Raw genomic sequence first — 55,207 nt, forward strand, 5'->3', positions numbered from 1 at the left:
CAGACCCTCGGCTGGGCAACCCCCGCCGAGAAACTCGCCGAGCTACTCTCGACCACCTGACCAACCCGGTGTTGCGATGACCGGTTGAGACCGCCGTACTACCTCGGCCCGCCCGGTACTACCCGGCGTCAGTCGGCGGCGAGCTCGGCCGCGACGGGCGCGAGCAGGCTCCCGTCGTGGTCGAACATCGCCTGGTTCTCCCACGCGTTGCCGGACGTCGGGTCCTCCGGGTCCCAGCCGTTGCCGTCGACGGACGTCCAGGCCGGCTCCCAGTAGACGGCGCCGAGCCCGCGGCCGCCGGGGGCGGCGGCGACCGTGTCCTGCACGGCGCGGAACGCCGCCGCCTGGCCCTCGGGCGTGGCGGGGTAGCCGTCGACCAGCTGGTCCTCGGACGCGATGACGTTCTCCCACGCCGGGTCGTCGTCCTCGAGCGTGAACGGGTACGCCGTCTCGACCACCATGACGTCGCGGTCGTAGCGCGCGGACAGGGTGCCGACGGCCTCCTGCAGGTCGGCGAGCGACCCGTGCCAGTAGCCGTAGTAGCTCAGCCCGACGACGTCGAACGGCACGTCGCGCGCGGTGATCTCGTCGAACCACCAGGTGAGCGAGTCGACGCCGTTGTTGATGTTGGTGAGGTGCAGGATCGTCCGCGTCGACGGCGAGACGGCCTTCACCGCGTCGTGCCCGGCGGTGAGGAACCCGGCGAGCGCGTCCCACTGCGCGCCGGCGACGCCGTCGTCGGGGTCGACGTCCCACGTCTGCCCGTACGGCCACAGCATCCCGGGGTTGATCTCGTTGCCCACCTGCGCGTACGCGACGTCGACGCCCGCGTCGACGAGGGCGGTCATCACCTCGCGGGTGTGCGCGGCGAGCCGGTCGGTCATCTCGGTGACGCTCGACCCGGCCCATGCGGCCGGCACGCCCTGCGCGCCCGGGTCGGTCCACCGGTCGGAGTAGTGGAAGTCGACCATGACGTCCATGCCCGCGGCCTGGATGCGCTTCGCGGTGGCCACGACGTGCGTCACCTCGTTGTAGCCGTCGGCGGGGTCCACCCACACCTTGAGCCGGCCGAGGTTCATGCCGTGGTCGGCGAGGATCTCCACCGCGTCGCCGGGCGTGCCGTCGACGTCGGCGTACGTGGCGCCGTGGTCCTCGTTCTTCGCCAGGCCGGACAGGTCGCCGCCGCGCACGTCGCGCGTCACCCGTCCGCGCTCGACGGCGACGTCGTCGACGCTCGCCCACGCGCCGCCCGCGTCGTCCGACGTCGTGACCGCGAGCGTGCAGTCGCCGCCGCGGCTCTTCGCGGAGACGGCGACGCGCACCCACGCGTCGTCCTGCAGCGTCTGCGGCAGCGTGACGGTGCCGGACGTGCCGTCCGTGCAGGTCAGGGACAGCGTCGAGGTGTCCAGCCCGCCCGACTTCACCCAGGCGCTCGCCGTCCACCAGCCCGTGCTCAGGCGGCCGAGGCGCTGCGACGTCGTGACCTCGTACGGGGCGTCCGACCAGTGCGTCAGCCGGTCGCCGGTGCGGCCGCCGGCCTCCGTCGTCGCGGCGGAGGTTTCGCCGGCGACGGTCCAGCCGTCCAGGCCGGAGAAGCCGGCGTTCGCGGGCTCGACGGCGGACCGGCCGCCGGGCGCGGCCCCCGCGGGCGAGGCGAGGGCGGCCGCCAGGGCGGCGGCGAGCAGGCTCGTGGTGATCGTGCGGGTGCGGTGCGACATCATCGTCCTTTCGCGTCGGGTCAGTGCGGGGTGCGCAGCACGCGCGCCCCGCCGGCGGGGACGACGACGAAGCCTGCGGCATCCTCCCCGGTGAGCAGGTCGGTGGAGCCCGGCACGACGTCGGGCAGCTTGGCGTCGGCGTCGGCGTGGTTCAGCGCCACCGTGTAGACGGCGTCGTCCCCGTGGCGGCGGACGACCTCGAGCTCCGCGGGCAGACCCGCGGGCGCGAGGCCGGCGTCGTCGTACACCCGGGCCATGAGGGGTGCCAGCGCGTCGACGTCGAGCCGCGTCGAGACGTACCAGCCGGTGCCCGTGCCGAGGGAGTTCCGGGTGACCGCCGCGGCGCCGGGTCGCGGGCCGCCGTCGTACGTGGCGACGACCTCCGCGCCGTCGAGCGCCAGGTCGTCGGCCCACACGTCGCCGGTCAGCGCGTCGTCCGACAGCCCGACGACGCCGAGCGTCTCGCCCTCCCGCAGCGGCAGGAACTCCTCGACCGTGAGGCCGAGCGCCCGCCGCAGCGGGGCGCCGTACCCGCCCTCGTGCACGCGGTCGTGCTCGTCCACGACGGCGCTGAAGTAGCTGACCAGCAGCGTGCCGCCGCCCTCGACGTACCGCGTGAGGTTGTCGGCCGCGGACGCCGTGAGCAGGTACGACGCCGGCGCGACGACGAGGCGGTAGCCGGACAGGTCCTGCTCGGGGTGGGCCATGTCGACGGTGAGCCCGTCGCGCCACAGCCGGTCGTAGAACGCCTCGGTGCGCTCGCGGTGCGACGCGTCGACGCTGGGCCGCCACTCGAGGTCCTGCGCCCAGTGCGACTCGTAGTCCCACAACAGCGCGACGTCGGCGCGCACGCGAGACCCGCGCACCTCGGCGAGGCGGCCGAGCTCGGCGCCGAGCGCGCACACCTCGCGGAAGACCCGGCTGCCCGTCCCGGCGTGGGGGAGCATCGCGGAGTGGAACTTCTCGGCGCCGCTGCGCGAGGCCCGCCACTGGAAGAAGAGGATCCCGTCCGCGCCGCGGCCCAGGTGGGACAGGGCATTGCGGCGCTCCTCGCCCGGCCGCTTGGCCACGTTGCGCGGCTGCCAGTTCACGGCCGAGCTGGAGTGCTCCAGGAGCAGCCAGGGCTTGCCGCCCGCGACCGAGCGCGTGAGGTCGGCGGCCATCGCCAGCCCGACGTGGCCCCGCGGGTCGGCGGCGGTGAGGTAGTGGTCGTCGGAGACGACGTCGACCTCGCGACCCCAGGCCCACAGGTCGGTCGACGGGCACGCCGTCGCCATGAAGTTCGTGGTGATCGGCACGGCGGAGTGCGCGCGGATCGCGTCGCGCTCGGCCACGAAGCATTCGCGCAGCATCGCGTCGGTGAACCGCGCGTAGTCGAGGCGCATGGCCGGGTTGGCCACGGTGGGGGTGGCCGACGGCGCGACGACGTGCTCCCACTCGCCGTACACCTGGCCCCAGAAGCGGGTGCCCCACGCGGCGTTGAGGGCGTCGAGCGTGCCGTACCGGGCGCGCAGCCACAGGCGCCAGGCGCGCTGCGCGTGGTCGGAGTAGTCGTCGGAGACGGGGGCGCCGTACTCGTTGTGCACGTGCCACAGCACGACGGCGGGGTGCGAGCCGTAGCGCTCCGCCAGCGCGCCGGCGATGCGGGTGGCGGCGCGACGGTAGGCGGGCGACGACGGCGCGGCGGCGCCGCGGGAGCCGAACTCCAGCACGGTGCCCTCGCGCGTCACGACCCGCGAGTCCGGGTAGGTGCGGAAGAACCACGCCGGCGGCGACGCGGTGGGCGTGCCGAGGTCGACGCGGATGCCGCCCGCGTGCAGCAGGTCGAGCAGCCGGTCGAGCCAGGCGAAGTCGTACTCGCCCTCGCGCGGCTCGAGCAGCGCCCAGCTCCAGATCCCGACGCTCACGAGGTTGACGCCGGCCTCCTGCATGAGCGCGACGTCCTGCGCCCACACCTCCTCCGGCCACTGCTCGGGGTTGTAGTCGCCCCCGTAGGAGATCTCGTCGATGCCGGGCAGCCAGCCGTCGAAGTCCGGGCCGGGCCGGGAGGACGCGGTCCCGGCGGGGACGCCGTCGGGGAGGTCGAGGGGCGTGGCGTCGGGCATGGAAGAGGCTCCTCGCGTCGGTGCTGTGCTCGGCGTGCTGTGCTCGGTCACAGTCGTCGTGACCGGCAACGACTAGGTAACACCACGAAACGGGAAGTTGACAATCCCGGGATGCGTGTCGCTACTGTGACCGTGCACAGCCACACTGTCGTGAGTCGCCCAGCGCTCCCTGCCTGACGCGGCGGTGCGATGGTCCTTGACGAGGAGGAGTCATGCGCCTGACCACAGGCACCCGGATCGCGGCCCTCGCCGCCGCCACCGCGCTGCTCGCGTCCGCCTGCTCCGGCGGTGGCGACGACGCCGGCTCGGACGACGGCGGGTCTGCCGCGGGCCCCGTCGAGCTCACCTTCTGGACGTGGACGCCCAACATGGAGAAGGTCGTCGACCTCTGGAACTCCGAGCACCCCGACATCACGGTCACGGTGAACAAGCAGGACGGCGGCGACCCCGCCGTCACCAAGCTGCTCACCGCGATCAAGGCGGGCTCGGGCGCGCCGGACATCATGCAGGCCGAGTACCAGAAGATCCCCCAGCTCGTGTCCTCGGACGCGCTCGCGGACCTCTCGGGCTCGCTGGGCGACGACGTCCCCGGGCACTTCGCCGACGGCGTGTGGGACGCCGTCACCCTCGGGTCGGACGCCGTCTACGCGGTGCCGCAGGACTCCGGGCCGATGCAGTTCTACTACCGGGCCGACATCTTCGAGAAGCTCGGCATCGACGTCCCCACCACCTGGGACGAGTACGCGGACGCGGCGCGGAAGGTGCACGAGGCCGACCCGAAGGCGTACCTCGGCACGTTCTCGGCCAACGACGCGGGCTGGTTCGCCGGCATCACGCAGCAGGCCGGCGCGTCCTGGTACGGGATCGACGGCGACGCGTGGTCGGTGGACATCGACTCCGACGCCACGACGAAGGTCGCCGAGTACTGGGGCGGCCTCGTGGAGGAGGGCGTCATCGACAACAGGCCGATGTACACGCCCGAGTGGAACGCCGGCCTGAACGACGGCACCCAGGTGGGCTGGCTGTCGGCGATCTGGGCGCCCGGCGTCCTGTCGGGCAACGCCGCCGACACGGCCGGGAAGTGGGAGATGGCGCCGATGCCGCAGTGGGACGCCGACGCGCCCGCCACCGGCGCGTGGGGCGGCTCGGCCACCGCGGTGACCTCGCAGTCGGAGCACCCGGAGCAGGCCGCCGAGTTCGTCACCTGGCTGAACACGGACCCGGAGGCCGTGCAGGCGCTCGTGGACGAGGCCGGCATCTACCCGGCCGACGTCCCCGCGAGCACGGAGGCGCTGAGCGACCCGCCGGAGTTCTTCTCCAACCAGCCCGACTTCTACGAGGTCGCGGCGCAGACGGCGCAGACGGTGCAGCCGTTCACCTACGGCCCGAACATCAACGTCGCCTACTCGGCGTACAACGACGAGTTCGCCAAGGCCACCAAGGCCAAGACGGCGAGCGCGTTCGTCGACGCCGTCGGTGCCATGCAGCAGATCACGCTCGACGACCTGAAGAACCAGGGCTTCAACGTCAGCGAGTGACGACGCGGGCCGCCCGGGGCCGGGAGATCCCCCCGGGCGGCCCGACCCACGTCGACCGCGATCGCCGTCGAGCACGGTCCGCGCAGATCCGAGAGGGAAGCCTGAGATGACCACGACCACCGCCGCGCCGCCGGTCCGCGCGACCGGGCCCAGCACGTCCGGCCGGCGCCGGCTCGCCCCGTGGGGGTTCCTCGCGCCGGCGATCGTGCTGTTCGTCCTCTTCCTGGCGCTCCCGATCGCGTACGCGGTCTACCTGTCGTTCCGCACGGAGAAGGTGAGCGGGCTGGGTCTCGGCTCCGGCTCGCGCACGGAGGTGTGGGCCGGGCTGTCCAACTACGCGGCCGCCCTCGGGGACCCGGAGTTCCTCGCGTCCGTGGGGCGCGTGGCGCTGTACGGGCTGATCGTCGTGCCGACGATGCTCGGCCTGGCGCTGCTGTTCGCGCTGCTGCTCGACTCGCGGCGGGCGCGGACGCGCACGTTCTCGCGCACGGCGATCTTCCTGCCCTACGCGGTGCCGGCCGTGATCTCGTCGCTGCTGTGGGGCTTCCTCTACCTGCCCGGCGTCAGCCCGTTCTACGACCTGTTCGAGCGGTTCGGCTGGGACGTGCCGTCGCTGTTCGAGGGCGACCTCGTGATGTTCGCCGTCGCGAACATCGCCGTCTGGGGCGGCACGGGGTTCAACATGATCGTCATCTACACGGCGCTCAAGGCGGTGCCGTCGGAGCTGTACGAGGCGGCGGAGCTCGACGGCGCCTCGCAGGTGGCGGTGGCCCTGCGGATCAAGATCCCGATCGTCACGCCGTCGATCATCATGACCGCCGTCTTCTCGATGATCGCGACGCTCCAGGTGTTCGCCGAGCCCACCACGCTGCGTCCGCTGAGCAACGCGATCTCGACCACCTGGACCCCGCTGATGAAGGTGTACCGCGACGCGTTCACGCGCGGCGACCTGTACTCGGCCGCCGCGACCTCGGTGATCATCGCCGCGGCGACGTTCGTGCTCTCGTTCGGCTTCCTGCGCCTCGTGCAGGGCCGCGCCTTCGGCCAGGAGAAGTGACCATGACGACGCTGACCAGCCCACCGCCCGCCGACGCCCCGGCCCGCTCCGACGTCCGCCGTCCGGCCGCCAACGGCCGCCGGCACTGGCGCGGCGCCGGCGACCGGCCGTCCGCCGTGGCGACCACGATCCTCCTGCTGGGGGCCCTGTACTGCCTGCTGCCCGTGGTGTGGGTGGTGGTGGCCTCGACGAAGTCCGGGTCCGAGCTGTTCTCCAGCTTCACGTTCGCGCCGTCCACCCACCTGGCCGACAACGTGGCCGAGCTCTCCGCGTACCGCGACGGGCTGTTCTGGCGCTGGATGCTCAACACCGCCCTGTACGCCGGCGTCGGCGCGATCCTGTCGACGCTCGTGTCCGCGATGGCCGGGTACGGCCTGGCGAAGTACACGTTCGCCGGCAAGAACGCGGTGTTCAACGTGCTGCTCGCGGGCGTGCTCGTGCCCGCCATCGTCCTCGCGATCCCGCAGTACCTGCTGCTGGCCGAGCTCGACCTCACCAACACGTACTGGTCGGTGCTGCTGCCCAGCATCATCAGCCCGTACGGCATCTACCTGGCCCGCATCTACGCGGCCGCGGCCGTGCCCGACGAGGTGGTCGAGGCGGCCCGGACCGACGGCGCGAGCGAGACCCGCACGTTCTTCCAGGTCGCCGTGCCCATGCTCGTGCCCGGCCTCGTGACCGTGTTCCTGTTCCAGTTCGTCGCGATCTGGAACAACTTCATGCTGCCGTACATCATGCTCGGCGACGACAGGCTGTTCCCGATCACCGTGGGGCTGTCGGGCCTGCTCAACCAGGGCGCCAGTCAGCCCGCCATGTACACGCTCGTGATCACCGGCGCGCTGCTGTCGATCGTGCCGCTCGTGGCGCTGTTCTTCGCGCTGCAGCGGTTCTGGCAGGTGGACCTCGCCGCCGGCGCGGTGAAGTCGTGAACCGTCCTCGTGCCGGGCAGGTCGGGGCCGCCGGTGTCCCTAGACTCGCGGGCGTGGAGGGAACGGGTGGGCACGGGGCCGACGACGGCCGGGCGAAGCGCCCCACGATCCGCGACGTCGCGGCGGTCGCGGGGGTGTCGCGGGGCACCGTGTCGCGGGTCATCAACGGCGGGCACTGGGTGTCGCCGGACGCGCGGACCGCGGTGGAGGCGGCCATCCGCACCACGGGGTACCGCGCGAACCCGCACGCCCGTTCCCTGGTGACGGGGCGCGCCAACTCGGTCGCGTTCCTCCTCACGGAGGAGCAGCACCTGCTGTTCGAGGACCCCAACTTCTCCCTGCTGCTGCGCGGTGCCACGCATGCCGCCGCCGAGCGGGAGATGCCGATGGTGCTGCTCGTCGCGGGCACGGACCAGGAGCGGCGCCGGGTGGCGCAATACCTGGAGGCCGGGCACGTGGACGGGGTGCTGCTGATCAGCTCCCACCGCGGCAACCCGATGATGGGGGAGCTGCTGCGCCACGAGATCCCCACCGTCGCGTGCGGCGTCCCGCTCGGGTACGAGGGCAAGGTCGGGTATGTCGCGGCCGACGACCGGTCCGGCGGTCGCGCGATGACGCAGCACCTGTGGGACACCGGCCGGCGGCGCATCGCCACCATCACCGGCCCGATGGACACCCCGGGCGGGGTGCTGCGCCTGGAGGGGTACCGCGAGGTGCTGGGCGACGCCTACGACCCGGGGCTGGTCGTGCACGGCGACTACTCCCGCGAGAGCGGGCGCCTCGCCATGACCGAGCTGCTCGAGCGGCGGCCGGACGTCGACGCCGTGTTCGTGCACTCCGACCTCATGGCCGCCGGCGCCCTGGTCGCGCTGCAGGCCGCGGGTCGCAGCGTGCCCGGCGACGTCGCCGTCGGCGGGTTCGACGACTCCGGCGTCGCCGCGCAGCTGCACCCGCCGCTGACCACGATGCGGCAGCCGTACGAGCGCATCAGCGCCGAGATGGTGCGGCTGCTGCTGGAGGTCGTCGACGGTCAGGAGCCCGCCGCCATCACGCTGCCCACCTCCCTCGTCGTGCGCGACTCGGCCTGAGCGACCGAGGTCGCCCTGCCCGAGGTCGTCCCGTCCGAGGTCGTCCCGTCCGTGGCGGGGAACGACGGCGGGTCCGCGCGCACCTCGTCCGCCAGCCGCTCCAGCAGCGCCGCCGGCTCCAGGTCGGCGGGGAGACGGACGCCCTCGGGGACGAGGACGCCGACCGCGACGAAGGCGCCCTCGGCGACCGTGGCGAGCGACGTGGTGCGGAACTCCTTGCCGTCCGTGCCGCGCTGGTGGGTGGTGAGGCCGAACGGCCCGAGGTCGTCGAGCTCGAGGCTGTACCGCTCGTCGCGGGTGAGCCGCCGGCCGACGTACTCGACGGACCGCACCGTTCCGTCCGCGGTCCAGACCGGCGAGTGGTCGTCGAGCCCGTGGTCGGCGGCGACCTCCGCCTCGTACTGCAGCCGCCACACCTTGGCGCCCTGGTCCGTGGACGTGTAGGGGCCGTACGGAGAGACGGTGACGAACGTGATCACCTGGACACCGTCCACGTCGACGCCGGAGGTGGCGTCCCGCGGGTAGGGCCCGTCCGCGCGGTACCTCCAGGGGAGCACCCCGTCGCTCGTGGTCGTGAACTGGATGCCCGCGAAGTCGCCGGCGAACAACGGCCCGAGCGGGTCGTACATGACCGCCGAGACGCTCCACCCCGGCTGCCGCATCGTCGTCATCCGCGAGGTGTCCACGGGCAGTGCGGCGGCGTCGTGGCCGGGGAACTCGTCCGCGGTGAGCCCCCACGGTTCCGGGCTCCAGTGGGCGGCCTCGGCGATCGCACGGTCCCGCTGCCAGTCCCGCCAGGCGTCCCTGCCGAGGTGGTGCCAGAGGAACAGGCCCGTCACGACGAGGGTGAGGACCAGGAGCGGGGTCACGCTCGGGTTGGCGAAGACGCGCCGCATCGCGGTGCTCATGAACATGGCTCCTCGGGATCGGACTGGTTGTCGAACGTCTGGTCGAACGTCGCCGCCGGGTCGGAACCGTTCTCGGACGGGTCGAGCTCACCGACGAGCCGCTCGAGCTCGCCTGCGGAGCGACCCGGATCGCGCTCGTTCTCGACCAGGGCCTCGTACATGACGGGCGCGTACCGGTCGACCAACGCGTCCTCGTCCGCCCGGACCGTCTCGCGCGCCTCGTGGAGAGGGGCTTCGGGGTCGAGGAACGACAGCGCCGGCCCGCTCGCGAGCGACACGGCCTCGGTCACGGCCTTGCTCCCGAACTTGAGATAGCCGACGCCGGCCCCCGCCAGCTCGACGTAGGTCTCGCGGGTCACCACCTCGGCCTTGGCCGCCTCGATGGTCTCGGCCTGCATCCCGCCGGCGACCGCGCCGATGTCGCTCAGAGCGGCCCTGACGAGCGGTGCGCCCGTGCTCACGTCCGCGTCCACGACGTCCGACGTGGCGTGCTCGAGCGTGGTCGCCGCGTAGCGGTCCGTCACGCCCAGCCAGGCGGCCGCGGCCTCGGGGGTGCGGGACGTCGCCCCGATGACGTCGCGCAGGGCGAACGCGTCGAGCTGGGGCTGGACCACGAGGGGGAACAGCTCGTCGAAGCCCGGTGCCGCCTCGGCGTCGAGGTCGAGGCCCGGGTCAGGGGGTGGTTCGGCGCCCGTGCAGCTGGTCGTCACGCCCTGGACCCGGGAGGCGTCGCCCATGGCCGGGACATAGGGCTCGTAGGCGAGGGCGACGGACCGTGCTGCCTCGTCGGCCAGCCCTGGGGCCAGGAGCAGGCCGTCCGGCAACGCCTCCGTCGCGTGCGAGACGAGGAGCGCCGCACGTGCCTGGTCGCCGCGGTCGGCGGACGTCGACCCGACGTCGACGGCGGCACCGAAGGCGCGTGCGACGGCGCGGCCCCCGTCGGGCCACCCGGCGTGGGGCGCGCTGCCGAGCCAGCGCGAGGCCGCCGCCGCGGTGCGGTGCTGGTCGGCGGGCGCGAGCCGGTCGAACGCCAGCCTCGGGTGTGCGGCGAGCCCGCCGGCGACGGCGACGACCACCGGCGTCAGGAAGGTGAACGACGTGTCGGCCACGGAGCGTTCCGTCCACCAGTCGGCCAACGCCTCGTCGGCCCCGGCGTGCACGGCCGCCGGCAGCGTCGCCGGGAGCAGCGCGGCGGCGATCTTCGCCTCGCCAGGCGGGGTGAACGGCGAGGCCGCGCCGGCCGCGACGTCTCCCACGATCCGCCGTCCCAGGTCGTGCTGCTCCTGGGGTGACGCCGTCTGCGCCCACAGGTGGACTCCTTCGCCGAGCACCCGCGCCAGCCCGTCGTCGATGCCCGGATCCAGCACGTCGCCGAGCCACCCGGTGACCGGGCTGACCTGTCCCGGTGGCCGGACGGCGAGCGCGTCGTAGAGCCGGGCAGGGCTGGCCGAGTCCCAGAAGACCGCCCAGAAGGCGGGATCGTCGGCGTGCGCGGTCAGGACGTGCCGGAGATCCTCCCGCACCGCGTGCCGTGCGGAGGGCGCCCCCGTCGCGGCGCGCGGCAGCAGCGCGACCGCAGCGCGCGCGGCCGCACCGGAGGCCTGGAGACGCGCCGGGTCGGCGCCGGCCGTGATGATCGCCCGGACCGCACGGACGTCGGCGAGCGCGGACAGTGCGGTGGCAGCCTGGCGCGATGCCTCGTCCTTCGTGTCCCGGGCGGCGCGCCAGCGGGACTCCGCCGCCGCGGCGTCCGCGCGCGCCGCCGCGAGCTCCCGCAGCGCGATGCCGAGCCGCAGGTGGGCGTGCGCCGGGCCGCCGTCCGACCACTTGCCGTCCGACCACTTGCCGTCCGACCACTCGCCGTCCGACCAGCCCGTGCCCGGTGCCGTGGACCCGGACCACCCGGCGTCGGGGTCGAGGGCCCCCGGGGCGCCGGCGGCGACGATGTTCCACGTGGAACGACGCGCCTCGTCCGCCTCGGCCTGCCACCGCGCCTCCCTGCCGAGAGCCTCCGCGCGCTCGGCGATCGCCCGCTGCGCCGACGCATGGGCGTCGTGCAGCACGACGGCATGGCGGCGCAGCGTGGAGGCCGCCGCCTCGAGCATGCCCCCGCTCGCCCGGGCGTCGTCGGCCGCCGTGGTGACCCGCTCGCTCGCCCGTTCGACGGCCGTGCTGCGCTGCACGTCGAGCGAGGCGCGCACCCGCAGCAGCCGGGTGCGTGCGTCAGCGAGCCGTTCCGCGGTGCGCGACGCGGCCTCCGCGACGTCGACCAGGGCGGATGGGCTGGCGGGCAGGGGCGCGAGCTCACCGCCGGGCGGTGCCGGCCGCCCGCCGGGCGTCATGCGTGGTCCCCATGGCGGGACCCGCCGAGCAGCGCGGCCAGGTGCTGCGCCGTCCCGCGTTCCGCCCCCTCGAAGACCTCGGCCGCGCGAGAGAGACCCGCGCCCAGCGACCCCAGCTCGCCCACGAGGGCCTCGTGGGCGGCGCGCCACGCCGTGGCCAGGCCCTGCAGGGCGGCCGACAGGCCGGCATCGCCGCTCGCGTCGGGCGCCGCCGCCGTGGTCAGCAGGCCGCTGGACACCTCGGCGAGCGATGACGTGGCACCGCTCAGGTCGGCTGCTGCCGTGGCGAGGGTCGTGGTGTCGAGGTCGAGCTGGGTCATCCCGTCCCTGTCCGTCGTCGGGTCGTCGGTTCCTGCGCCGGGGCGCGGGGACGACGCTAATGACGACGGGCACAAGGAGACCGAAGTTATCCACAGGGCCGCCCTGGCGGGCCAGGGCGCACCGGCAGGCGCTCGGCGCCGCCGTGCGAATCCCCGGCGGCCTCAGTCCCACCAGGCGCGGAACCACGGCTCCTCCGTCCGCGTGGCCCCGCCGCGGTCAGGTCGGGGTCCGCGCCACGGCACGACCTCGTCCGGGGCCGCCCGCATGTCGTCGATGCCGAGCCCGGTGAGGGCTCCCACGACCTCCGCGGACCGGTGGTCCGGCCCGCGCCCAGGCCCGAGCAGGTCCCCGTCGGGCCGGAACAGCACCCCGGTCGCGGTGATCCGCTCGTCGCAGCGCAGCGGCCCGACGACGTACCCCTGCGCGCGGATGCGGTCGGGGTGCCGCACGACGGCCCGCAGCACGGCGCCGAGCGTGGGGCCGAGGTTCTGCCGCTGGGTCGCGAGCTCGTGCTCACCGAGCCGCTCGAGCAGCCCGGCGGCGGTGCGCTCGTCGAGCGCGACGAAGGGGTAGAACCCCGGGGTGGTCGAGCCGGTGAGCACGGGCTCGAGCAGCACGTCGAGCCCGTCGTCGAGCAACCAGCCGTGGCGGTCCGGACACGACCCGCCCAGGGTGCCGTGGTGCGCGTGGTCCTCGCGGGACGCGAGCTCGCGCTCGCGCCTCCAGGCGGACTGCAGGTCGACGAGCTCGGGCGGGACGAACCTCGCAGACCGGGGTGCCGGCAGCGGGGGCGGTGGTGTGGTCGCGACGGGCATTCGGGCTCCTCGGGCTCCTCGGTGCGGGACGGGCGTCCGGGACCGAGCCTGCAGCGCGGCGCTGCCGCGGGGAGCCACCGGTCGCGCACCTGTGGACGACGCGATCCTGGGGGCAGCCTCCAGGCCCCGGCGTCTCGCGCCGCCGACCTGTCCCGCGCGATGAGCAGGGCAGACGACGCGGGTCGCTGACAGGGACCGATGAGTTCCCTGCCGCGCGCGTGTCAGAGGGGTGCGGCACGATCGCCGCATCCCTCGATGCCGACGGAGGCAGGCCCATGAGCGCCCAGCAGACCTTCACCGTGGACGTGCCCGGCGCCGTCCTCACCTACGACGTCCGGCTGCCGGCCGGCACGAGCGACGCGCCACCGCTGTTCGTCCTCGGCTCGCCGATGGCGGCGTCCGGTTTCACGCAGCTGCTCGGGCACCTCGACGACCGCGCCGTGATCACGTTCGACCCGCGCGGGGCCGAGCGCAGCACGCTCGCACCCGACGGCGAGGTCTCGGTGGAGCTCCACGCCGACGACTTCCATCGCGTGGTGGCCGCCGCCCGGCCGCTGATCGGGGACCGGCCCGTCGACGTGTTCGCCTCCAGCGGCGGCGCCGTCAACGTGCTCCCGTGGGTCGTGGCGCACCCTGACGAGCTGGGCACCGTCGTGGCGCACGAGCCTCCGCTGTGGGCCCTGCTGGAGGACCGTGACGTCCAGCGGAAGGTCACCGCCGACATCGTCGAGACGTACCAGCGCGACGGCTTCGGCCCCGCGATGGCGAAGTTCATCCAGGTCTCGATGCAGGACGCGCCGCTCACCGAGGACTACCTGGCGCTGCCCGCGCCCGATCCGGCGATGTTCGGCCTGCCCACCGAGGACGACGGGTCCCGCGGCGACCTGCTGCTCGACGGCAACATGCGTGCGCTGCCCTGGTTCGAGCCCGACCTCGACGCGTTGCGCCGCACCGGCGTGCGGCTGCTGCCCGCCGTCGGCGAGCAGGGGCCCGGCACGATGCCGCGCCGCGGGGGAGAGGCGCTGGCCGCGGCGCTCGGCGTCGAGCCCGTCGTCTTCCCCGGCGACCACGGTGGCTTCGCGTCCAACGAGTGGTCCCCGGACAACGACCCGGCGGCCTTCGCGGCCCGCCTCCGCGAGGTGCTCGCCGGCTGAGGGCGGGCGCCGTCAGACCCGCACCCCGGCGTCGCGGCCGATCCGTCCCAGCCCGGCGATGCCCGCGGGGGCGTACTCGAGGTACCGCTCGACGGCGGCGCGCACCTCGGGGCGGGCGGCCTCCTCGGGCGGCACCCGGGCGGGGTTGAGCAGCACGGCGCGGGCCCAGGCGGCGACGTCCGGGTCTGCCATGAACGTCGCGGCGGCCTGTGCGCCGCGGCCCTGCATGGCCGCCCAGTCGGTGGGCGTGCTCCAGAAGGGCGTCGGCAGGCACAGGGCGTTCTTCTCGGCGTCGGGCCGGTCGTGACGGGTGCCCTCCACGTAGCCGACCAGCGCCGCGCAGAACGCCGGGAACCCCGCCCGCACCAGCTGGAGCGTGATCCGCTCGCCCCAGATCGGCAGCGCAGGGCGCATGCGCAGTCCGTACGCCGCGCAGTGCACGACGACAGCGCCGTGCGGCACCGCGACCTCCGCGTCGTCGAGCACCAGCCGCCCGGGCTCGACCCGCCGCAGGTGGCCCGCGCGGACCACACGGGTCACCGACCGCAGCAGCTCGAGCTCCCACCGGCCGAGCGTCGGCGTGCGGGCCATGGTCGGCATCACCGCCGGGTCGATGCGCGTCATGACGCCGGCGTCCTCGAGGCGCAGGAAGAGGTCGTCCGGCGACGAGGCGTCGCAGGCCGTGGCCATGAGAGTGCCCGCCATGCCCAGGAAGATCGCCGGGTCAGGCTGGATCACCGCCCGGTCGAGCATCCACGGGTCCCGCGGACGCACCCAGTGGATCGCGTCGGGGTCGACGCCGCGCCCGAGCAGCCACACCACCGCGTCGGTCGCCGTCTTCCCCGACCCGACGACGACGTACGCGGCGGCCTCCCCGACGTCCGGCAGCCCGCCCGCGGGGACGACACGGGCGCCGTCGTCGACGTCGAACGGCGGCGGGCCCACGGCCGGGATCGACGGGGCGAGGTAGCGGGCGTCGACCACGCGCCGTCGGACCCGCGGCTCGACGACGTCCCCCGACGCCAGGTCGACGAGCAGGCCGTCGCGGTACTCGACACCGCCGAGCAGCTCGACCCGCCCGGTCGGCAGCAGCCGGTCGGTGAGCACGCCGGCGTAGTACGCGGTGATCTCGGTGCCGGTGGCGCGCTCGTGCAACCCCCGCTCCGGGCTCGACCCCTGGATGCGTCCCGAGCCGAGGCGGGTGGACGCGACCCCGTAGAGCTGCGACGCCTGGTGGAGGCGCACGAACGGGTAGGCGTCCAGCCAGTGCCCGCCCGGGGCCGTGCGCCGGTCGACGAGCGTCGCGCGCGCGGTCGGGTCGTGGTCGACGAGCGCGTCGACGAACGCCATCCCGGCCGCCCCGGCGCCGACGACCAGGTAGTCGGTGTCGACCGAGCGGGCCATGCTTCCAGTGACCCACCGGAGTCACGGGCCGGTCAACGGGCCGAGGGGGTGATGGGGAGGTGATTGAGCGTGCCCCGGGCGACGTCGGCCGACGCCGGCTGGGGCCGGCCGCGCGTCAGTCGTCGTCGCGCTCCTGGACGACCTTCCCGTCCTGGGCGCCGACGCGGTAGTCCGTCTCGACGCCGTCCACCAGCACCGTGACCGACCAGTGGTACCGGCCGTCGTCGTCCAGCTCGGCGTCGTCGAGCTCGCCGCCGGCCTTCGCGACCGTCCGCTCGATCGCCTGGGTGATCGAGAACGTCGCGGCGTCCAGCGCGCGGCGGTCGTCGGCGTCCAGGTCGTCGTCCTGCGTGCCGACCACCTCGGTGCCGTCCGCGCTGACCTCGACCTCGACGCTGATCGTGCCCGTCGCGACGTCGACCTCCCAGGTGTTGTCACGGTCCGGGTCGTCGATGGCGAAGGCGGTGCCGCCCGCCTTCTTCTCGGCGGTGGCGATGGCCAGCAGCCCGGCGGCCGTGCGGTGCTCCGGCGGCGCGGACGCGCTCGGCGACGAGGCGCCCTCGGTAGCGTCGTCTGCTGCGTCGTCCGTCCCTGTGCCCGTCGCGGTGTCGTCGCCGGCGGGCGTCGCGGTCTCCCCGGCGGGCGCCCCGCCGTCGTCGGAGCCGTCGGCGCAGGCGGTGAGGGTGAGACCGAGCGTCACGGCGAGGGCGGCGGGGACGGCGAGGCGGCGTGCGGTGCGGTTGCTCATGTCGACGATCCTCCGGGCGGTCGGTGGCCCCCGCATGAGATGCAGAGGAGAAGGTCCTCATCCGCCGCCCTTGCGGTTGACGTGGCGTCAACCTTTACCGTCGGTGACATGACCCGTTCCATCCAGGACGTCGCCCGGCTCGCCGGGGTCAGCAGCCGCACCCTGCGGCACTACGACCAGATCGGTCTGCTGCCGCCGTCGGGCACCGGTCCCGGCGGGCTGCGGCACTACGACGACGCGGCGGTCCGGCGCCTGCAGCGCATCCTGCTGCTGCGTGACCTGGGGCTGCCGCTGACCGACGTCGGCCGGGTGCTCGACGAGCAGGCGGACGAGGCCGGCGCGCTGCGCCGGCACCTCGACCAGCTGCGGGACGAGCAGGACCGGCTCGCGAGGCAGATCGCGTCGGTGGAGCGGACCGTGACCGCGATCGAGAAGGGAGAACAGCTCATGGCCGAGGACATGCTCGACGGCTTCGACCACACACAGCACGAGGAGGAGGTGACCGAGCGCTGGGGCGCCGACGCGTACGCGAAGAGCGACGCGTGGTGGCGCGGGCTCGGGGCCGAGAAGCAGAAGGAGTGGCAGGCGCGCACGAAGGAGCTCGCCGAGGCGTGGGGCGAGGCCGCGCGCCGCGGCGTCGACCCGACGTCCGACGAGGCGCAGGCCCTCGCCGCCCGGCACGCCGCGTGGCTCGGCGGCATCCCCGGCACGCCGGGGTCCGACCGGGGGCGGCCGACGAAGGAGTACGTCGTGGGCCTGGCGGAGATGTACGTGGCCGACCCGCGGTTCGCGAAGAACTACGGCGGCACGGAGGGCGCGACGTTCGTGCGCGACGCCCTCGTCGCCTACGCGGAGCGCGAGCTCTGACCCGCCCCTGCCCCGAGCTGTCAGAGCCACGTCGGTGCATATACCTACGTGGCTCTGACAAGTCGGGGGCTGCGCAAGCTGTCAGAGCCAGGTGGGCCCATATCCCCCCGTGGCTCTGACAACTTGGCGGGTGGGAGGATGCCCCGGTGAGCGACGACTGGGCGGCGCAGCGCACGGAGGCGGCACGCGTGCAGGCAGAACGGCTGCGCGCGCGGCAGGACGCCGAGCACACGGAGGCGGAGGCGCTGCTGCGCGACTTCGTCCGGGCCGCGGCGGACGCCGGGCTGGAGCCCGAGCCGCTGCAGGTCAAGGGGTACGGCGGTCGCGGCACCGCGCGCACGTCGCTGCGCGGCTGGTACCTGCGGCACGACCGCACGGCCGCCGTCACGGCCGACGGCACGTTCTACGTCCTCACCGCCCCGCTGACCCTGGTCGACCGGGTGCGCGGGGCACGTGTCGAGCCGCAGCGCCCGCCGATGATCCTGGGGGCCGGCGGCAAGGACGGCAGCTCGATCGAGCTCGTCGACGCGCTGGAGCGGGTGCTCCCGGGCTGGCGGGGCGCCGCGACGTAGCGGTTCCTCCTCGTCCCCCGCGGGGACGGCGAGCGAGCGCTACGTCAGCGCCTCGCCGACCGGCCCGGCGACCTCCGGCAGCGCCAGATAGCCCGCCCAGGCACCGTCGTCGAGCGGGTACGCCGCCGCATGGAAGCCCGGGGCACGGTTGGTCACGCGCCGCGCCTCGATCCCCGGCGACCCGGCCGGCAGCGGGAAGACGTCGGGCGTGAGGTCGTGCAGCGCGAGCAGGTCACGCGGGTCGCGGGGGCTCACCCAGCGGCCGACGCCGGCCGGGAACACCAGCGGCGCGCGGGCCGCCAGCACCTCCCGGACCGCCCGGATGCCCAGCGGCGAGCCGGGCGTGAGCAGCAGCGGCACCTCTGGCCCCGAGGCGCGCCCCGCGAGCACCGAGTACGCCACCACGCTGCCGAGTGAGTGCGCCACGACGACGGCGGGCTCGCCGGACGTCGCGCCGGTCAGGGCGTCGGCGAGGCCCGCGTCGATCACCCGCCGGACGGCGTCGTCGTGCAGGTAGGCGTACACGTCCCGCGTGAGCGTGAGCAGCACGGCGGCGCTGACGCCGGGCACGTACCGGTCCACGAGCGCCAGCGCGCCGACGAGGGCCTCGACCAGCGCGTCGCCGACCACCCCTTCGGCGACGACGCTCTCCGCGGCGGCGGGCGGCGCGACCCCGGGCCGGTGCCCGGCCGTCGCGAGGACCTCGCGCACGACGTCGAGCACGAACCGCAGCTCGCCGTCCGGCAGCGCGCCGACGAGCCGGGGGAGCGCGGCCGGGTCGGAGGCCAACGCGTGCACCGTCACGGGGGGCGCCGCGCCGCCGTCGACGAGGCGCTCGAGCGTGTCGCCGTAGTAGACGAACGACGCGTCGTCGTCCGTGGGCCGCAGCGCGGACCCCGCCGCGGCGAGGCCCGCCCCGAGCGCGCCGAGCCACTGCGACTCGAGCGCCTCCCGGTCGCGTCCGTCGAGGTCACGGCCGTGGACGAGCACCAGTCGGGTCACGCGGGCACGGTACCGACCCGGCCGCGGTCCGCCCGGCGGACGCGCCGCGGACCGGTCGGCACGCGCGCGGCGGCGGGCGTGGGACGCTGGGCCCATGGGGAACACGGAGGACGTCGCAGCCCTGGTCGCCGAGGTCGAGCAGCAGGAGCGCGAGCTCGTGCTCTCCCGGTTCACGCACGACGACGCGTGGCAGCTCGGCTGCCTGCTCGTCGAGCTGGCCGTCGACCGCGGCCTGGCCGTGACGGTCGACGTGCGCAAGGGGCCGCAGCAGGTGTTCCACGCGGCGCGCGAGGGCACCACCCCGGACAACGACACGTGGGTGCAGCGCAAGGTGCGCGTCGTGGAGCGGTTCGGCGCGTCGTCGTTCCTGGTGGGGCTGCGGGCCCGGGCGCGGGGCGAGGACTTCAACGCCAAGCACCAGCTGCCGCTGCAGGAGTTCGCGGCGCACGGCGGCGCGGTCCCGGTGCGGGTCGAGGGCGTCGGGATCGTCGGCGTCGTCACCGTGTCCGGTCTGGCGCAGGCCGACGACCACGCGCTGGTCGTCGAGGCCCTGCGCGTGCACGCCGCCGGCGGCGCCTGACCGGCGCGCGTCGCGACGCCCGCCGTCTACGGTGGCCCCGTGCCTGCGCTGCTCCTGACGAACGCCCGCCTCGCGGGCCGCCCCGACCGCGTCGACGTCCTCCTCGACGGCGGCCGCGTCGCCGCGGTGACCCCGGCGGGCGTGCCGGCCACGGTGGCCGTCTCCGCCCTCCCCGAGCAGGTCGACGTCGACGGCCGCACGGTGGTCCCCGGGCTGTGGGACGCGCACACCCACCTCACGCAGTGGGCGATGGTGCGCCAGCGGCTCGACGTGTCCGCGGCGACGAGCGCCGCGCACGCCGCCGCCCTGGTGCGCGATCGCCTGGACCGGGCCGCGCCGCCCCCCGGCGGCACGCCGCTCGTCGGCTACGGCTTCCGGTGGGCCACCTGGCCGGACGACCCGACCGCCGCGGTGCTCGACGCGGTGGCCGGCGACGTGCCGGTCGTCCTGCTGTCCGGCGACCTGCACAGCGCGTGGGCGTCGACGGCGGGCCTGCGCTTCCTCGGCATCGCGGAGCACCCCACGGGGCTGCTGCGCGAGGAGGAGTGGATGCCCGCCAGCCCGCGCATCGTCACCGTGGACGACGCCGTGTCCGACGCCCTGGTGGCCGACGCGGCCCGCGCCGCGGCCGCGCGCGGCGTCGTCGGCGTCGTCGACCTCGAGGTCGCCGACAACCTCGACGCCTGGCGCCGGCGCGTGGCCGGCGGCTGGGACGGGCTGCGCGTGCGGGCCGGGGTATGGGAGCAGCACCTGGACGCCGTGCTCGCCGCCGGGCTGCGGCACGGCGACCCGCTCGGGGCCCCGGACGGGTCAGACCTGGTGACGCAGGGCCCGCTCAAGGTCATCAGCGACGGGTCGCTCAACACGCTCACGGCGTTCTGCTTCGAGGAGTACGCCGGCGTGGCCGGGCCCGACGCGCACGGCATCCTCAACATCGCGACGGACCACCTCGTCCCGCTCATGGCCCGCGCGCACGCCGCCGGCCTGCGGTGCGCCATCCACGCCATCGGCGACCGCGCCAACGCGCTCGCGCTCGACGCGTTCGAGGCCTCCGGCGCCCGCGGCTCGGTCGAGCACGCGCAGCTGCTGCGGCCCGACGACGTCGCGCGGTTCGCCGCGCTGGGCGTCACCGCGAGCGTGCAGCCCGAGCACGCGATGGACGACCGCGACGTCACCGAGCAGCTGTGGCCGGGCCGGGACGGCCGGGCGTTCCCGCTGGCGGAGCTGCGGGCGGCGGGCGTGACGCTGGCCCTCGGGTCGGACGCGCCCGTCGCCCCGCTCGACCCGTGGGTCGCGATCGCCTCCGCCGTCACCCGGTCGCGGGACGGGCGCGAGCCCTGGCACCCCGAGCAGCGGATCGACGTCCGCTCCGCCCTCGAGGCGTCCGTCGACGGCCGGCCGCTCGACCTCGCCGTCGGCGGCCCCGCCGACCTGGCCGTGCTCGACGTCGACCCGCTCGCGCTGCCGGCGTCGAGCACGGCGTCGCACGACGACCCCGCGCTGCACGACGACCCCGCGCTGCACGACGACCCGGTGGCGCTCGCCGACGCGCTGCGCGGCACCGCCGTCGCCGGCACGCTCGTCGCGGGCCGCTGGACGCACCACGCGCTCTGACGACCGCGTCGTAGCACCCTTCGAGTACGGGATCCGTACCGCCAAGGCCAGGTGTGGCGGTACGGACCGCTTGCTCGAAGGGTGGGTGGTCAGCCGCGGAGCTCGGCGATCTCCGCGAGCAGGGCGTCGCGCTGCTCGGCGTCGTCGACGTGCTTGGTCACGACGCGCTCCAGCCGGTCCCAGTCCTCGTGGGCGAGGGCGGAGAACAGCTGCTGCGCCTGCCCGGTGGACAGGTCGAGCGCGGCGAGGCGGGCGAGCAGGCCGGGGCCGGGCTCGGGCTCCGGGTCGGCCTGCTCCTGCGCGGCCTTCCAGCCGACGAAGGCGCCGGGCCGGTTGGTGATCATGCCCTCGACGCCGAGGTCGGTGAACCGGGTCCAGTCGGCGGCGGAGTCGACCGTCCACACGAAGACGCCGACGCCGGCGGCGTTGAGGTCCTCGACGACGGACGGCCGCGTGGCCAGCGCCGCGCCGGACGGGTTGTAGTACGTGGCGTGCAGGCGCTCCGCCGTGGCGACCGGGTCGGCGTCGAGGGTGCCGCGCAGCAGGCCGAGCGGGATCTGCGGGGCGCGGTCGTACGCGTACTCCAGCGCCTTCTCGTCGAACGACTGCAGCACCACGCGGTCCTCCAGGCCGGCCTCGAGGATCAGGTCGACCGTCCGGTCCACCTCGTCGCGGGTCTCCGGCCCCTTGATCTCGAGCAGCAGGTCGGAGCCGCCGGTGTCCATGAGGTCGAGCACCTGCGCGAACGTGGGCACCTTCTCGCCGGCGAACGCGGGGCTGAACCACGAGCCCGCGTCGAGGGATCCGATGGAGGGCGACTGCAGGAACGCGACGTCGCCCGTGCCGTCCGTGGTGCGGTCGACCGTCTGGTCGTGCAGGACGACGGGCACGCCGTCGGCCGTGGTGTGCACGTCGATCTCGACGTACTCGGCGCCCGCCTTCATCGCCGCGGCGTACGCGGCGAGCGTGTTCTCCGGGTTCACCGCCGAGTAGCCGCGGTGGGCGGCCGTCACGGGCAGGTCGCCGGGCTCGTTCACCACGGGCTTCGGTGCGATCTCGGTGACGACGACGTCGTCGATGCTGACGCGCGCGCCGTCGGCGGCGAAGCCGAGCACGCCGTCGTCGGTGCGGCCGATGCGGCCCTCGAGCACCTCCTGGCCGTCGTAGATCCAGGTGGCGTGGTTGCCCTGCACCTCGATGGCGATCTTCACGTCCTCGCCGACGCCGGCGTCCGACGGGGCCGATGCCGTGGCGGGCACGTTCCACGCGTTCCCCGAGGTGCGCTCGGCGAGCTCGATGCCGTTGCTCGCCGTCGTGGTGGAGCGCATGGCGGCCTGCCACCACGGCACGCCGCCGGCGGGGTCGATGTCGAGGATCGGCGCGAGCCAGCGCGCCGCGTTGTTCACGGCGTCGAAGCGCACGGTGGCCTCGAGCCGGTAGTTCTCCAGGTGCGGGCCGAACGTGACCCGCCCGATCGCCGCCGGCTCGCCCACGAGCCGGCCGTCCTGGACGGCCCACTCGCCCGCCCCGACCCGCCAGCCCTCGGGCAGCGAGCCGTCCGCGACGTCGTCGAAGTCCTGGGCGTAGACGACGTCGCCGGGCGCGCTCGACAGGTGTGCGGCGGGCAGCGGTGCGGCGGTCGCGACCGGCGGTGCGACGACGGTCGCGCCGAACGAGGCGACGGACACCCCGGCGGCGACGGCGAACGCGAGCGTGGCGGAGACGGTGCGCGTCCCGGGCGGGGCGAGCAGGGTGCGGCGTCGTGCGGTCATGGTGATCCCCCTGGCGTCTGATGGTGGCGTCTCACGGACGGATGGCGGGCACGCTAGGCAGCGCGGATGGCCGGACCGGGGCCGGCGGGATGCCCGTCGGTGACGGCCGGACGAATTTCGGGTGCGGGTGCGAGACTGCCGGGATGACCGATCGGGTGCGCCCGGAGGAGCGCCTGCGGGCGCGACTCGCGGAGGTGGAGGAGCGGCTGGCGGCGCAGCACCGCGCGGTCGAGGGGATCGTCGAGTCGGCCCGGGACTCCAACTCCGACGACGAGCACGACCCCGAGGGCGCCACGCTCGCCTGGGAGCGGCAGCAGGCGGCGGCGCTGGCCGCCGAGGCGGAGCGCGAGCGCGACCAGCTCCTCGCCGCGCTCGACCGCGTCGCCGCCGGGACGTACGGCGTCTGCGAGGTGTGCGGACGGCCCATCCCCGCCGCGCGGCTGGCGGCGCGGCCCGCCGCCACGCGCTGCGTCGAGCACGCGCGCTGAGCGGCGCCGGACGACGCTCGGCGCGGCACTTCCGGCTCACGGCGGCAGTTCGAACTGCCGCGCCGGACGCGAACTGCCGCGCCGAGCGTGAGTCAGCGAGCGTCGATGCTCATCCCGCGCCAGGCGACGCGGACCGCCTCGCGGCAGCGGGCGAGCACGTCGGGGTCGTCGAGCGCGGCCCCGCGCACCACCGGCTGGTAGTAGAAGACGCCGTTGATCAGGTCGATGCAGGCGTCGACGTCGAGGTCGGGGCGCAGCTCGCCGCGTGCGACGCCGGCCCGGAGCAGCGCGACCATGGCGCCCCGCCGTCGGGCGACGTGGGAGCGCCAGTACGCCTGCGCGAGCTTGCGGTCCGTCATGGCGAGGCGGACGCGCAGCCGGAACCGCTCCTCGGGGTAGTCGCGGCCCGCGGGCTGCGCGCCGGGGGAGAGCGCGTCGAGCAGGTTCTCCAGCAGGTCGCCGTCGAGCGGGATGACGTACGGCTCCCGCCCGACGTCGAGGGCGGCGGCGACGAGGTCGGTCATGCTCGGCCAGCGCCGGTAGATGGCGGCGCGGCTCACGCCGCTCGCGGCGACGACCCGGTTCACCGTCACCTCCTCGCCCCGCTCCAGGAGGGCGACGGCGGCGGCCAGGATCCGCTCGTCGTGCCCTGCCGCGCGGGGTCGCCCCGGACGGCGCGGTCCGGGACGACGCTCGGGGCCGCGGCGCTCGGCCGCGACCCCGGGGCGTCCCGTCGGGACGAGGGTCATGCGGTGCCAGCGGCGTCGTCGGGTGCGGCGTCGAGCGCCCGCTCGCGCAGCCGGGCGATCAGCCCGTCGGTGAGGCCCGCCGCGCGCAGCGGGGCCAGCGGGTCGCCGTGCCGCTCGACCAGCGTGGCGATCAGCTCGCGCATCGGTGCGGGGGAGAACTCGGTGCGGACTGAGGCGCGCGCGGCCTCGTCGAGGTCGAACCCGAACCGGGCCATGAGCGGCTGCATGACGGGCGCGAGCCGGGCCATGATCGCCGCGGAGCTGTCGCCGGTGCGGGCGTAGTCGGCGACGACGTCGTCCTCGTCGGCGCCGAGCGCGAGCAGCAGCGACGCGGCCAGCACGCCGGTGCGGTCCTGACCGGCCGCGCAGTGGAAGGCCACCGCTCCGGGGGAGTGCGCGACGATCGCCAGCGCCGTGACGATCTGCGGCGCGGCGCCCTCCACCATCCGCACGTACATGCGGCCGAACCGGCTCTGGTCGAGCATCTCGGCCGGGTCGACGTCGGCGGTGCCCGCGGTGGCCTCGCCGATGGACACCATGAACGGCACGTGGTGGTAGGTCACCGCGCGCTGCTCGCCGAGCGGGCCGCGACCGGTGAGGGCGACCTCGTCCGCGGAGCGCAGGTCGACGACGGCGCGCAGGCCGCGGTCGACGAGCCGCACCGCGTCGTCGGCGGTGATCGTGGACAGGTCGTCCGCGCGGATCGCGAAGCCCTCCCGGACCGAGCCGCCCGCGATCGGGATGCCGCCGAGGTCGCGGAGGTTGACGGGCGCGCTGAGCGCGAGGGCGGGCCGTACGGTGGCGGTGTCGGCGGGGCTGTCGGTGAGGGTCACGTGATCTTCCTTCGGATGACGGCGCTGGCCTGGTCGATGGCCGTGACCAGCACGATGATGCAGATGACGATCGCGGACAGGTGCCCGTAGTCGTACATCTTCATGGCGGTGGTGAGCTCCAGGCCGATGCCGCCGGCGCCGACCATGCCGAGGATGGTCGCGCCGCGCACGTTCCCCTCGAACAGCAGGAGCGTGTAGGAGACGAGCATCGGTCCGGCCTGCGGCAGGACGCCGTACTGGACGACCTGTCGTCTCGATGCCCCGACGGCCTGCATGGCGGTGACGGGGCCGCGGTCGACGGCCTCCATGGCCTCGGCGAAGACCTTGCCGATGGAGCCGACGGAGCCGACCGTCATGGCGAGGATGCCGGCGAACGGCCCGAGCCCGACGGCGGAGACGAACATCAGCGCGAACACGAGGTCCGGCAGGGAGCGGATGACGTTCATGACCCAGCGGGTCGGGTAGTACAGCCAGCGCGGCGCGATGTTCGACGCCGCCCCGAACGCGACGACCAGAGACAGCCCGGCGCCGAGCACGGTGCCGACGATCGCCATCTGGAGCGTCTCGATCAGCAGGTCGACGATGACGTCGAGCTCGTCCCACGTGGGCGGGAACATGCGTGAGAGGAACTCGCCCATGTTGGCGGCGCCCTCGCCGAGCTTCGCGACGTTGAACTCCGCCCCGACGGACGACCAGACCAGCAGCGCGAGCGCGATCGGCACGCCGACGAGGAACCGGGCGCGCGGGACGGAGAACGCGCGCTCCAGCCGCTCGCGCTCGTGCGGGTCGAGGCGGGGCTGGCCCGGTGCGCGCCGGCCCGGCGTGCGCCGCTGCGGCGTGGTGAGCGTCATCGTGCCCCCTCCTCGGTGCCCTCGTCATCGCCGTCGTCATCGCCGTTGTCGAGGTCGGCGTAGACGGCGTCGAGCGCGACGGCGTCGAGCCGGTCGGTGCGGTCGCTCACGAGCACCTGGCCGTGCCGGAGCCCGACGACGCGGTCGGAGTGCTCGAGCGCCAGCGGCAGCACGTGCAGGCTCACCAGCACGGGGATGCCGTCCTCGTGCGCGATCTGCTGCAGGAGCTCCAGCACGGCGTGCGACATCTTCGGGTCGAGCGACGCCACGGGCTCGTCGGCGAGGAGGAGCCGCGGCTGCTGCATCAGCGCCCGCGCGATGGCGACGCGCTGCTGCTGCCCGCCGGACAGCGACCGGGCCTGCTCGGTCGCCTTGTGCGCGATGCCGACGCGGTCCAGCAGGTCCAACGCCTGCCGGCGGTGCGCGGCGGAGAACCCGCCGGCGAGGTTGACGGGGCCGGCGGAGTGCAGGGCGCCCGTCAGCACGTTCGTCAGCACGCTGAGCCGCCCGACGAGGTTGAACTGCTGGAACACCTGGCCGACCGACGCGCGCAGCCGCCGCAGGTCGCCGCGCCGCAGGTTCGTCAGGTCGTAGCCCGCCACGCGGACCGTGCCGGCGTTGACCGGCGCGAACCCGGTGAGGCTGCGCATCAGCGTGGACTTGCCGGAGCCGGACGCGCCGAGCAGCGCGACCGTCTCGCCGGGGTGCAGGTCGAGGTCGACGCCGTCGAGCACGAGCGGCCCGTCGCCGTACGCGACCTGAAGGCCGCGCACCGTGACGAGCGGGAGCGCGGCGCCGTCGTCGGGAGGTGCCTGGCGCGCTGCGGGCGCCGGGGAGGTGGTGGTCATCGCGTTCACGACCCGCTGAGGTCGGAGATGTCGACGTCCGCGATGGCGGCGACGTCGACGAAGGGCTGGAAGATCTCGGGGTCGGGCTCGAGGATCGGGTCCGTGCCCTGCATCGCCTCCATCATGGGGCCGAGCTTCTCGGCGTTCTCCTCGGTGAAGATCTTGGGCAGTGCGTCGAGCAGCAGCTCGCGCTTGTCGTCCGCGAGCTCCTGGTCGGCGAGCACGGTCACCGCGACCGGCATGGAGGCGCTCTCCCCGATCGACCGGGTCTCGCCCTCCTCGAACGGGAACATCGGGCTCCCCTGGCCGGCCATGGTGGGGAAGATCGTCGACGTGCACGCCACGTCCGCCTGACCCTCCTTGAGGGCGGTGAAGCTCATGTCGTGGCCGCCGGAGAACAGGGCCTGGTAGTCGGCGTCCTTCTCGAGTCCCGCGTCGTGCAGCGCGGCGACGGGCATGAAGTAGCCGGACGACGACGCCGGGTCCGCGAACGCGACCACCGTGTCGGGCGTGATGTCGTCGAACGACTGCAGCGGCGAGTCGTCGAGCACGAGGCAGGTCGACACGGGGGAGTCGTCGCCGGGCCAGGCGACCAGCGAGTCGACCTCGCCCGTGTTGACGGCCAGGGCGGACGGGAACCCGCTCATGAAGCCGATGTCGGTGTGGTGGTTGCGGAGGGCCTCGACGACGGCGGTGTAGTCCGGCACGTCGACGATCTCGACCTCGCGGCCGGTCTCCTCCTCCACGAGTGCGGCGAACGCCTCGATCGGGTTCTCCGCGGCGGGGTCGTCGCCGAGCGGCGTGGTGGCGAACGTGATGGGGGCGTCCGGGTCGGACGCGGCGGTCTCGGCGGAGGCGGAGCTCGAACAGCCGGCGAGGACGACGGCGGCACCGAGCAGCCCCACGGCGGGGAGGGCCAGGGCAGGCAGAGCGCGGGCGCGCATGGGCGTTCCTTTCGGGAGCACGCGGGGGCCCGGAGGGCCCGGCGGATATCGCGACTGGCGATATCGGAACTCAACCCGGCGAAGGTGGCCGCGAAATACGAGACCGCCGGACCTGGAAAGGAAGACTCGGTGAACAGCGCGTGGCGCGGGTGCGAGCATGTCCGGGTGCGCGTGGAGCCGGTGACCGTCGAGGGCGTGGTGACGTACGTCGTCGGGCAGGTCCTCGCCCGCGACGATGCCCGGCCGGTGCGGCTGCTGGTCGACGGGCACCCGTCCACCCGCCCGGAGGACCTCGCCGACGCGCTCGTCGAGCCGCTGCGCGCAGCGGGTCGGCCGGTCGCGCGGGTGCGCGTCCGGGACTTCCTGCGCGCCCGGTCGCTGCGGCTCGAGCGCGGCCGCAGGGACGCCGACGCGCTCCTGGAGGAGTGGATCGACGTCGACGGGCTGAACCGGGAGGTGCTGCGGTCGGTCGTGACGCGAGGCCGCTGGCTGCCGAGCCTGCGCGACCCGGACACCGGCCGTTCGACCCGGGCCGGGTACGAGGACGCGCCGCCGGGGACCGTCGTCGTGCTGGACGGGTCGCTCGCGCTGGGACGCGGGCTCGATGTCGACCTCGTCGTGCACCTGGCGCTGCGACCCGCGACGGAGACGCGGAACACGCCGCTCGACGACGCGTGGACCCTCGCCGCGTATGGGCGCTACCGCCGCGAGGTGCAGCCCGAGCGGCGCGCGGACGTCGTCGTGCGGGTGGACCACCCCGACCGTCCGGCGCTGGTGCTGCCGGGCTGAGCCGCCGCGCCGACGGTCGGCCTGTGCAGACGGTCAGCCTGTGCAGACGATCAGCCGGTGCAGAGGCAGAACGGGTGCCCCGCAGGGTCGGCGAAGACGCGGAACGTGTCCTCGCCGCCGGGCAGCCGCGTCGCCCCGACGGCGAGCGCGGCCGCCTCGGCCTCGTCCAGGCTCTGGGGGCCGACCTGGAGGTCGAGGTGCAGCTGTTGCGGGTACTCCGGGTCGGGCCACCGCGGCGCGGAGTAGCCCTCCACCTGCTGGAAGAGCAGGGCGCGGTCCCCGCCGAGCATCGCCATCCCCTCGGCGTCGTAGACCACCGGGTCGCCGAGGATCCGGGACCAGAACGCGGCGGCGGCCGAGGCGTCCGGCACGTCGACGGTGAGCCCCATGATCGTCAGGCCGTCGTTGTCGGGCGCGTGGCACAGGTCGAACGGGTGCCCGGCCGGGTCCGCCAGGGTGGTCCACTCGGGGTTCTCGCGCAGCACCGTGGCGCCGAGGTCGACGGCCCGCTCGACGGCGGCCGCGACGTCGGGCACGCGCAGGTCGAGGTGCGCCTGCTGCGGGTGCTCCTGGCCGGGCCATCGCGGGGGCACGAGGTCGGGCGCGGGCTGGAAGGCGAGCGACCAGCCGTCCGGGGTGTTCAGCGTGATCCAGTCGTCGCCGTACCCCTGCTGCTCGACCTCCGCGCCCGTCAGCCGCTGCCAGAAGTCGGCCGCGACCGGTGGTGCGGGGACGTCGAAGACCACCGCGTCCAGGGCTGCGACCCGCGTCGTCGTCTCGTCGCTCATGGGGCCCAGCGTGCCGCGATCCTCCGACACCCGCAGTGCAACTCCGACACCCGCAGTGCGCCGGGGCTGTACACCGGCGGCGGGCGGGGCGATCATGCTGCTCACCGCCGTCGGACGCCCTGGGGGCCGCATGATCGTCGCACCGTTCGGACGCTTCACCGAGGGTCGGGTCCCCGACCCGGGGATCGCGCGGCTCTTCACGCGCGAGAACCGCTGGCAGGCGCGGCTCGACGTCGAGGCGGCGCTCGCGCTCGCGGAGGCGGACGCCGGGCTCATCCCGGCGGAGTCGGCCCGCGCCATCGCGCTCACGGCGCGGATCGAGAAGCTCGACGTGAAGCGGGTGCTCGCCGCGACCGCCGAGGCGAGCCACCCGCTCGTGCCGCTCATCGAGGAGTTCGCGCGCGCCGTCGGCTCCAAGCACGGCGGCTGGGTGCACTGGGGAGCGACGACGCAGAACATCACGCAGACCGCCGACGTGCTGGTGCTGCGCGACGCCCACCGCGCCGTGCTGCGCCAGCTCGGTCGCGTGCTGCGGTCGGCGGGCCGGCTCGCGGAGTCGTCCGCGGCGCTGCCGATGGCAGGCCGCACGCACAGCCAGCACGCCGTGCCCGTGACGTTCGGCTTCAAGGTGGCGGTGTGGATCGACCAGCTCGCCGCGCACGCCGACCGGCTGGAGCGGCTCGACGAGCGGCTGTTCTGCGTGCTCATGGGCGGCGCGGCGGGCACGTTCGCGTCGTTCGGGGGATCGGGCCGGGCGATCGAGTCGGGCGTGGCGCGGCGGCTGGGGCTGCACCCGATGCGCGTGCCGTCCCGGTCGGTCAACGACGGCATCGTGGAGCTCGTGCTGGTGCTGGCGCAGCTCGCGGGCACGATCGGGAAGATCGGCCGCGACGTCTACACGCTCATGCAGCCGGAGTTCGCGGAGGCGTTCGAGCCGGTGCCCGAGGGCACCGTCGGCAGCTCGACCATGCCGCACAAGCGCAACCCGCAGCTCGCCCTCGACATGCAGACGATGTCGGCGGAGCTGCGCGCCCTCGCGGGCCCGGCCCTGGAGTCGATGCTGCACGACCAGGAGGCGAACGGCGCCATGACGGCCCTGCTCGAGGACGTGTCGGCGTCGGCCGCGGTGCTGGCGGGCGACATGCTGGCGCGCCTGGAGGTGGTGATGGACGGCCTGGAGCTGGACCCGGGGCGGATGCGCGCGAACATCCGCCTGTCCGAGGGCATGATCGGCTCGGAGTCCCTCATGCTCGCCCTCGGCGAGAAGATCGGGCGGCAGAAGGCGCACGACGTCGTGTTCGCCGTCGCGCAGGCGACCGCGTCCGACGGCCGCCCGTTCCTCGAGCTGCTGCACGGCGACCCCGTGGTCAGCGAGGCCTTCGACGACGACGAGCTGCGTGCCCTCCTCGACCCGGCGGGCTACCTGGGCCTGAGCACCGAGATCGCGCGGGAGCTCGCCGCGTGCGCGGCCGGGGTCGCCGACCGGCTCGAGGCGCTGCCCGCCCGGATCCCGGTCTCCGTCGGGAGCCAGCGACCCGGCGAGGGGTGAACCCGGGCCGCCGGACGTCGTCCACGGGGCGGCGGCGGCCGGCCGGTGCCATCGTGGACGGATGGAACCTCGGCAGAAGGAGCTCGTGCACCGGGGCCGTGCCGCCCGCCGCGCGACGACGGCGGGACTCGCCGTCGCGGCGCTCGTGCTGCTGGCCGCGTGCGCGGCGGGCCCGAACCTCGGCGTCGACACGTCGACGATCAGCGGCGCGGGGCCCTACGGCTTCTGGTGGGGCCTGTGGCAGGGCATGATCCTGCCGATCACGTTCATCGTCTCCCTGTTCACGGACACGGTGTCCGTGTACGAGGTGCACAACACCGGCAACTGGTACGACGTCGGGTACGTCCTCGGCATCTCGCTCGTCTTCGGCGGTCCGCTCGGCGCCCGCCGGGCCCGCCACTGAGCGACTCTCAGACGCCACCCGAGGCGGCCGCGTGCTCGTGCGCCGCACGCGCGATGTTGCGCTGCATCCCGCCGAACACGATCCCGTGGAACGGGCTGATCGCCCACCAGTAGAGCTGCCCGGGCAGGCCGCGCGGGGAGAAGATCGCGCGCTGCCGGAACACGGGTCGGGGGCCCGGCCCGTCCTCGACCGCCAGCTCCAGCCACGCCAGCCCCGGGAGTCGCATCTCGGCGCGCAGCCGCAGCAGCCGCCCGGGCACCACCTTCTCCACCCGCCACCAGTCCAGCGCGTCGCCGGGCTCCAGCCGGTGCGGGTGCCGGCGCCCGCGCCGCAGCCCGGGGCCGCCGAACAGGCGGTCGAGCAGGCCGCGGGCCACCCAGCCGAGGCGCCAGGAGTACCAGCCGTGGGCACCGCCGATGCCCTCGATCACCGACCACAGCGACTCCGGGGTGGTGTCCACCTCGCGCGACCGGTCGTCGACCAGCAGGCTGCCGCCGGCCCAGTCCGGGTCGTCGGGCAGCGGGTCGGACGGCGCGCCCCGCGTCGACGCCGAGGTCCAGCTGGTCCGCACGTCGAGGTCGCGGATCCGGGCCAGCGCCAGGGCGACCGCGTCGTCGAAGCCGACGAGCCCCTCCGGCGGGTCGGGGACGTACCGCGCGATGTCGTGGTCGCGCGCCACGACCTCGTGCACGAGCGAGCCGACGAGCGGGCGGGCGATGGCCGGCGGCACCGGGGTGACCAGGCCGACCCACAGGCTGGCCAGCCGCGGCGTCAGCACCGGCACGGCGCGGATCACCCGGGGCCGCAGCCCGGCGACGGCGGCGTAGCGCTGCATCATCCGGCGGTACGTCAGCACGTCGGGGCCGCCGATGTCGAAGCCGCGGCTGACGTCGCCGGGGATGTCCGCAGCCCCCACGAGGTAGCGCAGCACGTCGCGGACGGCGATCGGCTGGATGCGGTTCTCGATCCATCGCGGGGCCACCATGACGGGCAGGCGCTCGGTGAGGTACCGCATCATCTCGAACGACGCGCTGCCCGACCCGAGGATCACCGCGGCCCGCAGCACGACGGTCGGCACCTCGCCGTCGAGCAGGATCTCCTCCACCTCCCGGCGGGAGCGGAGGTGCGGCGACAGGTCCGCCGTGTCGGGGGAGAGGCCGCCCAGGTAGACGACGCGCCGCAGCCCGGCCTCGGCGGCCGCCTGCGCGAACCCCCGGGCGGTGCGGCGGTCGGTGTCGGCGAACCCGGCCCCCGCGCCGAGCGCGTGGATGAGGTAGTACGCGACGTCGACGCCGGCCAGCGCGCGGCGCAGGTCGGCGCGCTCCTGCGCGTCGCCCGCCACGACGTCGACGTCGTCCGCCCAGGCCCGCCCGGCGAGGCGCTCGGGATGGCGGGCGAGCACGCGGACCCGGTACCCGGCGGCGAGCAGCTCGGGCACGAGCCGCCCGCCGATGTACCCGGTGGCGCCGGTGACCAGCACGAGCGGGTCGTCGGTCGGCATGGGTGTCCCTCCTGGGTCGTCAGCGGGGTGGTCGGTCAGGTCGCTAGCCAGGCTAGCAATATCTGGTGACGGATGGCAGGGTGGAGGGATGCCGCGGCGCCTCGCCCGTGGCGCCGTCCGACGAACGAGGAGGTCCGATGACCGACACGACACGCGCCCCACGGCTGCAGCAGGTCGCGGTGACCGTGAGCCTGCTGGTGTGCGTCGTGGGCTCGATGATCGGCGTCGGGGTGTTCGGCGGCACCCGGGTCGCGGAGGCCGCGGGCGGTGCGCTCGCGGCCGACGCGACCCTCGTGGCCCCGGCGTCCCCCGCGTTCTCGATCTGGACCGTCATCTACCTCGGCCTCGCGGGGTACACGGTCTTCCAGTGGCTCCCCGCGCACGCGCTCGACGTCCGGCAGCACCAGCTGCGGCGGCCGGTCGCGGCGACGATGCTGCTCAACGCGGCCTGGATCCTCGCCGTCCAGGCGGGCCTGCTCTGGTGGAGCGTCGTGGTCATCGTGGCGCTCCTGGCCATGCTCGTCCGGACGTTCCTGATCCTGGTGCGGACCCCGGCAAGCGGCGTCACGGAGCGGGTGCTCGTGGACGGCACGCTCGGCCTCTACCTGGGCTGGGTCTGCGTGGCCACCGTCGCGAACGTGGCGGCGGCGCTCACGGACGCGGGGTTCGACGGCGGCGGCGTGGCCGCGGACTGGTGGGCGGTGGCGATCCTCGCGGTGGTCGCCGCGATCGGCGTCGCCCTCGCCGTGCGCGGGAGCGGGCGGCTCGCCGTCGCGGCTGCGATCGCCTGGGGTCTGGTCTGGGTGGCCGTCGCGCGCTCCCAGGGGGAGCCCCTCTCGGCGCCCGCGGCGGCCAGCGCCGTGGCCGCGGCGGTGGTGGTGCTCGGCGCGGCGGTGGTGCTGCGCGTGCGGGCCGTCCGCACCCCCGCCGTCGCGGACGCGGACGCGTCGTGACCGGGGCCGACGTCGGGGCCGACGCAGAATCCGGGGCCGTCGCCGACCACGTGATCCTGCTCGACGACGACGGCACGCCGCGCGGGGTCGCGCCGCGCGCCACCGTGCACACCCGCGGCACCCCGCTGCACCTCGGGTTCTCCTGCTACCTGTTCCGCCCGGACGGGCGGCTCCTGCTCACGCGGCGCGCGCTGTCGAAGCGGACGTGGCCGGGGGTCTGGACCAACTCGTTCTGCGGCCACCCGCGCCAGGGCGAGTCGTTGGCGCAGGCCGTGCTGCGGCACGGCCTGCACGAGCTCGGGCTGGACGTGACGACCGACGGCGAGCCCGTGCTCCCCTCGTTCCGGTACCGCGCCGTGGACGCGGGCGGCGTCGTCGAGAACGAGATCTGCCCGGTGCTCCTCGCGACGGTGGACCGCGACCCGGTGCCGAACCTGGACGAGGTCATGGACTGGCGATGGGTGCGGCCGCGCGACGTCGCGGCGCTCGTCGACCTGGCTCCGTGGGCGGTGAGCCCGTGGATGGTCGAGCAGGTGCGGGAGCTGCGCACCGCGGGCTGGGCCGCGCCGAGCGCGTAGCGGGCCGAGCGCGTGGCGAGGTGTCAGGCGGGCACGTCGCCGACGACGGTCCCGGCGGCATGGTCGGGCTCCCGCTCCGCCTCGGCGGCCATGGCCAGCAGGAAGTTGCGGACGGCCGGGCGGGAGCGCGCCGGGACGGCCCGGGCGATCTCGAGCATGCGCGCGTGCACCGGCGCCAGCCGCTCGCGGACCTCGGCGTGCGCGGCGTCGGAGGCGACGACGACGACCGAGCGACGGTCAGACGGGTGCGGGCGGCGCTCGAGGTGGCCCGAGTCGACGAGTCGGTCGAGCAGCTTCGTGGTGGAGGCGGTCGAGATCGACAGGTATTCCGCGAGCTCGCGCGGCGTCGCCGGCTCGCCGCGCCCGTCGCAGGCGATGACGTGCTGGAGGGCGCGGAGGTCGGTGAGGTTCATCTTCATCTCGCGGCCGGCCCGTCGGCGCATGGCCTCGTCCGCACGACGGAACGCCCGCAGCGCCTCGAGGAGGCTGCGGGCCTCCGCGTCCGACTCCTCGAACCAGTAGGAGCCCCCCGTGGGTGCCTGGGTCACGCGCTCATCCTAGTCTTTCGGGACGCGGCTAGTATCTTGCTAGGCGAGTGATATGCCAAACTAGCGACATGTCGACCAGTGACAGGCCGAGCAAGGAGGTGGGTGCCGTGCATCGTGCGTCGCACCGCGGGGACGACCCGGTCGACCTCGTCGTCGAGGGGGCGCTCCAGCGGCTGCTCGACGACGGGGAGCGCCAGGACGGCACCCGGCTCTGGGATGCCGTGCGCGGCGCGAGCCGCGGGGGCAAGCGGCTGCGCCCGCGGATCCTGCTCGACGCGTACGACGCGCTCGCCGGGGTGGCGCCGCCCGAGCCGCACGACGTCGCGGTGCGGGTGGCCGCCGCCCTCGAGCTCCTCCACCACGCGTTCCTCGCCCACGACGACGTGATCGACGGCGCGGACACGCGCCGCGGGCGCCCAAACGCGGCCGGGATGCACGCCGCGCAGGCCCTGAAGTCCGGGGCGAGCGCGCGGCAGGCGCAGGGCTACGGCGCCGCCGCCGGCATCCTGGCCGGGGACCTCGCCCTGGCGGCGGCCGTGCGGGCGGTCGCGCTCTGCGGCGCGGCCCCGGCGGCCACCGAGCGCCTCCTCGACGTCGTCGACGAGGCCATGCACCTCACCGCGGACGGCGAGCTCGCGGACGTCCGACTCAGCCTCGGGGGGTGCGCCGACCTCGACGAGGCGCTGCGGACCGCCGAGCGCAAGACCGCGGTCTACTCCTTCCAGCTCCCCCTGCGGGCCGCGGTGATCCTGGCCGGCCGGGAGGAGCTGGACGCGGGCGTCCGGCGGCTGGGCCGCGACCTCGGCCTCGCGTTCCAGCTGCGGGACGACCTCGACGGCGTGTTCGGCGACCCGGCCGAGACCGGCAAGAGCAACGCCTCCGACCTGCGGGAGGGCAAGTGCACCCCGCTGGTCGCCCTCGCGCACGGGACGTCGGCGTGGGGCGAGCTGAGCACCCTGCTCGGCGACCCCGACGCCGGGGACGCCGAGCTGCAGAGAGCCCGCGAGCTCCTGGAGGCCTGCGGCGCACGCGCCGCCGTCGAGACGCTCGCCGCGGACCTCGAGCGGGACGCCGTCGTCATGGGCCACGACCTCGGGCTCGGCGCGCTGGCCGAGGCCGTCGCCGGGGCCCGCCTCCCTCGCGAGCCGAGCGCCGCATGAGCGCCGCCACGGTGCCCGACGGCGCGGCCGCCGCCGTCTCCGCCTCCGGGGCCGACGCGGTCGTCGTCGACCCGACGTACGACGCCGTGGCCGCGCGCAGCGCCGCGGTGGTGGTCCGCGCCTACTCGACGTCGTTCGGCTGGGCGTGCCGCCTGCTCGGCGACGACGTGCGCGACCACGTGCGCGGCGTCTACGCGCTGGTCCGGGTGGCCGACGAGATCGTCGACGACCCGCGGCCCGGGCTCTCCGTCGCCGAGCGCGGGGCGCTGCTCGACGAGCTCGAGCACGAGGTGGCGCGGGCGCGCGCACGTGGGCGAAGCAGCAACCTCGTGGTGCACGCGTTCGCGCGCACGGCGCGCCGGTTCGGCATCGGCGACGACCTGGTGGCGCCGTTCTTCGCGTCGATGCGGACCGACCTCACGGTCACCGCGCACGACGAGGCCGGCTTCGCCGCGTACGTGCACGGCTCGGCCGAGGTGGTCGGCCTGATGTGCCTGCGGGTGTTCGTCGCCGCGGACGACGCGGCGTACGACCGCCTGGCCCCGGGCGCGGCCCGCCTCGGCGCGGCGTTCCAGAAGGTCAACTTCCTGCGCGACCTGGCCGAGGACGTGGACCTGCGCGGCCGGTCGTACTTCCCGGGGCTGGACGTGGACGCGTTCGACGACGCCGACCGCGACCGGCTGCTCGCCGACGTCGACGCCGACCTGGCCGCCGCGCGCGTCGCGATCGACGACCTGCCGCGCAGCTCGCGCCTCGCGGTGCGGGTGGCGCACGACCTGTTCGCGGAGCTCTCCCGTCGGCTGGCGGCCACCCCGGCCGCCACGATCCGGCGGGAGCGGGTCCGGGTCCCGGGGCCGGTCAAGGCGCGGCTGGTGGCCGGGGCCCTGGCGAGGGAGGCGTTCCGATGAGGGTGGTCGTGGTGGGGGCCGGGATCGCGGGGCTGGCGACGGCGGGGCTGCTCGCGCGCGACGGCCACGAGGTCGAGGTGCTCGAGCGGCACGACGCCCCGGGCGGGCGCGCGGGCTCCTGGGAGCGCGCGGGCTTCCGCTTCGACACGGGCCCGTCCTGGTACCTCATGCCCGAGGTCTTCGACCACTGGTTCCGGCTGATGGGGTCGAGCGCGGACCGCGAGCTGGACCTCGTCGGGCTCGACCCCGCCTACCGGGTGTTCTTCGAGGAGGGCGGCGACGTCGACGGGCGACCCGACGCGCTCGACGTCTCGCCCGACCGGGCCGCCAACGTCGCGGCGTTCGAGGAGATCGAGCCCGGCGCGGGGGAGCGCCTGGAGCGCTACCTCGACTCCGCGCACGACACGTACGACCTCGCGCTGCGGCACTTCCTGTACACGACGTTCGCGTCGTGGCGGCCGTTCGCGCACCGGGACGTCGCGACGCGGCTGCACCGGCTCGGGCCGCTGCTCGGCCGGTCGCTCGGCTCCCGGGTCGCGGCGGCGTTCCAGGACCGGCGGCTGCGCCAGGTGCTGGGGTATCCCGCGGTCTTCCTCGGCTCGTCGCCGGACCGGGCGCCGAGCATGTACCACCTGATGAGTGCCCTCGACCTCGACGGCGGCGTGCGATACCCACAGGGGGGATTCGCACGTGTGGTCGACGCGGTCGCCGGGCTCGCGGTGAGCGCAGGAGTCACCCTGCGCACCCGCGCCCGCGCGACCGCGATCACGACCGCCCCGTTCACGCGGAGCGCCGTCGGGAACGGCCCGGGGGCGGCACGGACCCGGCTCCCCGCCCCCGGGTCCCGCCGTCCCCGGGCCGCGGTCACGGGAGTGCGCTGGGTGGACGACGCCGGGCGGGAGCACCACGCGCCCGCCGACGTCGTCGTCACCGCGGCCGACCTGCACCACGTGGAGCAGGACCTGCTGCCGCCCGACCTGCGCGACCGGTCGCCCGCGTGGTGGGACCGGCGCGACCCCGGCCCCGGCGGCGTCCTGGTGATGCTCGGCGTGCGGGGGCGGGTGCCGCAGCTCGCCCACCACTCGCTGTTCTTCACCGCGGACTGGGAGGAGAACTTCGGCGCCATCGCCGCGGGCCGCGTGCCCGACCCGGCGTCGCTGTACGTGTGCGCGCCGTCCCGCACCGACCCGACCGTGGCGCCTCCCGGGCACGAGAACCTGTTCCTGCTCGTCCCCGTCCCCGCCGACCCCGGCCTCGGGCGCGGCGGCGAGGACGGCGCCGGTGACGCCGCCGTCGAGGCGATCGCGGACGCCGCGATCGACCGGGTCGCCGAGTGGGCCGACGTCCCGGACCTGCGCGAGCGCGTCGTCGTGCGGCGCACCGTGGGCCCGGGCGACTTCGCGGCGGATCTCTCGTCGTGGTCCGGTGGCATGCTCGGACCGGCGCACACGCTGCGCCAGAGCGCGATGTTCCGGGCGGGGAACCGCTCGCGGCGCGTCGCGGGGCTGCTCCACGCCGGCGGGTCGACCATCCCCGGCGTCGGGCTGCCGATGTGCCTCATCAGCGCGGAGCTCGCCGTGAAGCGGGTGCGCGGCGACACGACCGCCCACCCGCTGGCCGAGCCGTCCGCCGAGCCGTTCCCCGAGAATCGTCCGGCCCTCGCCTCCCGGGAGTGATCGCCCTGCACTGGACCTCCTTCGTCTACCTCGCGCTGCTGCTCGGCGCGCTGGCCTCGATGGCCCTCGTGGACCGGCGCGCGCGCCTCCTGCTCTGGTCGGCGCACCCGGGCCGCGGCGCCGCCGTGCTCGCCGTCGGCACCCTGGTGTTCCTCGGCTGGGACCTCGTGGCGATCGCGGCGGGCTTCTACTCCCGCGGCGGCGCCGCCATGACCGGCGTCGAGCTCGCGCCGCACCTGCCGCTCGAGGAGCTCTTCTTCATAATGTTCCTCTGCTACTTCACGCTGGTGCTGCACGGGCTCCTGCGGCGCGCGGTGGCCCGGCGGAGTCCCGCCCGGCGCAGGCCCGCCCGTCGCGGCGTGCTGCACGCGGTGCCGGACCCCGTCCGGGAGGTGCGATGACGTACGCCGGGCTCGCGGTCGTCGTCGTCGCCGGCGCGCTCGTCGTCGCGCTGGTCGTGGCGCGGGTGCGCCGCCTCGGCGCCCGGTGGTGGGCGGCGACGGCGCTCGCCGCCGTCGTGCTCGTGGCGCTCACCGTCGTCTTCGACAGCCTGATGATCGCCGCCGACCTGTTCCGGTACGACGACGCCGCGCTCCTGGGCGTGCGGGTGTGGCTCACGCCCGTCGAGGACCTCGCCTGGCCGGTCGTCGCCGCACTGCTGCTGCCCGCGCTGTGGGCGTTGGCCGGGGCCGGCGACGGGGACGACGAGCGCGCGGAGGTCGACGCATGACGGCGCCCGTGACCGGAGGACAGGCAGTGGGGTCGGCGGCCGCGCTGCGCCAGGTGGTGGGGTCGTCGCGCCCGGTGAGCTGGATCAACACCGCGTACCCGTTCGCCGCGGCATACCTGCTGGCGGGCGGGGCCGGGCGGATGGGCGTCGCCGAGCTGGTGGTCGGCACGCTGTACTTCCTCGTCCCGTACAACCTGCTGATGTACGGGCTGAACGACGTCTGGGACTACGAGTCGGACCTGCGCAACCCGCGCAAGGGCGGCATCGAGGGCGTGGTGCTGTCGCGGCGGTGGCACCGCCTCACGGTGCGCGCCGCCGTCGTGAGCAACGTCCCGTTCCTCGCGTACCTGGTCCTCGTCGGCGACGCCGCGTCCACCGCGGTGCTCGCCGTGAGCGTCTTCGCCGTCGTCGCGTACTCCGCGCCGGGGCTGCGGTTCAAGGAACGCCCGGTGCTGGACTCGGCGACGTCCGCGACCCACTTCGTCAGCCCCGCCGCCTTCGGCCTGGCGCTGGCGGGCGGCTCCCTCACCGGCCCGGTGCTCGCCGTCCTGGCGGCGTTCTTCCTGTGGGGCATGGCGTCCCAGGCGTTCGGCGCGGTGCAGGACGTCGAGGCGGACCGCGCCGCCGGCATCGGCTCGGTGGCCACGTGGCTCGGCGCGGCGCGCACCGTGCGCGGGGCGATGGCGGCCTACCTCGCTGCCGGCGTCGTGCTGCTCCTGGCGGGCTGGCCGGCGGCGCTCGCCGCCGTCCTCGTCGTGCCGTACGTCGTGAGCGTCGCGCCGTTCCGCAACCTCCCCGACGACCGCTGCGAGGACGCGCACACCGGCTGGCGGCGCTTCCTCTGGCTCAACCTCGTCACCGGCTTCCTGGTGACGCAGCTGCTCATCGCCGTCAGCCTGGGCTGGCTCTGAGACCGCACCAGGTCAGGCCCGTTCCCAGTCCTCGCGCGGCCCGGGGAGGGTCGTGAACAGCGGGTGGGTCCGCACGACGTCGGCGTCCGCGAGCGCCCCCGCCCGCTCCGGGGTGCGCACCCGCAGCTTGGCGAGGAGGTGCGTGCGCTCGACCTCGAGCTGGCCGTCGGTCACCGCGATCCGTGGCACGGGCGGGAGGCCGTCGCGGGGAGCGTCGAGGATCCGGCCGCGGTCGTAGGAGTACCCGCGGGCGGTGGCCTCGTCGGCGACGGCGGCGAGGTACGCGCCGACCGCGGCCAGAGGGTCGGGGGTCGCGCGGAAGCGGACGAGCTGCGGGTGGTTGCGGTAGCCCTTCGTCCGCCCGGCGAGCACCGCCTGGGCGAGCAGGGCCTCGCGCCAGCAGGCGGTCAGTCCCTGCCGGTCGAGGTAGCCGGGGGCGAGGGACCAGAGGCGCACGCGGTCATCGTGACACGCGCACCCACCGCACGAGCAGCCCGACGAGGAGCACCCCGACGCCCGTGAGCACCGCCACCGGCGGCAGCGTCGCGCACAGCACCACGCACCCGACGAGCCCCACGACCTGCAGCGCCCGCGGGTAGCGGCGGTGGACACCGTCCTGCGTCCACGCCGCGAGGTTCGCCACGGCGTAGTAGACGAGCACGCCGAGGGAGGAGAAGCCGATCGCGCCGCGCAGGTCCACCGTGAGCACCAGCGCGACCACGACGACGGCGACCGCCACATCGGCCCGGTGCGGCACGCGGAACGTGGGGTGGACGGCGGCGAGGGGGCGCGGCAGGTCGTCCTCGCGCGCCATGGCCATCGCCGTCCGGCCCACGCCGGCGACGAGGGCGAGCAGCGCGCCGAGCGACGCGGCGGCCGCGCCGACGCGCACGACGACCCCCGCCCACGGCACCCCGGCGACCGCGGCGGCGAGGGGCGCGGGCGCGGCCGCCGTCCCCGCGAGCCCGAGCGCCGCGAGCAGCGTGACGGCCACGACCGCGTAGACCACGACGGCGCCGCCCAGGGCGCCGACGATCGCGCGGGGGATGGTGCGGGCGGGGTCGCGCACCTCCTCGCCGAGCGTCGCGACGCGCGCGTACCCGGCGAACGCGAAGAAGAGCAGCCCCGCGGCCTGGAGGACGCCGTAGAGCACCGTGCCGGCGCCGGCGGGGGTCGTCGCGACCAGCGTCGCCGTCGGGCCGGGGGTGTCCGCCGGGCCGCCGGCGAGCGCGACGGCGACGGTCACCGCCAGCGAGAGCAGCACCACGACCACGATCCACCGGGCCAGCCGCGCGGTGCGTGTCACGCCGCGGTAGTTGACGGCCGCCAGCGCGACGACGGCGAGCGCCGCCACGGGCCGCTCCCACCCGGGCGGGGCGGCGTAGGCGGCGAAGGTCAGCGCCATCGCCGCGCAGCTCGCCGTCTTGCCGATCACGAACCCCCACCCGGCGAGGAAGCCCCACCACGGGCCGAGCCGCTCGCGTCCGTACACGTACGTGCCGCCCGAGGCGGGGTACTGCGCGGCGAGCTGCGCCGACGACGTCGCGTTGCCGTACGCGACGACGGCGGCGACGCCGAGGGCGACGAGCAGCGCGGCGCCCGTGCCGGCGGGCAGCACGGCCGCGGCGGCGGGGGAGAAGGCGGCGAACACGCCGGCCCCGATCATCGACGACAGGCCGATGACGACGGCGTCGGTGGTGCCGAGGCGGCGGGCGAGCTGGGTCACGGGTCGATCCTGCCGCTTCCGTCGCGCCGCGGGGTCTTGCACCCCGACTGAACACGTGTTTAGTCTGTTGAACATGCATTCAGTCGACGTTGCTCCGGAGGGGCCGGACCAGGCGGGCGGGCCGCTCGTGCCGGCGTCCGACGGCGGCGCCCGAGCGCGGATCCTCGACGCCGCGGTGCTCCGCTTCGCCCGGGAGGGCTTCGGTGCTTCGGTGCGTTCGATCGCCGCCGACGCCGGGGTGAGCGCGGCGCTCGTCATCCACCACTTCGGCTCGAAGGGCCGGCTCCGCGAGGCGTGCGACGAGCACGTCCTCGCATGGATCGTGGAGGCGAAGCGGCAGAACATGACCAAGGCCGCGTCGGGCCGCCTCTTCGAGGTGCTCGCCCAGGCCGAGGGATTCGCCCCCCTCGTGGGCTACGTGCTGCGGTCCCTGCAGTCGGGCGGTGTCGTGGGGCGGGCGTTCGTCGAGCACATGATCGACGACGCCGAGACGTACACGGCGGAGGCGGTCGCTGACGGCATCGTGAATCCGAGCCGCGACGAGCGCGCCCGCGTGCGCTATCTCGTGTACTCGTCCCTCGGCGCGATGCTGCTCTCGGTCACGCTCGACCCCCCGCACGACGCCGAGGACGTCACGGCCGCCATGCGGCGCTTCATGGACGAGCTGTACCTGCCGATGCTCGAGCTCTTCACCGAGGGCTTCCTCACCACCCGTCGCATGCTCGACGACTACCTCCTGTACGTGCCGGACCCGCCACCAGGGGCGCAGGTCCCCGCCGACGGAACCCCCCACGACCACGAAGAGGAACCATGACCACCACGGCTTCAGCCACCCCGGTTGCCCGGACCGCGGCCACGCCCGCGGTCGAGATCCACGACCTGCGCAAGACCTTCGGCTCCGTGCAGGCCCTCGACGGGCTGGACCTGACCGTCGAGGCCGGCCAGGTGGCCGGCTTCCTCGGCCCGAACGGCGCCGGGAAGTCCACCACGATCCGCGTGCTGCTCGGCCTGCTGCGCTCCAGCTCGGGCAGCGCCAGGCTGCTGGGCGGCGACCCGTGGCGCGACGCCGTCGCGCTGCACCGCCGTCTGGCGTACGTGCCCGGCGACGTGTCCCTGTGGCCCAACCTCACCGGCGGCGAGGCCATCGACTACCTCGCCCGCCTGCGCGGCAAGCCGGACAAGAGGCGCAAGGCCGAGCTGCTCGAGCGGTTCGAGCTCGACCCCACCAAGAAGGCCCGCACGTACTCCAAGGGCAACCGGCAGAAGGTCGCGCTCGTCGCGGCGTTCGTCTCCCAGGTCGACCTGCTCGTGCTCGACGAGCCGACGTCCGGCCTCGACCCGCTCATGGAGGCCGTGTTCACCGAGCAGGTGCGCGAGGCCAAGGCCGCCGGCACCTCCGTGCTGCTGTCGAGCCACATCCTCAGCGAGGTCGAGAAGGTCTGCGACACCGTGACGATCATCCGGAACGGCCGGGCCGTGGAGTCCGGCACGCTCGACGACCTGCGCCACCTCACGCGCTCCGCCGTCACCGCCGTCGTCGACGGCGACCCGTCCCCGATCGCCGCGATGGCGGGCGTGCACGACCTCGCCACGACGACGAACGGCGAGGGCACGCGCGTGACGTTCGACGTCGACAACTCCGAGATGGGCCGCGTGCTGCCCGCTGTGTCCGCCCTCGGCGTGCACTCGTTCACCGCGCAGCCGCCGTCGCTGGAGGAACTGTTCATGCGCCACTACGGCGACGAGCTCGCCGCCGACGGCGTGCAGCTCGATGGACCGACCAGCAAGGCGGGTGCCCGATGAGTGCCGTCACCGCCGCCCCTCCGCTGTACCGGGCCGAACCCGTGCGCGGTGGCACCACGCTCACCGGCACGTGGAGCCTGGTTCGCTTCATCCTGCGCCGCGACCGCGTGCGGCTGCTGGTCTGGAGCCTCGGCATCCCGCTGCTGTATCTCGGCGCGCTGCCGGAGTACGTGCTCATGGCCGACGACCCGACCGGTCTCCAGGCGCGGGCGACGCTCGTCCAGTCGCCGGCGATGATCGCGATGACCGGCCCGGGCTACGGCACCGACGACTACACGGTCGGCGCGGCCGTCGCGAACGAGCTGGTGCTGTGGGTCGTGCTCGCCCTCGCGGTGATGAGCATCCTGCAGGTGGTGCGGCACACCCGGGCGGAGGAGGAGTCCAGCCGGTCCGAGCTGGTCCGCGCCGCCGCGGTCGGTCGGCACGCGGCCGTCGTCGCCGCGGCGATCGTCGTCCTGGCGGTCAACCTCGTCGTCGCGCTGCTGTCCACCGGCGTCCTCGTCTCCAACGACCTGCCCGCCATCGACTCGCTCGCCATGACGCTCGGGATCGCTGTGAGCGCGATGACGTTCGGGGCGGTCGCGCTCGTGGCCGCCCAGGTGACCGAGCACTCGCGCGGCGCCACCGGCCTGTCGATGGCGGTGCTCGGGGCCGCGTTCACGCTGCGCACCATCGGCGACATGCAGGAGGTCCACGGCAGCTGGGTCTCCTGGCTCTCCCCGATAGCGTGGGCGCAGCAGATGCGCGCGTACGTCGACCTGCGCTGGTGGCCCGCCGTCATCGGCTTGGTGGCGATCGTGCTGCTGCTGCTCGTCGCGTCGGCGCTCGCGTCGCGTCGCGACTTCGGCGGCGGCCTCGTCCCCGACCGCCGAGGACGGGCCGACGCCCGTCCGGGCCTCCGCTCGCCCGCCGCCATCGTGTGGGGGCAGCAGCGCATGTCCCTGCTGTGGACGGCGCTCGGCCTGGGCGTCATGTGGCTCGCGACCGGCACGGTGATCGCCCAGATCCCCTCGATGACCGACTCCCTGCGGGAGAACCCGGTGTACTCCGCGCTGCTCGGCGAGGGTGACCTGGAGAAGGCGTTCCTCGGCATCATCGTGCTCTACGCGGCGCTGGGCGCGGCGGCGTTCGGCCTGGTCGCGACGCTGCGGGCGAAGTCCGAGGAGGAGGCCGGGCGGGCCGAGTACGCGCTCGCGACCCCGGTCTCCCGCGGCCGTTGGCTGGGCGCGACGCTCGTCGTCGGCTCGGTCGGCACGGCCGTCGTCATGATCACGGGCATCCTCGCGCTCGCCGCGGGCGCCGCCGCGTCGGGCGTCCACGAACCGTCGTTCGGCGCGATCGCCGAGGCCGGCCTGCTCTACCTGCCCGCACTGCTGGTGCTGGTGGGGCTGGCCGCGGCGCTGTACGCGTGGGTGCCGCGGGCCACCGCGCTGGTGTGGTTCGTCTTCGGCTACACCCTCGTGGTCGAGATGTTCGCCGACCTGTTCGACCTGCCGGAGTGGGCCCGCCGCCTCTCGCCGTTCTGGTGGGTGCCGGACTCGTTCACCTCCGACGTCGACTGGGGCCACGTCGGCGGTCTGTGCGCCGTCGCGCTGGTGCTCTTCGTGCTGGCGTTCGTCGGCTTCCGTCGCCGGGACGTCGCGACGAAGTAGCGCCGTGCCCCGCGAGTTGTCAGGGCCTGCGCGCCGTATACCGGGCGCTGGTCCTGACAACTCGGCGGGGCGGGTTAGCGTGGTCGGCCGTGAGCACCCCCACGGATCCCGGCACGACGGCGCACGACGCCCAGCTCGCGCACGGCCTGCGCACCCGCCACCTGACGATGATGGGCCTCGGCTCCGCGATCGGGGCGGGCCTGTTCCTCGGCGCCGGCGTCGGCGTCGCGACCGCCGGACCGGCCGTCCTGGTCAGCTACGCCATCGCGGGCGCGCTGGTCGTCCTCGTGATGCGGATGCTCGCCGAGATGGCGTCCGCGCTGCCCGCGTCCGGCTCGTTCTCCGTCTACGCGGAGGCGGCGCTGGGCCGCTGGGCCGGCTTCCTGCTGGGCTGGCTGTACTGGTTCACGCTGATCATGGTGCTGGGCGTCGAGGTGACGGGCGTCGCCGGGATCGTCAGCGGCTGGTGGCCGGACGTGCCGCAGTGGGCCGTGGCGGCCGTCGTCGTGGTGGTGCTGGGCGGCATCAACCTCGTGGGCGTGCGCCAGTTCGGCGAGTCGGAGTTCTGGTTCGCCGCGATCAAGGTGGCCGCGATCCTGGCGTTCCTCGTGGTGGGCGTGCTCATCGTGGTCGGCGTGATCCCCGTGTCGGGCAGCGTGCTGGGCGACTGGGCCGCGCACGGCGGCTTCGCCCCGGCCGGCTGGGCGGGCATCGCGGCGGGCCTGCTCACCGTCGCCTTCGCGTTCGGCGGCATCGAGATCGTCGCGATCGCCGCCGCCGAGGCGCGCGACCCGCGCACCGCCGTCGCCCGCGCCACCCGCACCATCGTGTGGCGGATCCTCCTGTTCTACGTGGGCTCGGTCGCGATCATCGTCGCGCTCATCCCCTGGGACGACGCCGCGGCCCTGGAGTCGCCGTTCGTCTCCGTGCTGCAGCTCGCCGGGTTCGACGGCGGCGCGCGGCTCATGGAGGTCGTCGTGGTGCTGGCGCTGCTCAGCGCGTTCAACGCGAACGTCTACGGCACGTCGCGGATGCTCTTCTCCCTCGGCCAGCGCGACGACGCGCCGCCCGCCACCACCCGGGTCTCGCGCCGCGAGGTGCCGTGGGTGGCCGTGCTGGTCTCCGTGTTCTTCGGCGTCGTCGCCGTGGGCCTCAACTGGCTGCTGCCGGCGCAGATCCTCACAATCCTGCTCAACGCCGTCGGCTCCGCGCTGTTCGTCGTCTGGCTGCTCATCACGATCTCCCAGCTGCGCCTGCGGCCGCGCCTCGAGGCCGACGCCGAGCGCGCCGGCGAGCCGATGCGGCTGCGCATGTGGGGCTACCCGTACCTCACCTGGGTCACGCTCGCAGGGCTGGTCGCGCTGGCCGGGCTCATGCTCTCCGACCCGGCGGCGCGCGCCCAGCTCGCCGCCACCGGCGGGCTGGTCGTCGTGATCCTCGCGGTCTACGCCGTCACGCGCCGGGTGCGCGCCGCCCGCTAACGAGGTTCGCCGGCACCGTCCGGGTCGGTGTCCGGCTTCGACGGCCGGATCGTGGGCACGTCGCCGACGATCGGGATGGGCCGGCGGTGGAACGGGAACCCGTACCGCGTGACCAGACCGGCGAGCGTCGTGACGCGGTTGCGCGGCCCGACCAGCGACATGATGTGCACGAACAACCACACCAGCCAGGCGAACCCGGCCGTCAGCCGCAGCTTCTTGGCCGTCACGGGCAGGGTGATCTCGGCGATCGCGGCACGACGTCCGATGACGGCCATCGTGCCCTTGTCGTGGTAGGTCAGCGGCTCGGTGGCGCGGCCCTCGAGGAGCCCGAGGATGTTGCGGGCCACCTGCTGCCCGCCCTGGATGGCGGGCTGGGCGAGCTGCGGCAGCCAGTCGGGCGTCTCGGCGATGTCGCCGATCGCGAAGACTCCGGGCCGCCCCTCGACCTGCAGGTCGGGGCCGACGGCGATGCGTCCGCCCTTACGGCGCGGCAGGTCCCAGTCGTCCACCTCGGGGTGCGGGCCGACGCCCGCGGACCACACGGTGAGGTCGGCGCGGAGGCGGGTGCCGTCGGTGAGCACGACGGCGTCGGGCAGCACCTCCGCGACGCCGGCTCCCAGGTGCAGCTTCACGCCACGGTGGCCGAGCTCCTGCGCGGCGTACTCGCGCAGGCTCGGGTGGAACGCCTTGAGCAGCTCGCCGCCGCGCTGCACGACGGTGATCTCGAACGCGTCGCCGTCGATCTCTGGGTAGGCCGGCGCGAGGCCGGCGGTGCGCAGCTCCGCGAGCGCGCCCGCGACCTCGACCCCGGTGGCGCCGCCGCCCACGACGACGACGCGCAGGCCGTCGTCGGTCCCGGGCGTGAACGCGGAGTTCTCCAGGCGGATGAAGAGCTGGTCGCGGATCTTCAGCGCCTGGGACCGGGAGTACATGCCGAACGCGTTCTCCTTGGCGCCCGGGGTGCCGAAGAAGTTCACGGTGACGCCGTTGGCGAGCACGAGGTGGTCGAACGCGACGGTCTCGTCGTTGGCGAGCCGGATCGTCCGGGCGTCGTGGTCGATGCCGACCAGGTGCTCGTGCAGCACCCGCAGGTTCTTCTGCTTGAGGCGCAGCCCGCGCAGCCAGTAGGTGACGTCGCCCGCGTTCAGCCCGCCGGTCGCGACCTGGTACAGCAGCGGCTGGAACGTGTTGTACACGCGCCGCTCGACGAGCGTCACCCGCACGGGCGCCTTCGCGAGCGCCTTCACCACCGCGAGGCCGCCGAACCCTCCGCCGACGACCACGACATGGGGAAGGTTCTCGGTGCGCTCGCTCACGGTGTCCACGGTAGGTGACCAGCGGCGGGACGGCCCGCCGCCGGCGGTGTGAGGTGGGTCGTCCGGCCTGAGACGATAGGTCCGTGCCCGAGCTCCTCGCCGTCTGCCGCGTGTTCGCCCTCCTGCCCGACGCCGGGACGGTGGGCGTCACCGCCATCGACAAGCGCCCCGTGGAGGGGCGGGTCAAGGCCCGCCCGTACGGGCTCTACGCGGACGTGCAGGCGGACCGCGCCAACCACGGCGGCCTGGACCAGGCGGTGTACGCGTACTCGCAGGAGGACGCGGAGGTGTGGGGCGCCGAGCTGGGCTACGAGGTCACGCCCGGGCTGTTCGGGGAGAACCTGCGCACCCGCGGCCTGGAGGTGAGCCGCGCGGTGATCGGCGAGCAGTGGCGGGTGGGCACGGCGCTCCTCGAGGTGACGCAGCCCCGCACGCCGTGCCAGACGTTCGCGCGCCGCCTGGACTCGCCGCCGCGCTGGGTGCGCCGGTTCACGCAGGCGAACCGGACGGGCGCGTACCTGCGGGTCATCGAGAACGGCGACCTCGGCGCGGGCGACGAGGTCGAGGTGGTGCGCCGGCCCGCGCACGGCGTGACGCTGACGGACTGGTTCGGGGCGTACAACCGCCTCGACGGCGCGCCCGTGCTCACCGACGTCGCGAAGGCCCTGGTCGTGGCCCACGACGCCGGCGAGCTGCGCCTCAGCGACGAGCTGCGGGAGCGGGCCGAGCAGGCGCTGCGTCGCTGACCCCGGGGTCGTGAGGGGCGGGGTCCTCGATGCCGTACCGGTGCCCCGCGTACCCCCAGACGGCGAGGGCGAGCGCGGGCCCCCAGAACCAGGCGGGGAAGTAGAGCGCCCCGGCCCAGCCCATCATGAGGAGCATGGGGACGGCGGCGCCGCAGAGCATGACGGCGACGGTCCCGCCGGGCACGATGGCCGCGGCCGGCGGCACGGGGCGCCCGGCGCGGCGGCCGAACCAGCGCGGCAGGCGCTCGCCCCACGGCAGGATCAGGCCGAGCGTGAGGACGATCCCGAGCCACGCGCCGCTCGAGAGCGACAGCCCCTGGATGCGGACGGCGACGGTCAGCTCGTCCGCCGGGCCGGCGAAGGCCGGCCACGGGGTCAGCCAGGTGAGGCGAGCGAGCGCGTAGGGCAGCGGTCCGAGAGCCGCGACGATCGTGAACAGCCGCCGGTGCCGAGTCACCCAGGCGGTAGCGGTCCGCAGGGACCCGCGCCGCCAGCCACGCACGGCGACCAGGCCGCCCCAGCTCGCCGCGGTCGCCAGCGGCAGCAGCACGGACGGCAGCGCCCACGGCTCGCGCGCGAGCCCGGTGGAGATCCCGACCCACCAGTCGGCGAGAGCGCCGCCGCCGACGACGACGCCGACGACGGCGAGCGCCGCGAGGGCGACGAGCGGCAGGCGCCACGCGGGGCGGGTGCGGAACACCTGCACGCCCGCCCACACGGCGAGCACGGGGACGGCGAAGGACACGAGGTAGCCGGCGGCGGGGAGCGTGCCCGACCCCTGGGCGAGGAGGCCGAACATCACGACCTCGAGGACGCCGACGGGAGTGACGAGGCGGCCCGCGGCCCGGGCGGTCGGCCGGGCGAACGCGGCCGCCGCGACCACGACGCCGAGCAGCGCCGTCGCGAGCAGGACCAGGACGAGCGACGTCGCGGGCACGAGCGCCGCGCCGAGCATGCGCCCGTCGGGGAGCAGGGGGTCGAGCTCCGGCCGGGCGACGAACCAGCCGAGCATGGCCGCGGTGGCGGCCGACGCCGCGAGCGCGGCGCCCGCGAGGCGGCGGTCCGCCGGCGGTGCCCCGGTGGTGCCGGGCGTGAGGGCGAGCGTGGAGCCGGACCGGGAGCCGGCGTCAGGGCCGGCGTCGCGCCGGGGGAGCTCTCGGGGGACGGACGTGCTGGTCATCGTGCTGCCTCCGGTCGGGTGGGTGCGTGTGCTCCCACGCTCGCGCCGCCGGTGTGCCGGGGGCTTCCCCCGTGCGGGGGAACCGCGTCCCCCGCGCACGGGAACCTGCGTCGTGCCTGCCGTCGCGCCGTCGCCGTGCCGACCGTTGACCCGCCCGGGCGGGCGCCGCTATGTTCACTCTCAGCACACTCGTTCGGAGAACGGACCAATGACGGTCCACTCCGGTCCGGACCGTTCAAGGGAGAACACCGTGCTTGGGAAACCAGTCGCCCGCCGCACCGTCCCCGCCGTCGTCGCCGCGGCGGCCGCCCTGACCCTGGCCGCGTGCAGCGGCTCGTCGGGCGAGCCGGAACCCGGGGCGTCCGGCGACGGCGGGCTGACGCCGGTCACGGTGGGGGTCATCCCGATCGTCGACGTGGCGCCCATCTACCTCGGCGTCGAGCAGGGCTTCTTCGAGGACGAGGGCCTCGACGTCACCCTCGAGCTGGCGCAGGGCGGCGCCGCGATCGTGCCCGCCGTCGTGAGCGGCGAGTACGAGTTCGGCTTCAGCAACGTCACGTCGCTGCTGCTCGCGTCGCAGCAGGGGCTCCCGCTCAAGGTCGTGGCCCCGGGGAACCTCACGACCGGCGAGGTGGGCAAGGACTTCGCGGCCGTCGTCGCGATGCCGGACTCCGGGATCGAGGACGCCGCCGACCTCGCCGGCAAGACGGTCGCGGTCAACACGCTCAACAACATCGGCGACACCACGGTGAGCGCGGTGGTCGACGCCGCGGGCGGCGACGCGTCCAAGGTCGAGTTCGTCGAGATGGGCTTCCCCGACATGCCCGCCGCGGTGGAGAGCGGCCAGGTCGACGCGGCCTGGATCCTCGAGCCGCACCTCACCCGGGCGCTGCAGTCCGGCGCCGAGCCGGTGAGCTGGAACTACGCCGAGGTGGATCCGAACCTCCTCATCGCGGCGTACTTCACCACCGAGCAGCAGACCGCGAAGGACCCCGAGACGGTGGACGCGTTCACCGCCGCGCTGAAGGAGTCCCTCTCGTACGCCGAGGAGCACCCCGACGAGACCCGGGCCGTGCTCGACTCGTACACCGAGATCGACCCCGCCGTGAAGGACGCGATGGTCATGCCGCGCTTCACCCCGGACCTCGACGAGGCGCAGCTGCAGCTCCTCGCCGACCTCGGCGAGCAGTACGGAGTCTTCGAGGAGCCTGTCGACGTCTCCGCCCTGATGCCATGAGCAGGGGCCGTCCCCTGGCCCACCGGGCAGTCTGGCTGGGCATCGCGGGCGTCGTGACGCTGCTCGTGGTGTTGCAGGTGGTGCCCGCGACGGGCCTGGTGAACCCGGACTTCCTGCCCCCGACGACGGAGATCCTCGCCGCGCTGGTGGAGCGCGTGCAGACGCCGGAGTTCTGGACGGCGCTGGGCGACACGCTGGTCACGTGGATCACGGGCCTGGCGATCAGCGTCGTCGCCGGCGTGGTGCTCGGCGTCGTGATCGGGATGGTGCCGTTCCTGCGGGCGGCCACGGCGTCGACGATCGAGTTCCTGCGGCCGGTGCCGTCCGTGGCGCTCATCCCGATCGCGGTGCTGCTGTGGGGCACGGGGATGCAGGCCACGCTGCTGCTGGTCGTGTACGCGTCGTTCTGGCAGGTGCTGGTGCAGGTGCTCGCGGGCGTGCAGGACGTGGACCCGGTGGCCAGCGACACGGCCCGCTCGTACCGCTTCTCCGTGCTCGCGCGGGTGCGCACGCTCGTGTGGCCGACGGCGCTGCCCTACGTGATGACCGGCCTGCGGCTCGGAGCCGCGGTGGCGCTGATCCTCACCGTGACGGGCGAGATGCTCATCGGCACCCCGGGGATCGGCAAGCTGCTCGCCGTCGCGCGGGAGTCCGGCGCCGTGCCGTCGATGTACGCGCTGGTCGTCGTGACCGGGCTGCTCGGCGTCGCCGTCAACCTGCTGGCCCGCGCGCTGGAGCACCGCGCGCTGTTCTGGCACCCGTCCGTGCGCGGGGAGGTCCTGTGATGAGCGTCGTCCGGTCCGTGCTGTACGCCGTCGGGCTGCCGCTGCTGCTGCTCGCGGCGTGGTGGGTCGCGACCGCGGACAGCCAGTCGCCGTTCAACCCGCCGCTGTCGGAGATCCTCGCGACGTTCGGCCCTACCTGGTTCTCGGGCGACACGTTCGCGGACACCCGGTTCGTGCAGGACATCCTGCCGAGCCTGGGCCGGCTGCTCGTCGGCTACTCCGTGGCCCTCGTGGTGGGGATCGGGCTGGGCGTGCTCATCGGTGCGGTGCGCCCCCTGCGGGAGTTCGCCGAGCCGGTGCTGGAGTTCTTCCGCGCCATCCCGCCGCCGGTCATGGTGCCGGTGCTCATGCTGTTCCTCGGCGTCGGCACGTCGATGCGGGTGTTCGTCATCGCGACCGGCGCCCTGTGGCCCATCCTGCTCAACACGGTCGAGGGGGTGCGCGGACTCGACCCGGTGCTCAAGGACACGGCCCGCGCGTTCCGCCTCGGCCGGTGGGGGCGGTTCCGGCGGCTCATGCTGCCCGGCGCGAGCCCGCAGATCGTCACCGGCGCCCGGCAGGCGCTGTCGATCGCGATCATCCTCATGGTGATCAGCGAGATGTTCGCGGCCAAGGACGGCCTCGGCTTCTCCGTCGTGCAGTTCCAGCGCAGCTTCGCCATCCCCGAGATGTGGAGCGGCGTCATCATGCTCGGCCTGCTCGGGGTGCTCCTGTCCTTCGTCTTCCGGATCGCGACCGGCGCGGTCCTCGCCTGGTACCACGGGTACCTGCAGGCCCAACGTGGAGGTGCCTAGATCGTGGAGGTGACCAGATGAACGCGATGCTCGAGGTCCGCGGACTGCGCAAGGTCTACGCGGGCCGCGGTGACCCGGTCGAGGCGATCGAGGAGCTGTCGTTCGAGGTCGGCGACGGCGAGCTCGTCTGCGTCGTCGGCCCGTCCGGCGCGGGCAAGACGACGCTGCTGCGCTGCCTCGCCGGCCTGCTGCCCGCGACGTCGGGCGACGTCGTCCTCGCCGGGACGCCCGTCACCGGGCCGCCGCAGGGCATGGCGGTGGTGCTGCAGGAGTACGGGCGCTCGCTGTTCCCGTGGATGACCGTCGAGCAGAATGTGGCACTCCCCCTTTCGGAGAAGGGCGTGCCCCGTGCGGAGCGGGCGCGGCTCGTCGGCGAGGCGCTCGAGGCGGTGGGCCTGGCCGACGTCGGCCGGTCGTACCCGTGGCAGCTGTCGGGCGGCATGCAGCAGCGCGTCGCCATCGCCCGGGCCGCGGCGTACGAGCCGCAGGTGCTTCTCATGGACGAGCCGTTCGCCGCCGTCGACGCGCAGACGCGCTTCGAGCTGGAGGACCTGGTCCGCGCCCTGTGGCAGCGCCTGGGCGTCACGGTCGTCTTCGTCACCCACGACATCGACGAGGCGATCTATCTGGGCGAGCGCGTGCTGGTGCTGTCCGCCCGGCCGACCGTGCTGCTGGAGGACGTGCGCGTCGACCTCGGCGCCGAGCGGGACCAGCTCGACACCCGCGGTGCCCCCGAGTTCGCCCGCCTGCGCACCCACGTCTACGAGGTGGTGCAGCAGGCCAAGCAGGGCGTGCGCTCCCTCGCCGACGCGAGGCTGACCCATGCAGGCTGAGCCCATGGAGAGCACGGACGGCACCCGGGCAGAGCTCACGGGGGCAGGGGACACCGAGGAGACGACGGCGCGGTCGGGCGAGTTCGTCCAGTCGCTCGACCGGGGGCTGGCGGTGATCCGCGCGTTCGGCGCGGAACGGCCGTCGCTCACGCTGAGCGACGTCGCCCGTGTCACGGGCCTGAGCCGGGCGTCGGCGCGCCGGTTCCTGCACACCCTCGTGGACCTCGGGTACGTGCGCACCGACGGTCGCGAGTTCGCGCTGCGGCCCGCCGTCCTCGACCTGGGCTACGCGTACCTGTCCAGCCTCACGCTGCCGGAGGTCGCGACGCCGCACCTGGAGCGGTTGTCGCAGGAGGTGGGGGAGTCGTCGTCGGTGGCGGTGCTCGACGGCGCGGACATCGTCTACGTGGCGCGCGTCGCGACGCACCGGATCATGGCGGCGGCGATCCGCGTCGGCACCCGCTTCCCGGCGTTCGCGACGTCGATGGGCCGCGCGATCCTCGCGCACGTGCCGGACGGCGAGCGCGACGCCTTCCTCGCCGCCGTCGAGCTCCCCGCCCTCACCGCGCGCACCGTGACGACGCCCGCCGCGCTGCGCGCCGAGCTGGACCGGGCGCGCGAGCAGGGCTGGGCCCTCGTGGACCAGGAGCTCGAGGAGGGCCTGCGCTCCGTCGCGGCGCCGCTGCACGACGCGCGCGGCGACGTCGTCGCGGCCGTCAACGTCTCGGCGCCCGTGCGTCGCGGCGATGTGGCCGAGATCCGCGACGACATCGTGCCGCCGCTCCTGGCCGCGGCGAAGCGGATCGAGGACGACCTGATGAGGATCCGATGACGATGAGACTCCGATGACACGGGACGCGTACGTCTACGACGCCGTCCGCACGCCGTTCGGCCGGTACGGCGGGGCGCTCGCGGGCGTGCGGCCGGACGACCTGGCCGCGTTCGTCGTCGGCGAGCAGGTGCGGCGCGCCCCGGCGCTCGACCCGGCGGTGATCGACGACGTGATCCTCGGCAACGCCAACGGCGCGGGGGAGGAGAACCGGGACGTCGCGCGCATGGCCGTGCTGCTCGCGGGCCTCCCGCTGACCGTGCCGGGCGCCACCGTGAACCGGCTGTGCGGGTCGTCGTTGGAGGCGGCGGTGCAGGCGGCGCGGGCGGTCGAGACGGGCGACGCGGACGTCGTCGTCGCGGGCGGCGTCGAGTCCATGTCGCGGGCGCCGTGGGTCGTGCCCAAGCCGTCCCGGCCGTACCCCGCGGGCGACGCGGCGCTCGTCTCCACGACGCTCGGCTGGCGGCTGGTGAACCCGCGCATGGAGCCCGACTGGACCGTCTCGCTCGGGGAGGCCACCGAGCGGCTGCGGGAGAAGCACGGCGTCTCCCGCGAGCGGCAGGACGCCTTCGCGCTGCGCAGCCACCTGCTGGCGGTGCGCGCCTGGGAGGACGGGTGCTACGACGACCTGGTGACGCCCTACCCCGGTGTCGACCTGCGCCACGACGAGGCGATCCGGCCCGACACCACCCTCGAGAGGCTGGCCGCCCTGGCGCCGTCGTTCCGGGAGGACGGCACCGTCACCGCCGGGAATGCGTCCCCGCTGTCGGACGGCGCGTCGGCGGCGCTGATCGGCTCGGAGCGCGCCGCGGTGCTCACCGGCCTGGAGCCGCTGGCGCGCGTCGCGGGCCGGGCGACGGTCGCGGGGGAGCCGCAGTACTTCGGCGCCGCGCCCGTCGAGGCCGCGAACCGCGCGCTGGAGCGGTCCGGCATCGGGTGGGGCGACGTCGGCGCCGTCGAGCTCAACGAGGCGTTCGCCGCGCAGGCGCTCGTGTGCGCCGAGGCGTGGGGCGTGGACGACCACGCCGCGTTCCTCGACTCCCCGATCCGGGACCTGGCGATCCTCAACGGCTGGGGCGGCGCG

Annotated in this window: 54 protein-coding genes (1 of these 54 cut by a window edge); 32 read left to right on the top strand and 22 right to left on the bottom strand. The window is 74.7% G+C overall.

Going from position 1 to position 55,207, the window contains the following annotated elements:
- Positions 1–128 precede the first annotated feature (128 nt).
- Both ABZ493_RS09700 and ABZ493_RS09705 read right to left on the bottom strand, forming a co-directional pair.
- On the bottom strand, positions 129–1,718 hold the full coding sequence (locus ABZ493_RS09700; RefSeq protein ID WP_430581955.1) for a glycosyl hydrolase 53 family protein: 1,590 nt from the start codon (positions 1,716–1,718) through the stop codon (positions 129–131).
- Between the two features lie 20 nt (positions 1,719–1,738).
- Positions 1,739–3,823, bottom strand: a complete 2,085-nt coding sequence (locus ABZ493_RS09705) for a beta-galactosidase (protein ID WP_430581956.1) — start codon at positions 3,821–3,823, stop codon at positions 1,739–1,741.
- 212 nt (positions 3,824–4,035) lie between these two features.
- On the opposite strand from ABZ493_RS09705, the gene ABZ493_RS09710 reads away from it, so the two are divergent.
- The 4 genes from ABZ493_RS09710 (at position 4,036) to ABZ493_RS09725 (ending at position 8,435) form a co-directional block, all read left to right on the top strand.
- Positions 4,036–5,361: an extracellular solute-binding protein gene (locus ABZ493_RS09710; RefSeq protein WP_430581957.1), complete on the top strand. Its 1,326-nt coding sequence runs from the start codon at positions 4,036–4,038 to the stop codon at positions 5,359–5,361.
- 106 nt (positions 5,362–5,467) lie between these two features.
- Positions 5,468–6,418: a sugar ABC transporter permease gene (locus ABZ493_RS09715; protein ID WP_430581958.1), complete on the top strand. Its 951-nt coding sequence runs from the start codon at positions 5,468–5,470 to the stop codon at positions 6,416–6,418.
- A gap of 2 nt (positions 6,419–6,420) precedes the next feature.
- Positions 6,421–7,347 carry a carbohydrate ABC transporter permease gene (locus ABZ493_RS09720; RefSeq protein ID WP_430581959.1) on the top strand — a complete coding sequence of 309 codons (927 nt, stop codon included), beginning with the start codon at positions 6,421–6,423 and terminating at the stop codon, positions 7,345–7,347.
- Between the two features lie 53 nt (positions 7,348–7,400).
- Positions 7,401–8,435, top strand: a complete 1,035-nt coding sequence (locus tag ABZ493_RS09725; protein ID WP_430581960.1) for a LacI family DNA-binding transcriptional regulator — start codon at positions 7,401–7,403, stop codon at positions 8,433–8,435.
- Here ABZ493_RS09725 and ABZ493_RS09730 read toward each other — a convergent pair.
- From ABZ493_RS09730 to ABZ493_RS09745, 4 genes are all read right to left on the bottom strand, one after another.
- Complete coding sequence (locus tag ABZ493_RS09730; protein ID WP_430581961.1) at positions 8,378–9,343, bottom strand: hypothetical protein; 966 nt, start codon at positions 9,341–9,343, stop codon at positions 8,378–8,380. The two genes, ABZ493_RS09725 and ABZ493_RS09730, sit on opposite strands and share 58 nt — an antisense overlap.
- Positions 9,340–11,685 carry a hypothetical protein gene (locus tag ABZ493_RS09735; protein ID WP_430581962.1) on the bottom strand — a complete coding sequence of 782 codons (2,346 nt, stop codon included), beginning with the start codon at positions 11,683–11,685 and terminating at the stop codon, positions 9,340–9,342. The genes ABZ493_RS09730 and ABZ493_RS09735 overlap by 4 nt, the downstream gene beginning before the upstream one ends.
- Entirely contained in the window at positions 11,682–12,005 is a 324-nt protein-coding gene (locus tag ABZ493_RS09740; RefSeq protein WP_430581963.1) for a hypothetical protein, read from the bottom strand. Before ABZ493_RS09740 ends, ABZ493_RS09735 begins: the two co-directional genes overlap by 4 nt.
- A 162-nt stretch (positions 12,006–12,167) precedes the next feature.
- Complete coding sequence (locus ABZ493_RS09745) at positions 12,168–12,821, bottom strand: hypothetical protein (RefSeq protein ID WP_430581964.1); 654 nt, start codon at positions 12,819–12,821, stop codon at positions 12,168–12,170.
- Between the two features lie 275 nt (positions 12,822–13,096).
- On the opposite strand from ABZ493_RS09745, the gene ABZ493_RS09750 reads away from it, so the two are divergent.
- On the top strand, positions 13,097–13,975 hold the full coding sequence (locus ABZ493_RS09750) for an alpha/beta hydrolase (protein ID WP_430581965.1): 879 nt from the start codon (positions 13,097–13,099) through the stop codon (positions 13,973–13,975).
- 12 nt (positions 13,976–13,987) lie between these two features.
- On the opposite strand, the gene ABZ493_RS09755 is transcribed toward ABZ493_RS09750, so the two are convergent.
- Positions 13,988–15,379: a pyridine nucleotide-disulfide oxidoreductase gene (locus tag ABZ493_RS09755; RefSeq protein WP_430581966.1), complete on the bottom strand. Its 1,392-nt coding sequence runs from the start codon at positions 15,377–15,379 to the stop codon at positions 13,988–13,990.
- Positions 15,380–15,494: 115 nt separating this feature from the next.
- On the bottom strand, positions 15,495–16,127 hold the full coding sequence (locus ABZ493_RS09760) for a PepSY domain-containing protein (protein ID WP_430581967.1): 633 nt from the start codon (positions 16,125–16,127) through the stop codon (positions 15,495–15,497).
- 108 nt (positions 16,128–16,235) lie between these two features.
- On the opposite strand from ABZ493_RS09760, the gene ABZ493_RS09765 reads away from it, so the two are divergent.
- Together ABZ493_RS09765 and ABZ493_RS09770 are read left to right on the top strand one after the other, a co-directional pair.
- Positions 16,236–16,994 (top strand): TipAS antibiotic-recognition domain-containing protein, encoded by a 759-nt coding sequence (locus tag ABZ493_RS09765; RefSeq protein WP_430581968.1) that lies wholly within the window; start codon positions 16,236–16,238, stop codon positions 16,992–16,994.
- Positions 16,995–17,140: 146 nt separating this feature from the next.
- Complete coding sequence (locus tag ABZ493_RS09770) at positions 17,141–17,566, top strand: hypothetical protein (protein ID WP_430581969.1); 426 nt, start codon at positions 17,141–17,143, stop codon at positions 17,564–17,566.
- A 39-nt stretch (positions 17,567–17,605) separates the two neighbouring features.
- Here the strand turns inward: ABZ493_RS09770 and ABZ493_RS09775 are convergent, their stop codons facing one another.
- Positions 17,606–18,568, bottom strand: coding sequence for a hypothetical protein (locus tag ABZ493_RS09775; protein WP_430581970.1), 963 nt, complete (start codon positions 18,566–18,568; stop codon positions 17,606–17,608).
- A gap of 94 nt (positions 18,569–18,662) precedes the next feature.
- On the opposite strand from ABZ493_RS09775, the gene ABZ493_RS09780 reads away from it, so the two are divergent.
- Positions 18,663–19,148 carry a heme-degrading domain-containing protein gene (locus ABZ493_RS09780; RefSeq protein ID WP_430581971.1) on the top strand — a complete coding sequence of 162 codons (486 nt, stop codon included), beginning with the start codon at positions 18,663–18,665 and terminating at the stop codon, positions 19,146–19,148.
- A gap of 39 nt (positions 19,149–19,187) precedes the next feature.
- Complete coding sequence (locus ABZ493_RS09785; protein ID WP_430581972.1) at positions 19,188–20,762, top strand: amidohydrolase family protein; 1,575 nt, start codon at positions 19,188–19,190, stop codon at positions 20,760–20,762.
- A gap of 89 nt (positions 20,763–20,851) precedes the next feature.
- Here the strand turns inward: ABZ493_RS09785 and ABZ493_RS09790 are convergent, their stop codons facing one another.
- Positions 20,852–22,534 carry a glycerophosphodiester phosphodiesterase family protein gene (locus tag ABZ493_RS09790; RefSeq protein WP_430581973.1) on the bottom strand — a complete coding sequence of 561 codons (1,683 nt, stop codon included), beginning with the start codon at positions 22,532–22,534 and terminating at the stop codon, positions 20,852–20,854.
- Positions 22,535–22,677: 143 nt separating this feature from the next.
- Between ABZ493_RS09790 and ABZ493_RS09795 the strand changes: the two genes are divergently transcribed.
- Complete coding sequence (locus ABZ493_RS09795) at positions 22,678–23,022, top strand: TraR/DksA C4-type zinc finger protein (protein ID WP_430581974.1); 345 nt, start codon at positions 22,678–22,680, stop codon at positions 23,020–23,022.
- 92 nt (positions 23,023–23,114) lie between these two features.
- Here the strand turns inward: ABZ493_RS09795 and ABZ493_RS09800 are convergent, their stop codons facing one another.
- From ABZ493_RS09800 to phnD, 5 genes are read right to left on the bottom strand one after another with little or no spacing between them, the layout of a single operon-like run.
- On the bottom strand, positions 23,115–23,771 hold the full coding sequence (locus tag ABZ493_RS09800) for a TetR/AcrR family transcriptional regulator (protein WP_430581975.1): 657 nt from the start codon (positions 23,769–23,771) through the stop codon (positions 23,115–23,117).
- Positions 23,768–24,604 carry a tyrosine-protein phosphatase gene (locus ABZ493_RS09805; RefSeq protein WP_430581976.1) on the bottom strand — a complete coding sequence of 279 codons (837 nt, stop codon included), beginning with the start codon at positions 24,602–24,604 and terminating at the stop codon, positions 23,768–23,770. The genes ABZ493_RS09800 and ABZ493_RS09805 overlap by 4 nt, the downstream gene beginning before the upstream one ends.
- On the bottom strand, positions 24,601–25,455 hold the full coding sequence (gene phnE, locus ABZ493_RS09810; protein WP_430581977.1) for a phosphonate ABC transporter, permease protein PhnE: 855 nt from the start codon (positions 25,453–25,455) through the stop codon (positions 24,601–24,603). Before phnE ends, ABZ493_RS09805 begins: the two co-directional genes overlap by 4 nt.
- Positions 25,452–26,303 carry a phosphonate ABC transporter ATP-binding protein gene (phnC, locus tag ABZ493_RS09815; RefSeq protein WP_430581978.1) on the bottom strand — a complete coding sequence of 284 codons (852 nt, stop codon included), beginning with the start codon at positions 26,301–26,303 and terminating at the stop codon, positions 25,452–25,454. Before phnC ends, phnE begins: the two co-directional genes overlap by 4 nt.
- 5 nt (positions 26,304–26,308) lie before the next feature.
- Positions 26,309–27,247 carry a phosphate/phosphite/phosphonate ABC transporter substrate-binding protein gene (phnD, locus tag ABZ493_RS09820; protein ID WP_430581979.1) on the bottom strand — a complete coding sequence of 313 codons (939 nt, stop codon included), beginning with the start codon at positions 27,245–27,247 and terminating at the stop codon, positions 26,309–26,311.
- 129 nt (positions 27,248–27,376) lie between these two features.
- Between phnD and ABZ493_RS09825 the strand changes: the two genes are divergently transcribed.
- Positions 27,377–28,036: a uridine kinase gene (locus ABZ493_RS09825; RefSeq protein WP_430581980.1), complete on the top strand. Its 660-nt coding sequence runs from the start codon at positions 27,377–27,379 to the stop codon at positions 28,034–28,036.
- Between the two features lie 50 nt (positions 28,037–28,086).
- Here ABZ493_RS09825 and ABZ493_RS09830 read toward each other — a convergent pair whose 3' ends face one another.
- Positions 28,087–28,824, bottom strand: a complete 738-nt coding sequence (locus ABZ493_RS09830; RefSeq protein ID WP_430581981.1) for a VOC family protein — start codon at positions 28,822–28,824, stop codon at positions 28,087–28,089.
- A 130-nt stretch (positions 28,825–28,954) separates the two neighbouring features.
- Here ABZ493_RS09830 and ABZ493_RS09835 point away from each other — a divergent pair, with 130 nt between their 5' ends.
- Together ABZ493_RS09835 and ABZ493_RS09840 are read left to right on the top strand one after the other, a co-directional pair.
- Positions 28,955–30,373, top strand: a complete 1,419-nt coding sequence (locus ABZ493_RS09835) for an adenylosuccinate lyase family protein (protein ID WP_430581982.1) — start codon at positions 28,955–28,957, stop codon at positions 30,371–30,373.
- A 61-nt stretch (positions 30,374–30,434) separates the two neighbouring features.
- Positions 30,435–30,776, top strand: a complete 342-nt coding sequence (locus ABZ493_RS09840) for a hypothetical protein (RefSeq protein ID WP_430581983.1) — start codon at positions 30,435–30,437, stop codon at positions 30,774–30,776.
- A gap of 7 nt (positions 30,777–30,783) precedes the next feature.
- Here the strand turns inward: ABZ493_RS09840 and ABZ493_RS09845 are convergent, their stop codons facing one another.
- Positions 30,784–32,277, bottom strand: a complete 1,494-nt coding sequence (locus ABZ493_RS09845; protein WP_430581984.1) for an SDR family oxidoreductase — start codon at positions 32,275–32,277, stop codon at positions 30,784–30,786.
- A 137-nt stretch (positions 32,278–32,414) separates the two neighbouring features.
- Between ABZ493_RS09845 and ABZ493_RS09850 the strand changes: the two genes are divergently transcribed.
- Positions 32,415–33,230 carry a tryptophan-rich sensory protein gene (locus ABZ493_RS09850; protein WP_430581985.1) on the top strand — a complete coding sequence of 272 codons (816 nt, stop codon included), beginning with the start codon at positions 32,415–32,417 and terminating at the stop codon, positions 33,228–33,230.
- Positions 33,227–33,808, top strand: coding sequence for an isopentenyl-diphosphate Delta-isomerase (idi, locus tag ABZ493_RS09855; RefSeq protein ID WP_430581986.1), 582 nt, complete (start codon positions 33,227–33,229; stop codon positions 33,806–33,808). The genes ABZ493_RS09850 and idi overlap by 4 nt, the downstream gene beginning before the upstream one ends.
- A gap of 23 nt (positions 33,809–33,831) precedes the next feature.
- Here the strand turns inward: idi and ABZ493_RS09860 are convergent, their stop codons facing one another.
- Complete coding sequence (locus ABZ493_RS09860) at positions 33,832–34,356, bottom strand: MarR family transcriptional regulator (RefSeq protein WP_430581987.1); 525 nt, start codon at positions 34,354–34,356, stop codon at positions 33,832–33,834.
- 68 nt (positions 34,357–34,424) lie between these two features.
- Between ABZ493_RS09860 and ABZ493_RS09865 the strand changes: the two genes are divergently transcribed.
- Genes ABZ493_RS09865 through ABZ493_RS09890 form a run of 6 tightly spaced genes read left to right on the top strand, consistent with a single transcriptional unit; the run spans position 34,425 to position 39,741 of the window.
- Entirely contained in the window at positions 34,425–35,516 is a 1,092-nt protein-coding gene (locus ABZ493_RS09865) for a polyprenyl synthetase family protein (RefSeq protein ID WP_430581988.1), read from the top strand.
- Positions 35,513–36,424: a squalene/phytoene synthase family protein gene (locus tag ABZ493_RS09870; RefSeq protein WP_430581989.1), complete on the top strand. Its 912-nt coding sequence runs from the start codon at positions 35,513–35,515 to the stop codon at positions 36,422–36,424. Before ABZ493_RS09865 ends, ABZ493_RS09870 begins: the two co-directional genes overlap by 4 nt.
- Positions 36,421–38,100 carry a phytoene desaturase family protein gene (crtI, locus tag ABZ493_RS09875; RefSeq protein WP_430581990.1) on the top strand — a complete coding sequence of 560 codons (1,680 nt, stop codon included), beginning with the start codon at positions 36,421–36,423 and terminating at the stop codon, positions 38,098–38,100. Before ABZ493_RS09870 ends, crtI begins: the two co-directional genes overlap by 4 nt.
- Positions 38,097–38,501: a lycopene cyclase domain-containing protein gene (locus ABZ493_RS09880; RefSeq protein WP_430581991.1), complete on the top strand. Its 405-nt coding sequence runs from the start codon at positions 38,097–38,099 to the stop codon at positions 38,499–38,501. The genes crtI and ABZ493_RS09880 overlap by 4 nt, the downstream gene beginning before the upstream one ends.
- Positions 38,498–38,830 carry a lycopene cyclase domain-containing protein gene (locus ABZ493_RS09885; RefSeq protein WP_430581992.1) on the top strand — a complete coding sequence of 111 codons (333 nt, stop codon included), beginning with the start codon at positions 38,498–38,500 and terminating at the stop codon, positions 38,828–38,830. Before ABZ493_RS09880 ends, ABZ493_RS09885 begins: the two co-directional genes overlap by 4 nt.
- Complete coding sequence (locus ABZ493_RS09890) at positions 38,827–39,741, top strand: prenyltransferase (RefSeq protein WP_430581993.1); 915 nt, start codon at positions 38,827–38,829, stop codon at positions 39,739–39,741. Before ABZ493_RS09885 ends, ABZ493_RS09890 begins: the two co-directional genes overlap by 4 nt.
- A 12-nt stretch (positions 39,742–39,753) precedes the next feature.
- Here the strand turns inward: ABZ493_RS09890 and ABZ493_RS09895 are convergent, their stop codons facing one another.
- Together ABZ493_RS09895 and ABZ493_RS09900 are read right to left on the bottom strand one after the other, a co-directional pair.
- Positions 39,754–40,197 carry a pyrimidine dimer DNA glycosylase/endonuclease V gene (locus ABZ493_RS09895; RefSeq protein WP_430581994.1) on the bottom strand — a complete coding sequence of 148 codons (444 nt, stop codon included), beginning with the start codon at positions 40,195–40,197 and terminating at the stop codon, positions 39,754–39,756.
- A 4-nt stretch (positions 40,198–40,201) separates the two neighbouring features.
- On the bottom strand, positions 40,202–41,467 hold the full coding sequence (locus tag ABZ493_RS09900; protein ID WP_430581995.1) for an APC family permease: 1,266 nt from the start codon (positions 41,465–41,467) through the stop codon (positions 40,202–40,204).
- 73 nt (positions 41,468–41,540) lie between these two features.
- Here ABZ493_RS09900 and ABZ493_RS09905 point away from each other — a divergent pair, with 73 nt between their 5' ends.
- From ABZ493_RS09905 to ABZ493_RS09920, 4 genes are all read left to right on the top strand, one after another.
- Positions 41,541–42,281: a TetR family transcriptional regulator gene (locus ABZ493_RS09905; protein ID WP_430581996.1), complete on the top strand. Its 741-nt coding sequence runs from the start codon at positions 41,541–41,543 to the stop codon at positions 42,279–42,281.
- Positions 42,278–43,270 carry an ABC transporter ATP-binding protein gene (locus ABZ493_RS09910; protein WP_430581997.1) on the top strand — a complete coding sequence of 331 codons (993 nt, stop codon included), beginning with the start codon at positions 42,278–42,280 and terminating at the stop codon, positions 43,268–43,270. Before ABZ493_RS09905 ends, ABZ493_RS09910 begins: the two co-directional genes overlap by 4 nt.
- Positions 43,267–44,922 carry a hypothetical protein gene (locus ABZ493_RS09915; protein WP_430581998.1) on the top strand — a complete coding sequence of 552 codons (1,656 nt, stop codon included), beginning with the start codon at positions 43,267–43,269 and terminating at the stop codon, positions 44,920–44,922. The genes ABZ493_RS09910 and ABZ493_RS09915 overlap by 4 nt, the downstream gene beginning before the upstream one ends.
- 89 nt (positions 44,923–45,011) lie before the next feature.
- A complete protein-coding gene (locus ABZ493_RS09920; RefSeq protein ID WP_430581999.1) occupies positions 45,012–46,403 on the top strand; it encodes an amino acid permease in 1,392 nt (463 codons plus the stop codon).
- Here ABZ493_RS09920 and ABZ493_RS09925 read toward each other — a convergent pair.
- Positions 46,400–47,719 carry an FAD-dependent oxidoreductase gene (locus ABZ493_RS09925; protein WP_430582000.1) on the bottom strand — a complete coding sequence of 440 codons (1,320 nt, stop codon included), beginning with the start codon at positions 47,717–47,719 and terminating at the stop codon, positions 46,400–46,402. The two genes, ABZ493_RS09920 and ABZ493_RS09925, sit on opposite strands and share 4 nt — an antisense overlap.
- 83 nt (positions 47,720–47,802) lie before the next feature.
- Here ABZ493_RS09925 and ABZ493_RS09930 point away from each other — a divergent pair, with 83 nt between their 5' ends.
- Positions 47,803–48,465 (top strand): MOSC domain-containing protein, encoded by a 663-nt coding sequence (locus ABZ493_RS09930; RefSeq protein WP_430582001.1) that lies wholly within the window; start codon positions 47,803–47,805, stop codon positions 48,463–48,465.
- Here ABZ493_RS09930 and ABZ493_RS09935 read toward each other — a convergent pair.
- On the bottom strand, positions 48,419–49,645 hold the full coding sequence (locus tag ABZ493_RS09935) for a hypothetical protein (RefSeq protein WP_430582002.1): 1,227 nt from the start codon (positions 49,643–49,645) through the stop codon (positions 48,419–48,421). The genes ABZ493_RS09930 and ABZ493_RS09935 overlap by 47 nt on opposite strands.
- A gap of 250 nt (positions 49,646–49,895) precedes the next feature.
- Here ABZ493_RS09935 and ABZ493_RS09940 point away from each other — a divergent pair, with 250 nt between their 5' ends.
- The 6 genes in view from ABZ493_RS09940 to ABZ493_RS09965 are tightly spaced (at most 17 nt apart) and all read left to right on the top strand, a layout consistent with a single transcriptional unit that may run on beyond the window.
- Positions 49,896–50,882, top strand: coding sequence for an ABC transporter substrate-binding protein (locus ABZ493_RS09940; protein ID WP_430582003.1), 987 nt, complete (start codon positions 49,896–49,898; stop codon positions 50,880–50,882).
- Positions 50,879–51,667: an ABC transporter permease subunit gene (locus ABZ493_RS09945; protein ID WP_430582004.1), complete on the top strand. Its 789-nt coding sequence runs from the start codon at positions 50,879–50,881 to the stop codon at positions 51,665–51,667. Before ABZ493_RS09940 ends, ABZ493_RS09945 begins: the two co-directional genes overlap by 4 nt.
- On the top strand, positions 51,667–52,461 hold the full coding sequence (locus ABZ493_RS09950; RefSeq protein WP_430582005.1) for an ABC transporter permease: 795 nt from the start codon (positions 51,667–51,669) through the stop codon (positions 52,459–52,461). Before ABZ493_RS09945 ends, ABZ493_RS09950 begins: the two co-directional genes overlap by 1 nt.
- 17 nt (positions 52,462–52,478) lie before the next feature.
- Positions 52,479–53,294, top strand: coding sequence for an ABC transporter ATP-binding protein (locus tag ABZ493_RS09955; RefSeq protein WP_430582006.1), 816 nt, complete (start codon positions 52,479–52,481; stop codon positions 53,292–53,294).
- Between the two features lie 4 nt (positions 53,295–53,298).
- Positions 53,299–54,126, top strand: coding sequence for an IclR family transcriptional regulator C-terminal domain-containing protein (locus ABZ493_RS09960; protein WP_430582007.1), 828 nt, complete (start codon positions 53,299–53,301; stop codon positions 54,124–54,126).
- Positions 54,127–54,139: 13 nt separating this feature from the next.
- On the top strand, positions 54,140–55,207 hold the 5' portion of the coding sequence (locus ABZ493_RS09965; RefSeq protein ID WP_430582008.1) for a thiolase family protein. 180 nt of this gene lie beyond the right edge of the window; the window shows 1,068 of its 1,248 coding nt (coding positions 1–1,068); the start codon lies at positions 54,140–54,142; the stop codon falls past the right edge of the window.

The organism is Isoptericola sp. NPDC019482 (genome assembly GCF_040632295.1).
Lineage (GTDB): Bacteria > Actinomycetota > Actinomycetes > Actinomycetales > Cellulomonadaceae > Isoptericola.

Bases quoted from the DNA above. Each gene is read 5' to 3' on its own strand.
- ABZ493_RS09745 (WP_430581964.1), bottom strand. From the start codon at position 12,821: ATGCCCGTCGCGACCACACCACCGCCCCCGCTGCCGGCACCCCGGTCT.
- ABZ493_RS09835 (WP_430581982.1), top strand. From the start codon at position 28,955: ATGATCGTCGCACCGTTCGGACGCTTCACCGAGGGTCGGGTCCCCGAC.
- ABZ493_RS09795 (WP_430581974.1), top strand. From the start codon at position 22,678: ATGACCGATCGGGTGCGCCCGGAGGAGCGCCTGCGGGCGCGACTCGCG.
- ABZ493_RS09910 (WP_430581997.1), top strand. From the start codon at position 42,278: ATGACCACCACGGCTTCAGCCACCCCGGTTGCCCGGACCGCGGCCACG.
- ABZ493_RS09945 (WP_430582004.1), top strand. From the start codon at position 50,879: ATGAGCAGGGGCCGTCCCCTGGCCCACCGGGCAGTCTGGCTGGGCATC.
- ABZ493_RS09730 (WP_430581961.1), bottom strand. From the start codon at position 9,343: ATGAGCACCGCGATGCGGCGCGTCTTCGCCAACCCGAGCGTGACCCCG.
- ABZ493_RS09850 (WP_430581985.1), top strand. From the start codon at position 32,415: ATGACCGACACGACACGCGCCCCACGGCTGCAGCAGGTCGCGGTGACC.
- ABZ493_RS09765 (WP_430581968.1), top strand. From the start codon at position 16,236: ATGACCCGTTCCATCCAGGACGTCGCCCGGCTCGCCGGGGTCAGCAGC.
- ABZ493_RS09715 (WP_430581958.1), top strand. From the start codon at position 5,468: ATGACCACGACCACCGCCGCGCCGCCGGTCCGCGCGACCGGGCCCAGC.
- ABZ493_RS09720 (WP_430581959.1), top strand. From the start codon at position 6,421: ATGACGACGCTGACCAGCCCACCGCCCGCCGACGCCCCGGCCCGCTCC.
- ABZ493_RS09950 (WP_430582005.1), top strand. From the start codon at position 51,667: ATGAGCGTCGTCCGGTCCGTGCTGTACGCCGTCGGGCTGCCGCTGCTG.
- ABZ493_RS09845 (WP_430581984.1), bottom strand. From the start codon at position 32,277: ATGCCGACCGACGACCCGCTCGTGCTGGTCACCGGCGCCACCGGGTAC.
- ABZ493_RS09710 (WP_430581957.1), top strand. From the start codon at position 4,036: ATGCGCCTGACCACAGGCACCCGGATCGCGGCCCTCGCCGCCGCCACC.
- ABZ493_RS09885 (WP_430581992.1), top strand. From the start codon at position 38,498: ATGACGTACGCCGGGCTCGCGGTCGTCGTCGTCGCCGGCGCGCTCGTC.
- ABZ493_RS09890 (WP_430581993.1), top strand. From the start codon at position 38,827: ATGACGGCGCCCGTGACCGGAGGACAGGCAGTGGGGTCGGCGGCCGCG.
- ABZ493_RS09760 (WP_430581967.1), bottom strand. From the start codon at position 16,127: ATGAGCAACCGCACCGCACGCCGCCTCGCCGTCCCCGCCGCCCTCGCC.
- ABZ493_RS09865 (WP_430581988.1), top strand. From the start codon at position 34,425: ATGTCGACCAGTGACAGGCCGAGCAAGGAGGTGGGTGCCGTGCATCGT.
- ABZ493_RS09915 (WP_430581998.1), top strand. From the start codon at position 43,267: ATGAGTGCCGTCACCGCCGCCCCTCCGCTGTACCGGGCCGAACCCGTG.
- ABZ493_RS09700 (WP_430581955.1), bottom strand. From the start codon at position 1,718: ATGTCGCACCGCACCCGCACGATCACCACGAGCCTGCTCGCCGCCGCC.
- phnC (WP_430581978.1), bottom strand. From the start codon at position 26,303: ATGACCACCACCTCCCCGGCGCCCGCAGCGCGCCAGGCACCTCCCGAC.
- phnE (WP_430581977.1), bottom strand. From the start codon at position 25,455: ATGACGCTCACCACGCCGCAGCGGCGCACGCCGGGCCGGCGCGCACCG.
- ABZ493_RS09800 (WP_430581975.1), bottom strand. From the start codon at position 23,771: ATGACCCTCGTCCCGACGGGACGCCCCGGGGTCGCGGCCGAGCGCCGC.
- phnD (WP_430581979.1), bottom strand. From the start codon at position 27,247: ATGCGCGCCCGCGCTCTGCCTGCCCTGGCCCTCCCCGCCGTGGGGCTG.
- ABZ493_RS09750 (WP_430581965.1), top strand. From the start codon at position 13,097: ATGAGCGCCCAGCAGACCTTCACCGTGGACGTGCCCGGCGCCGTCCTC.
- ABZ493_RS09705 (WP_430581956.1), bottom strand. From the start codon at position 3,823: ATGCCCGACGCCACGCCCCTCGACCTCCCCGACGGCGTCCCCGCCGGG.
- ABZ493_RS09960 (WP_430582007.1), top strand. From the start codon at position 53,299: ATGGAGAGCACGGACGGCACCCGGGCAGAGCTCACGGGGGCAGGGGAC.
- ABZ493_RS09830 (WP_430581981.1), bottom strand. From the start codon at position 28,824: ATGAGCGACGAGACGACGACGCGGGTCGCAGCCCTGGACGCGGTGGTC.
- ABZ493_RS09905 (WP_430581996.1), top strand. From the start codon at position 41,541: ATGCATTCAGTCGACGTTGCTCCGGAGGGGCCGGACCAGGCGGGCGGG.
- ABZ493_RS09870 (WP_430581989.1), top strand. From the start codon at position 35,513: ATGAGCGCCGCCACGGTGCCCGACGGCGCGGCCGCCGCCGTCTCCGCC.
- ABZ493_RS09790 (WP_430581973.1), bottom strand. From the start codon at position 22,534: ATGACCGCACGACGCCGCACCCTGCTCGCCCCGCCCGGGACGCGCACC.
- ABZ493_RS09780 (WP_430581971.1), top strand. From the start codon at position 18,663: ATGGGGAACACGGAGGACGTCGCAGCCCTGGTCGCCGAGGTCGAGCAG.
- ABZ493_RS09735 (WP_430581962.1), bottom strand. From the start codon at position 11,685: ATGACGCCCGGCGGGCGGCCGGCACCGCCCGGCGGTGAGCTCGCGCCC.
- ABZ493_RS09740 (WP_430581963.1), bottom strand. From the start codon at position 12,005: ATGACCCAGCTCGACCTCGACACCACGACCCTCGCCACGGCAGCAGCC.
- ABZ493_RS09755 (WP_430581966.1), bottom strand. From the start codon at position 15,379: ATGGCCCGCTCGGTCGACACCGACTACCTGGTCGTCGGCGCCGGGGCG.
- ABZ493_RS09935 (WP_430582002.1), bottom strand. From the start codon at position 49,645: ATGACCAGCACGTCCGTCCCCCGAGAGCTCCCCCGGCGCGACGCCGGC.
- ABZ493_RS09955 (WP_430582006.1), top strand. From the start codon at position 52,479: ATGAACGCGATGCTCGAGGTCCGCGGACTGCGCAAGGTCTACGCGGGC.
- crtI (WP_430581990.1), top strand. From the start codon at position 36,421: ATGAGGGTGGTCGTGGTGGGGGCCGGGATCGCGGGGCTGGCGACGGCG.
- ABZ493_RS09840 (WP_430581983.1), top strand. From the start codon at position 30,435: ATGGAACCTCGGCAGAAGGAGCTCGTGCACCGGGGCCGTGCCGCCCGC.